The sequence below is a fragment of the Alkalibacter mobilis genome, assembly GCF_015594845.1.
GTDB lineage: Bacteria > Bacillota > Clostridia > Eubacteriales > Alkalibacteraceae > Alkalibacter > Alkalibacter mobilis.
Genome location: NZ_JADNRK010000013.1, coordinates 1 through 55,254, shown reverse-complemented (window position 1 = coordinate 55,254; position 55,254 = coordinate 1). Strand labels below are relative to the sequence as shown.

Sequence of the window (55,254 nt, the reverse complement as noted above, 5' to 3'; positions counted from 1 at the left end):
CTATTTTCTTGCCTTCCAAAGATACTGAGTTGAATAGACCTGGCTTGTTGCAAAACTTCATTGATTCCAGACAAGTCATTTCGTTGGGGCTGTCTACTGCGATAGGTGTGTCTGTAACTTCCTGTACAAGGTCGATCAACCACTTCATTGTTTCAAGTTCGATGTCGTCGTCTACTGATGCACATACGTCAATAAAAGTTGCTCCCGCTTCTGTTTGGATCTTTGCAAGATTTCTGATGAAATCAGCATCCCTTGCTGCAATGGCCTTCGCTACTGAAGGTATGGATCCGTTGATTTTTTCTCCGATAATGATCAAAGTTTTCCCTCCTAAGAATAGATTGTCATCGATTTCATTTGATCGATGAAAGGATAATGATTTTGCGTTAAATTTATGTATGCTTAAATTTTACATGCTCACAATTCATTTGTCAATATTTTATTTAATCTTGTTTGTAAAGCCAGAATGTTATACAATATTAAAAATAGTACAATTTAAGTCATCATAATTTCATGTATGAAGGAGAATATAATATGAAAAAAATGATTAAAGTCGACTTTCCAAATCTAAATAAAAGTATAGAAGTCGAAGAGGGAACCAAGCTTTCTGAGGCCTGCGCAGTAGCAGGGTATCCATTGAATCTTGTGTGCGGAGGAAGAGGTAAGTGTAAAAAATGCGGCGTAGACATAGAAGAAAACGGTGAGATAAAAAGAGTTTTGTCGTGCCAGGTAGAAGCATATGACGGCGTGAGAGTGATGCTTAAAGAAGAAGAGCAAAAAGTTCAAATATTAACCTCGTCTACTTTAGACAATACTGTAAACGATCCCTCCCTGCATGTATTGCATTTTACAAAAGATCAGCTAGCAACTGAACTGGGAGACAACAATTGGGATACTCTAAAGAAGTTGACCGACAATAAAATACAGAAGCCGAGCTTGGAGATATTAAAAAGATTATCTCACAATTACCACCATCCAAAGGGCATTAAACTGGTTATGGATCACTGTGAGATACTGGATGTTCTGCCGGGAGACGATGACAAAAAAATATATGGCATAGCCTTCGATCTTGGAACTACTTCAGCGGTTGGATATCTTTATGAGATGGAAAGTGGAGAGCTAGTAGGTGTAAGCTCAACGATGAACAAGCAGACGGAGCTTGGCGGGGATGTTATAACGCGCATAAATCATGTAATAATGGATAAAAGTTACGGTGAAAGGCTGCAAAAACTCGCAATAGATACGCTCAATGAAATCATTGAAGATATATGTGGAACTCACAAAATTGCCACGGATGATATATATATGGGTGTAATTGTTGGCAACAGTACCATGCAGCATTTGATTCTAGGACTTTATCCGGAATTTTTAGGGATGAAGCCATTTACGAGCACGACGCATCATTTATTTGAAACAGCGGCGAAAGAATTGGGTCTGAAAATTAATCCACTTGGAAGAACTACTACACTTCCTTTACTTGGAGGGTTTGTTGGTGCCGATACAACTGCGGTATTGTTATCGATACCCAATGACAACAAAGTCAGACTGATGCTTGACCTTGGAACCAACGGAGAAATAGCTGTGGGTAAGAATACAACTTATAATGTTTCTTCTACAGCATGCGGTCCTGCTTTGGAAGGCGCGGGCTTGTCCCACGGCATGAGAGGAACTCACGGAGCCATTGAGAGAGTTTTAATCCAAGACGGAAAACTGTCCTACAAGGTAATAGGAAATGTAAAGCCTGAAGGAATCTGTGGTTCAGGCGTAATAGATTTGGTGGCTGAATTATTCAAAAATGAAGTTATAAATGAAATGGGAACATTTAACGCTATTGATGAAATTGACAGCGAGGACCTTAAAAAAAGAGTAAGAAAAGAAGGCGTGGAAAATGTATTTGTCATAGCATTTGCAGACGAAACTGAAAATGGACAGGAGATATATTTTAGTCAGAATGACATACGCCAAGTTCAGATGGCAAAAGGGGCCATATATACAGGGTGTGTAATGGTCGTAGAAGATTATGGTATCCCAGGAGAAGATTTGGAAGAAATCGTAATTGCCGGAGCATTTGGCAACTATATAGACGTGAAACATGCTCAATCAATAGGAATGATTCCTGATTATAATGGAGTGCCGGTTCGATCCCTTGGTAATGCTGCGGGGACGGGATCCCAGATGTATCTAATTTCCAAGGAAAAACAGCAAGAGTGTAGAAAACTTGGATATGAAGCCGTGTTTGTTGAATTAGCCAACAAACCAGGATTTATGGACAGATACATAGGTAACTTGAATTTTGAAAACCTGTTGGAAAAATAATTTTAAAAATACAGCGTGATGCTGTATTTTTTTTTATACATCTAATTTTTAATGAGAAAAATATTTTAAAAACGTATTGACTTATAAAATTTTATGTGCTTAAATTTAAAGTGTAAAGAAAATTTATAACGAATGATCTATAACATATCTCAAAGAATCTTTAGAGCTACCGAAGCCCGGTGGCTCTTTTGTATAAAAAATCAATTTATGAGGTGATTGTATGGTCGAAAATGCACAAGAAAAAAAAGTATATCGCACAAAACTATTCGAAGATCTATATACGGGTATCATTCCGGACAGGATACCTGTGTGGGATGCAATAGGTATTGAAGCATTGATACAGTATTCAGGCAGAGATCTTATGACGACTCAGTACCAATATAATGCGGAAATGCTTATAGATATCTACGAAAAGGGCATGGAAATATGCAGAGGTGATATGCCTTCAGGTGGATTTGCTAGAAATCCAATTGCATATATGTTCCAAAGATCGAACTTGATGGAACTCAGTACAACTGGTTTCATCCAGCATGCCGAAAGATCGGTTATGGAAGCAGATGATTACGATGAATTTATAAAAAATCCACACGATTTTGTACTTGAAAAGCTCGAGCCAAGGATAAATAAAGGTTACAGCGATGAAGTGAATAGAGCAAGAAACTATGCAAAGGCCGTATTGGCGCATATGGATCAAGCAAAAGAATTTGGCATTGCTGAGGCAGTTATGATCGAACGATATGGATTGTTTACAAGACCTTTTGGTTCAGTGGGGATGCAAATAGTACCTTTTGACTATATTACAGACATGTACAGAGGATTTTCTAAAATTCCGTTGGACATGAAAAGACAGCCGGAAAAATTGATGGAGGCACTTGAGGCAGTTATGCCTTATGCAATTTGGATGGGAAAACCTAATTATTCGACTCCGCTAGGTTGCAACATGATAATGACCCACATGGCAGCTTTTTTAAGCGACAAGGATTTTGAAAAATTTTATTGGCCCACTTTCAACAAGGTTTGCCATATTGCGGCTGAGCAAGGACAAGCCATGCAAATATTTTTAGAAGGAGATTGGACTAGGTTTATAGATCATTTGCAGGAATTGCCGCAGGGAACACAATTGTGGATGGAATATGGCGATCCACAATTATTTAAAGATAAATTAGGGAAAAAAATGGTATTAGGCGGATTTTATCCAACTACTTTGTGGGGAAACGGTACAAAGCAGCAGTGCATAGACAAAGCTAAAGAATTGATGGATATTCTAGCACCGGGTGGAAATTATCAATTTATAACCGACAAGCAGGCACTGAGTATAACCGATATAAATACAGAAAACTATGTGGCTACCCTTGAATACATTTTGGAAAACGGTAAGTATGAAAACGCAGGCGAACGGGTCACTACTGAGAAAAAGGAAGACTCCATTCAAAAATACAGCCACTTGTATCCTGAATTCAAATCAAAATATGTTCATACATTCGAAGATTTAAAAGAAGAATATCCTCCGGCACATCCAAGGGTAGAACCATTGATGCGGGAAGCATACGACAGATACTTCAATATCATCGATAAAGGTTTCTTCATATAATTGCATATGCCCCAGCAGGTTTACAAGACACCTGCTGGGGTTTTGAATTCAAAAGGATAATATTTGAAATATCAAAATCCTCTTGAACATGTCTCAGTATCTTTCAGTGTCTGTTCGATCTCAATACATTTTGTTTGTGCCAAATATTCTTCGGAAAATGCATTGTGCTATGGATAGTTTAAAGCATATTAAATTGGATAATAATAACTTGAGAGCCCTGATGCAGATTCGATGTTGGCCAGAAACCATTTTCGTAAACATCGAAGTTAAACCATCCATGCCTGTCATCATGATATCGAGATAATAAATTGGATATAATTGCATACGAGAGCATCCCAGTTGCATTTGATGCCTTAAGGCGTATCCATTTTATATTTTAGGACTGGAGCATCTTTTGTCAACTTAACACAAACTTAATAATTAATTAACTTTCACAAAACATAACTCCTCAATGCCTGTGCTATACTCGTTTTGTACCAAAGGAGAAGGGTACTGAAATTAAAAACGACTAAAGTCTTAGGAGGATTTATTGATGAAAAGAAAATTACTAGCATTATTACTGGCATCGATCTTGTTGGTTTTTGCGGCAGGATGTGGACAGAATGACGACGGCAATGATTCGGCAGATGCGCTTACAGGTGCTGTGATAGTGGATGGATCTGGAACGGTTTATCCGTTGATGGCAAATATTGCCGAGAATTATATGGTAAATGAGCAGCAAGAAGTAAGTGTTCAAGTAGGACGTGCAGGATCCAGCGCCGGATTCAAAAAATTCATACCCGGTGAAACAGATTTATCTGATGCTTCAAGAAAAATCAAAGATACTGAAATAGAGGAATTGGAAGCCAAAGGCTGGATGATGGATGAAAATATCATGGAAATCAAACTTGCATACGACGGTTTGACAATGGTTATCAACAAAGACAATGACTGGGCTACTGAGATGACAGCACAAGAGGTAATTGACATGTATCTTTCAGGAAAATTCAAGGCAGATGACAAAGTTTTGTGGTCAGATATAAGACCTGAATGGCCTGCAGAAGAAATCAAGTTTTACGGACCCAATGAAAATCATGGAACTTACGAGTTCTTTTATGAAACTATCCTGGACGAGCAGGACATGGTCAGCACAGTTAATTTGCAACAAGAATACTCAACCTTGGTGGACCTGGTCTCTCAAGACAAAAATGCAATTGCATTCTTTGGCTTCGGCTACTACGTATCGAATCAAGACAAGCTGACAGCTGTGAGCATTGATTTTGGCAACGGGCCTGTAGAACCAAAGTTGGAGACCATAGGAGAAGATTTGGATTACGCAGGATTTACCAGATTGGTTTACACTTACCTCAATTTGGATTATGCCAAAGAAAAACCTCAGGTGCTTGATTTTGCCAAATACATCGTATCATCTGAAGGAGCACCTAAACTTGCTGGTGAAAATGGATTTGCACCTCTTCCGGATTCAGTATACGAAGAGTATGCTGCCAAATTGGAGAATTTGAAGTAAGTCATTCCATTAGGTGAGGGGACAAGTGTCCTCTCATCTTTGGGATTTTTTGCTGTAATAAGTTCAAGTATTTTTGGAGGTAGCCAAGTGAATGATAAAATCAAAGTAAGAAAAATAATTAATGACAACTTAACAAAAAAGAAAAATACCACGGACAAGGTAATGCCCACTTTTTTTCTGGTCATGGCTTCGTTGTCTGTGGCTACGACTTTCGGCATAGTTTTGACCTTGATTGTGGACGCAGTCAAATTTTTTGCAGAAGTACCTTTAAAAGAAATATTCAGTACTGAACTGGCGCCTTTGAAAGCGGATCCGTCTTTTGGAATTTTGCCATTAATAACGGGAACATTGATGACAACGCTAATTGCAATAGCAGTTGCCGTTCCTGTCGGCCTCTCAGCAGCGATTTATCTGAGCCAATATGCTTCTTCAAGGTCCCGCAAGATTTTGAAACCCATTTTGGAAGTTCTTGCAGGTATTCCAACTATAGTATACGGTTTTTTTGCCTATTCATTTGTAACACCACTGCTGATGCAGATAATACCTTCATTGGAAGCAAAAAATGCCTTGAGTCCCGGAATCGTAATGGGAATAATGATAATACCATTGGTGGCATCCCTTTCTGAAGATGCAATGAATGCGGTTCCTGAAATCATGCGTGAGGGAGCGTTGGGTCTTGGTTCCACAAAACTTGAGGTAGCTCTTAAAGTGGTCATACCCGCTTCCATTTCAGGGATACTGTCGTCTATCGTACTTGCAATATCAAGAGCTATAGGTGAAACCATGATAGTTACTATAGCCAGCGGTAGCTCGAAGAATTTCACCCTGGACATAACCCAGTCCATGCAGACTATGACATCCTATATTGTGGAATTTACAAGTGGAGATGCGGCGAGCGGGACAACGGGTTACTACAGTTTATATGCCGTAGGTTTGATATTATTTATATTCACAATGATCATTAACCTGATCGCTCAACACATATCCCGAAAATACAGGGAGGAGTATTAAGATGTTTAAAGATGGTAATTTAATTGGAAAAGACAGCAGGATGCTTAAAAAAAATGCCGGAGCAAAACTGCCAAAATTTAATATTAATAAAAAAAGAATGAAAAACAGAATATTTTTAAGCCGATTTTCCAGACATTTATTTTCACTATCAGCTGTTTTTGCCCTGGTCGTTTTGGGAATACTGCTTTTTGATATTATAAGCGAAAGTTTAGGCTGGTTAAATGTTAAATTCCTTACAAATAATTTGTCGATTTTTCCGGAGAAGGCTGGAATTAGAGGAGCTTTGATAGGCTCTGTTTATCTTATGCTGATAGTAATCCCGGTTACGTTGGTATTGGGGGTATCAACTGCCATATACCTTGAGGAATACTCCAACAAAGGGAAAATTGCAAACTTTATAAAGGTCAACATAACAAATTTGGCCAGTGTTCCATCAGTAATATTTGGCTTGCTGGGATTAAGCGTATTTGGTCGAATTTTAAATCTGGGTTCGAGTATCTTGGCTGGAGGATTGACAATGTCCTTACTGGTACTACCTATAGTAGTAGTAGCCAGCCAGGAGGCCATAAGAGCCGTGCCAGGATTTTTAAGGGATGCTTCCTATGCATTAGGCGCAAACAAATGGACTACAGTGAGAAAGGTCGTGCTTCCGGTTGCCCTGCCGGGGATATTAACTGGTTCGATTTTGGCAATATCAAGAGCTATAGGAGAAACTGCACCCTTGGTAGTTTTGGGTATACCTACGTTGATCCTAAAAATCCCAACAGGGATCATGGATGACTTTACCGCATTGCCGATACAAATATATTATTGGACACTCGATACTGTGCTTACTCCCGAATACGCCAATCTCGCAGCCGCAACGATCGTAGTTTTACTGGGGGTGCTGTTCATAATGAACTCAGCAGCAATAATAATCAGAAATAAATTTCAGAAAAAATTTTAATGGAGGAAAATCAATTGTCGATTGCAAACGAAAAAAAGAAAGAGGCTGTTTATGACGTCAGGGGATTAAACCTTTGGTATGGTGAAGATCAGGCTCTAAAAGATATAAATATGGAAATTGAAGAAAATAAAGTCACTGCTATCATTGGGCCGTCGGGTTGTGGAAAATCAACTTTTATAAAGACTTTAAACAGGATGGTCGAAAACATACCAATCGTGAGAACTACAGGTGAGATTTTGTATCATGGAGACAATATCTTTGACAAATCTGTAAAAGTGGAAGAGTTGAGAACCAAAGTGGGAATGGTTTTTCAAAAACCGAATCCCTTTCCTAAGTCTATATTTGAAAATGTTGTATACGGCCCCAAAATCCATGGCATAAAAGACAAAGGTCTTTTGATGGAAATCGCTGAAAGTAGTCTCAGGAGTGCAGCGTTGTGGGACGAAGTAAAAGACAGGTTGAATGACAATGCTTATGGATTGTCCGGCGGTCAACAACAAAGGCTCTGCATCGCTAGATGTTTGGCAGTTCAACCAGATGTGATTCTTATGGATGAACCTACTTCCGCATTGGATCCCATAGCGACTTTTAAAATAGAAGAATTGATCGAAAGTCTGAAAAAAGATTACACCATAAGCATCGTAACACACTCTATGCAACAAGCAGCCCGGATTTCTGACAAGACGGCATTCTTTTTAATGGGAGAATTGATAGAATATGATTCGACATCGGTAATTTTTTCTAATCCCAAAGACAAAAAAACCGAAGATTACATAACTGGAAGATTTGGATGATAAAGGAGATAAGCCATGAGAGATAAAATGTTAACCCAGATACAGCAGATCAACGAAAAAATAATAAATATGAGTCACTTGGTCGAAGTCAGTATTGAAAATGCAATAAGTGCTTTTGCTGATCAAAATGTAGACAAGGCAAGAAAAATAATCGAAGAAGACATTAAAATAAATGACCTTGAGCAAGAAATAGAAGACTTGTGTGTCAGCTTTGCAGCCACTCAGAGTCCGGTGGCATCGGATTTAAGAAGATTGCTGGCAATTCTAAAAGTTGTCACCGATTTGGAACGGATCGGTGATTACAGCTGTAATATTGCTGAAGTCGTCATTGAAATCAACAAAAGCAGCTACATGGAAATAATTCCTGGGATCATCCAAATGGAAGAAGAAGTCAAAACCATGCTTAATGACAGTATAAAGGCATATTTTACCCAGGACGTCAAGTTGGCTGCCAAAACCGCTGAAAGAGATGAAACGGTAGACGAATTGTACGAAAAGATTTACAGACAGTTGCTGTTTACCATAAGTCAAAATGAAAAAAATGAAGATCGTGTGATAGGGCATATACTGGTAGGGCGCTATCTGGAAAGAATTGCTGATCATGCTACCAACATATGTGAAAGACTTATATATATGGAAACGGGAGAAAGAGTAAAATTTTAAAATGATTTTTAAAATATACGTTTTGATAGAAGGCGACAAAAAGGTCGTCTTTTATTGTATCTAAAAACGTTGACATCTGTATTGCCGATTTTATAAAATTACATATGAACTTAACTTAAGACAAATCAAAAGGATGATTGGATGAAAAAAATCACAGGGTACTTTTCAATGATTTTTATTTTTACCTTGATTTGGATAATATTAAACGAAAAAGCCGGAGCAACTCAAATCGTCACAGGCCTGATTCTGTCAATTTTTTCAATTTTCTTTGCCAATTATTATCTTCTCGAAGAAGAGTATGTCGATCACTATTCCCTAAATATTAAATCGGTCATCAAATATCTTGTATATTTGATTTTTCAAATTTATAAATCAGGCTTCTCCGCCATTGGTAAAATTATTAAAAAAGAATACGATGTGCGAATTTCTGAATATACTTCATGCCTGAACGATGAATTATCCATATGTTTATTGGCAAACGCCATAACCTTGACTCCGGGAACCGTGACAATAGACAAAAATGGCAGCAAACTCAAAATATTGAGTTTTGAAAAAGACAATATCGGAACTATCGCAATCGATTCTGAAACATGTTCGGAATTTGAGAAAATACTTGGAGGGATAAGAGAATGAATGTTCTGGAAGCTGTTTTGACAGTTATCTCTATTTTGACGGCACTTGTACTTGTCAGGGTGATAATTGGCCCGACGATTTGGGACAGATTGCTGGGTTTGAACATGATATCGGCCAAAATAATAATGTCTATAATTATTCTTGCTGTGTTGACTGAAAGGACTTATTTGATGGATGTTGCCTTGGCATACTCGGTTCTTGGCTTCATAGGGACTATTCTTATAGCCAGGTTCGTTGAAAAAAAAGGGGAGTTTTAATGAACATCATCATATCAAATTTATTGATTTTTGTATCTCTTGGTTTTATGATTTTTGGGATCATCGGTATTTTTAGATTCAAGGATTTCTATGCGCGGATTTTGATATCTTCCAAAGTTGAAACAGTAGGGTTTCTGACGATAATGGTAGGTTTGATGTTTAGGACTGGTATAAGTTACTCTACCATGAAGATAATGCTGATATGTTTGCTGGCAATAATCACCAATCCGCTTTCAACCCATGCCATAGCCAGATCGGCTTATTTAAGTGGCTATAAAACGGGTAAGGAGAATTAGTATGACTGAGAAGATATTTCTGATATTGATGGTGGTTTTGGCATTTATAGCATTGAACACGCAAAAGTTGAGAAGATCTGTCATATATCTTGGCATATTTTCATTGGTGAGTTCTTTTGTTTATCTATTGTACGGAGCCCCTGATGTAGCAATTGCGGAAGCCGTAATAGGAAGTGCGATATCCACGGTATTATACCTGGTGGCTTTAAAAAAATACCGGGTGTTTACCATATATTATACCAATGCGAACTACAATCAAATAAGGGACGGTTACATAATAAGAGGTAGAGCCCAAATACTTAGAGAAGTGGAATCCTTTTTTGTCCGCAAGGAAATGGAACCGCAAATAATTTATACGACCGAAGACTATAAAAAAGTCTTGGCTGAAGAAAACTTCGATTTGTTGATCCATCAGGATTATGACCAAGTAAGACTTTACGGAAATGCGGAAGATTACCAGTTGGATGCCTTGGAAGCGCACATGTGTGAGAATCCCAACGAATTATTGAAAACAGAGTTTATCAAATTCGAGGCAGGTGACAAGAATTGAAAAGAAGAGCAATTGTGTTTACGGTCTGCATGTTGGTGGCTCTAAGTGTTATATTTATTTATAATGACACAAGTCATTTCGCAGATTCGCCTGCGGCAAAATATTACATAGAAAATTTTAAAAAAGATACCTTTGCAGAGAATGCTGTTGCTGCAATTTATCTTAATTACAGAATGTTCGACAGTATCTTTGAAACTCTGATTTTACTTGTAAGTGTTACTGCGGTCATAAATTTTTCATGGAGGCGTGACGATGAACAATAATTCAGAAATTATTGCAAGAATGACCGGTCTTATCTATCCACTGATCATAATGTTTGGCTTCTATGTAATTCTAAACGGACATTCCAGTCCAGGAGGCGGATTTCAAGGAGGGGCCATCCTGGCTTCAGTTTTTATCAGCAGATATTTGGTTTCTCCTGATAAAAATTTAAAAATTAAATCTTTGCGCGTTGCTGAAAAAGTTCTCTTTTTTTGTATTGTAATGGTACCGACATTGTTTTTATTTTCGTCCGAACAATCAAGAATTGAAATTGTACACTTAACATACCTGATTTTAATGAATTTGTTGATAGGTTTAAAAGTTGCCAGCGGTTTGACTATAATATTTTTCAGATTTGTTTTTTATGAAGGTGGTAAATGATGGATTTAATTGAATTTATAAACAGCGAAAATGTGAGTATAATTTTATTCTTTTTAGGTGTTTACGGTTTGATAGCAAGACGAAATATCGTTAAATCTATAATATCCCTGGGAATAATGCAGGTTGCTACAATTTTGTATTTTGTGTCGGCAGGTGTTGACGAGGCCAGCGCCCCACCAATAGGAGATCTAAATGGGATCCTTACAGTGGCCGATCCTTTGCCGCAAGCCTTGATGATCACGGACATAGTCATTGGTATTGGAGTAACGGCCGCCGGTTTGACTATGTTTATACACCTATATCACAGATATGGTTCGACCAATTGGGAAAAAATTAGAAAAAAGAGAAGCAAATAAGAAATGACTTTAGAGCAAGAGGTGGATGATGGATGATTAATTTATTCTGGTTGGTTTTATTCCCTGTAATAGTAGGAAGCCTGGCTACGATTTTATCTGTTAAGATTTCTAAAAAATTGATTCTGTTGTTGCACATTCTGATGCTTGCAGGTGCAACGATGAATTTTTATCATGTGAGAACGGTGGGAGAATTTACTCAGAACGTGGGAGGGTGGGGTGACTATATGGGAATAACCCTGCGTTCTGATTTGCTTGCGGCATCCATGGTGTTTTTAACCACGTTTATTTTTCTAGCGACCTTGCTTTTTAATTATAAGGATTCATATTCAGACGGATTATTCCATTTTTTATTTACGTCCCTGGAAGGACTGATTATTGGTATTTTTCTCTCTAACGATCTTTTTAATATTTTTGTTTTGATTGAAGTCTCCACTGTAATAATAAGCATTTTGATAATGTATAAAAGAGATGGAAGATCGATTTATGACGGTACTATGTACCTATTGATAAATATTGTTGGAATGTCATTTTTTCTGTTTGGATTGGGGATTTTATACAAACGCTTGGGTGTTATCGACTTGCACGCTGTTAAAATCGCAGTAGAGAATCTTGACGATCCCGAGGTGATAATTCTACCATATGCATTTATAATAACTGCAGTAAGTTTGAAAAGTGCACTGATGCCTCTTTTTAGCTGGTTGCCCAAAGCTCATGGCACACCAAGTGCTCCAAGCTCAGTATCTGCGCTTCTTTCGGGTTTGTACGTCAAAATTGGGGTATATTTGTTTATACGGATACAAATTGCCTTTGCACCGACAATCGATACATCTGAACTATTTCTTTTTACAGGATTTATTACGGCTGTCATAGGATTTGTTTTGGCTATAACACAGAAAGATTTGAAACTGATACTCGCATATCACACTGTGTCACAAATTGGATTGATCATGATGGGTCTGAGCGTTGGAAAGATGCAAACCTACTGGGGATCTGTATATCATATATTGAATCACGCCATATTTAAATCAACATTGTTTCTGACCGCAGGAATGATAATTGATGAATACAAGACCAGAAATATATATGAAATAAGAGGTGTGCTTAAGAGAATGCCGGCAGTGGGGTATGCCACTATATTTGCAATATTTGGAATAACAGGTGCACCACTTTTCAATGGAAGCATATCCAAATACTTGATAGCTTATGGAGCAAAAGGCAGTTGGGTCGAGTATGCCTTGGTTTTCATAAACCTTGGGACAATAATTTCATTTGTCAAGTATTCTCAGATTTTTCCGGGGAATTCTCCAAAGTCAATTAAATTCAAGGAAAGTATGTTTAAAAATTCCGTGGTAGTCTTTTTAGGTTTTCTCTGTCTTGCAGGAGGACTTTTTGCAAGAAACGTAATAATGATTGTATTCGATGTGGGAATTGCCGTAGATCCCTTGTCTTATTGGCTGAAAGTTCTGGTGTTTGCGGCATCTCTCATGATTAGTGTGGGCATATACCAGGGTTTATTAAAAAAGAAGAAATACCTTTCATTGATAAATTCCCTGGAGCTGTCCTTTAACGGTGTGTGCCTGTCCATATTACTGTTTTTTTCGACAGTTCTGTTTTATCTGAAATGGACGGTTTGATTTTAACGTAAATTTATGGTATATTTGTATAGATATAAAACTTTATATTACTAGCAATAATGCTGAATTCCTGTTGCGGCAGGATACGGGGGAACCAATTTTTGGGGTGAATTCGATTTTTTCGATAGGGCTATTTCTTCAGTCCGAATCCGACAGCTAACCTCGGAAGCTTGGGAGGATAAGTCAGTTTGCTTTTTTTGCCTTCAAGCAGTCCGGCCAAGCGGTTTGGACTTTTTTTATTGTTGTAATATACATGGTTTGCGTTAAAGAGAAGGAGGATTAGCATGCAAATACAAGATTTGATGAATTACGATGAAGACAGATTTGAGAAATTGGAACACAGCATTGAAGAATACGAGAACGTTAAAAATTCAATAAAAACCGGCATAGAAGATGCTGAAAAAATTCAAAAGCAAAAGGAAAAAATATTAAAGAAGTTCAACGCTACAGAAGAACAGTGGAATGATTATCGTTGGCAACTCAACAACCGATTTGAGACAGTTGATGACATAGGTGATATTTTAGATCTCAGCGATGATGAGAAAAATAAAATAAAAGAGGTTGGAGATAAGTTCAGGTATGCTATTTCGCCCTATTATATGTCGGTGATCGATCCAGATGATCCCAACTGTCCTGTGAGAAAACAGGCTATACCCTGTTACGAGGAAATGGATGAGGCAGGTGATTTGGATCCAATGGACGAGGCAGGATGGTCGCCTGTAGAGTTGATCACTAGAAGATACCCTGACAGGCTGATAATTAAAGTAACAAATATGTGCGGCATGTATTGCAGATTCTGCCAGAGAAGAAGAATGATAGGTGAACATGACGTAAATGAATCCAGAGAAAAGATAGCAAAAGCCATTGAGTATGTTAGAGAACATAAAAAAATACGAGATGTTTTGATCACCGGTGGCGATGCATTTATGTTGTCGGATCAAACCATTGACTGGTTGCTTTCCGAATTGCGAAGTATAGAACATGTGGAAATAATAAGATTTGGGACTAGAACACCCGTTACTTTGCCCCAAAGGATCACTCCCGAATTGGTTTCAATACTAAAGAAGTACCATCCGATATTCGTAAATACTCATTTCAACAGCCAAAGAGAAATTACCAATGAATCAAAAGCGGCCTGCGAGATGTTGGCTAATGCTGGGATTCCATTGGGCAATCAGATGGTGTTGCTGAATGGAGTCAACAATGATCCGTTTGTAGTGAGAAAGCTGAATCAACAACTTCTGAAAATCAGAGTCAAACCGTATTACATCTTCCATCCCAAGACTGTTAAAGGAACTTCGCATTTCTGGGTGAATATGGAAGAGGGAATGGAAATAATGGAGTCACTTAGAGGAAGGACTTCAGGTATGGCCATACCTACTTACATCGTTAATGGAAGCGAAGGTTTGGGAAAAACACCAATAATGCCAAACTACTTGTTGTACATGGGAAAAGACAAGGTAATAATGAGAAATTGGGAAGGCAGACCTTTCCAGGTGGAAAATAAAAAATAAAAAATAATAGAGAATTGACCGTGGGAACAAGACCTTCGGTCAATTTTTCCTTGTAGTCTTGCATTTACTGGATTATAATTTTAATAAGGGATGTTAATTACAATAATGGGGGTTTTAAGATGGAATTAGCTATAAGACCTATTAAGAAAGAAGATGCAGAGCAAGTCAACGAGTTGCGCAGAATGGAAGGGATCATGGAAAATATTCTGGGACTCCCTACGGAAACGATTTTGAAGACAGAGGATTATATTCTAAAACAGGATGACTTGAGACACCAATATGTAGCAGTATTAAAAAAAGATCGGTCTACAGAACTCATTGTAGGAACCGGTGGATTGCATTTGAATCCACTTCCAAGGATGCGACATTCGGGTTCCATTGGATTAATGGTGCACACGGACTATCAGGGTATGGGCATCGGTAGGAAATTGATAGAGGCCATAATCGAGCTTGCTGATGACTGGCTAATGCTGACAAGGCTGGAACTGGAAGTTTTTGCCGATAACGAAAAGGCCATAAATCTTTATCAAAAGGTCGGGTTTGAAGTAGAGGGGATAAAGCGAAAGGCAGCAATACGAAACGGTAGATTTGCTGATGAAATGCTTATGAGCAGGATAAAAAATATCGAATGAGGGATAACATGGAATGTAAGAGTCTGGAAGAAGCATTTGTAAAAATGGGGTATGATGAATTCAAAGAACTGGAACCTTCCGAAATAATCTTTTCGCAAGATGTCTTTGATCAATGTAAAAAAAATACATGTGGAAGTTTTGGGAAAAATCATGCATGTCCACCTAACGCTGGTACAGAGACGGAAAGAAAACAGAGAGTTCTTCAGTATGAGAAAGGATATATGATTTCTAAAATAGTACCTATACGAAATAGAAAAGAAATGATGGAATCCATGGAAATCGTTGAAAATTGCACCAAGGAACTGCGAAAGATTTTAAGAGGCGAAAAAGCATTGGTGATGGGAGCAGGGCCATGCACTGTTTGTAATGAATGTACAGCCCTTATGGGAGATGAATGCAGGTTCCCTGACAGAATTCAATACTCGATGGAAGGCAGCGGAATCGATGTAGTGAGAATGTCAATGAATAAAAAAATGACGTATAATGCAGGTGCCGGGAATGTAGGATATTTTACTCTCGTCATGTATAATGAAAATTGATTTATGTATTTTGTTTATATACTAAGATGTAAAGATAATACTTTGTATACAGGGATTACAACGAATCTGGATAGACGGTTGAAAGAACACAATAGAGGGACAGCCTCCAAGTATACTCGCATTAGAAAACCGGTGAGTCTTGAGTATTGGGAAACCTCACCGAACAGATCTGAAGCCTCTAAAAGAGAGGCGGAGATCAAGAAACTCTGCAAAAATGAAAAAGAATTGTTGATAACTAGAAGAAAAGCTCATGAGAACCTTTAAATATTTTTGGTTCCATGAGCTGTTGTTTATTTATCGAAGAAGTAAAGAGACAAAGATACGCCAGTATCATAAATGATTCCGGACTCTTTTCCGCATTTTTCAGTGAACTTTCTATCAGGATCGAAGGTTTTTTCAGTGCTGTCAAATATTAAATAAGGAACAGGATCGGAAGTGTGGGTCCGGAGTGCAATGGGTGTAGCGTGATCCGGCAGGATCATGATCTTGAAGTCGTCATCTGTTTTCAACAAATAATTGAATATGGGCGATACCACCTTTTGATCGATCAATTCTATTGATTTTATCTTGCCCTCCAAGTCTCCTTGGTGTCCACATTCATCAGGTGCTTCTAGATGCAGGTATATAAAATCATAACCCTCTGAGAGACCTTTGATTGCAGCTGCAGCTTTTCCATCAAAATTTGTGTGGAGAGTGCCTGTAGCTCCTTCCACCTTTATGACGTCCAACCCTGCAAGAACTCCAATTCCTTGTATCAGGTCAACTGCGGAAATGACTGCACCTTTTACACCGAATTTCTCATGAAAGGAATCCAACGTCGGTTTTTTACCTTCCCCCCAAATCCAAATCGAGTTTGCCGGATTCAAGCCATTTTCAACTCTGGCAAGGTTGATGGGGTGGTTTTTAAGTAAATCGAATGACTTTTTCATCATTCCGGAAATATAATCGCCGTAAGGACCCTTGGGCATAAAATCTTTCACTTTTTTACCCAGGATATCGTGGGGTGGCGTCAAATCAAAATCATAAGGTCCGTTTTTCCAAAGGATAAGGTGTCTGTAACTTACTCCCGGGAAATATTTCAAGTCCTCGGATTCAAGGTGGACTTTCAAATATTCGATCAAGGCGGCTGCTTCTTCGGTTGAAATGTCTCCAGCCGAATGGTCTATTATAGTCTTGTCTGTGTATTCATCTTCAGAAGTCAATGTCACAAGATTACAGCGAAAAGATACGTCTGAATCTGTCATGTCTACTCCCATGCTGGCAGCTTCCAAAGGTGATCTGCCCTTGTGATAAATTTTAGGATCGTATCCCATGACGGAAAGGTTTGCTATATCACTGCCAGGTGACATCCCGGTTGGAATAGTATCGACAAGGCCAACTTCGCCTTTACTTGCAAGGTCATGGATGACAGGAATGTCTGCCTTTTCAAGAGGGGTCAATCCGCCCAGTTCTTCTATGGGGTAATCAGCCATGCCATCTACTAAAATTGTTATCCGTTTCATTTTATCAGCTCCATTTTAATATGTTCATATAAGTTATTGTTTTAAATATAACGATTTTAACACAACAACTGTTCTCTATCAAGTTGAAGATAAAATCAATCCAATAAAGCCAAGATATCTTGGGGGTTGTCAATAAAGTGAGTTGGTTCGAAAGGTGCCAGCTCTTCTTTTTTTCTAAAACCCCACGTAACTGTGATGCAATCTATACCCGAATTCTTGGCAGTCTGCAAATCAACTCCCGTATCTCCAACATAGACGGCTTCTGATTTATCAAAACCTGTTTTCTCCAAAATTTTAAATACCCCGGCAGGATCGGGCTTTTTGGGATGGGATGAATTGCTGCCGACTACATGTGCGAAATCCCATTGGCTTAAAAATGCGTGTATTATTTTTTCCGATATTTTCTGATTTTTGTTTGTGTTTATGGCCAAGGTGAATCCTCTCTTCACGAGGACATTCAATGTTTCCTCGATCCCGTCGTATAAACGCATTTCATGATCAAAATGATCGCTATAGAATTCAAGTAATTCCTTGTAATAAACATCTACGGTTTCGTTGTCCAAGGTTTGCGGAAGTGCTTTAATCGCAAGATTTTTCAAACCATTTCCCACAAACAGCCTGTATTCGTCCAACTCATGTGTTGGATAATCATGCTTAGTCAATATACTGTTCATACTGTACATGATCCCCTCCAAAGAAGCAATGAGCGTACCATCCAGATCAAAAATTACAATTTTTTTATTCATTTATAACAGTCCTTTATCGTATGATTTTCTATTGTAACATTTTTTTGATAGATGCATGTGTTTTTTTTAATTATTGAATTAAGTAATGCTTTGTGGGAATATATAAGTTGATACGACAAAATAGAAGGGGTGAGGACATGGATCAAAAGGTCCTGCTTATTTACAATCCGGTATCCGGAACAAAAAGTTTTGCCACACATTTAGACCAGTTCATAAATTTTATGCAGGTAGCCGGATATGAGGTTCATCCTATACGAACTAGAAACAAGGAAGATTTCGAGAGTGTTTTTTGCAGAAAGGATTTTAAAGAGTATTCTGCTGTTTTTGTTGCGGGTGGAGACGGATCTGTAAACATGGCAGTCAATCAAATCCTTAAAAACCATATAGAAATACCTCTTGGTATAATACCGGCCGGTACGGTCAACGATATAAGTTACAACCTGGGAATACCACAGGACATAATGGGAGCAATCAAATCTGTATTGAACATGAGATATGAAACCTTCGATGTAGGTGTGGCAAATGGAGAACATTTCATGAACTCATGCGGAGCAGGTCTGTTTATAGATGTAGCCCACACTACGGAAAGAGATCTGAAAAACATGATGGGTCGAGTTGCCTATTACATCAAGGGGATAAGCGAGCTACCAAACTTTAAGCCCATGAAAACAAGGATCGAAACCAGAGATAGGGTTATCGAAGAAGATTTGGTACTGTTTTTGGTGATAAATGGTAGAAGTGTAGGTGGATTCAGAAACCTGGCGCTTGAAGCATCGATGCAGGATGGAATGTTGGATTTTTTGGGGATCAAGAGTTGTCAACTTAATGAATTGTCTTTGATATTCGCTCAGATCCTGATGGGAAACTATAAAAATAACAAACATATAATCTATTTTAAAAGTGATAACATAAAAATTTCTTGTACTGGAAATTATTGTCGCAACATTACTGATTTGGATGGAGAACAGGGTCCGAGTCTTCCTTTGGAAATTTCCATGATAAAAGGAGGAATAAAGATCATAGTTCCTGATATAAACCAAGAAGATTGAGGGGCTTGATCTGGCTTTTGAACAGATATCTTAAGATTTATTATTTTGTAAAGGATAACAGCTGGCAAAATTATTTGGTTCACTGTACAAATGCAACCATAATTGTTATACTGATAAACATTATCAATTAAAAGGAGGGGCACAAATGCCGTTGCACGTTATAGATGAAGCCAAACGCTGTCTACAATGCAAAAAGCCTCTTTGTGTAGAGGGGTGTCCTGTAAATACGCCAATACCAGAGATGATTTCGCTATTGTTGGACAGAAAGATAAATGAATCAGGTGAGATGCTTTTTAAAAACAATCCCATGTCTCTTGTCTGCTCTCTTATTTGTGATCACGAAAGACAATGCGAAGGTCACTGCATATTAAACAAAAAAGGAACACCGATACATGTTTCTAGTATCGAAAATTTTATCTCTGAAAATTATTTTGACAAAGTCAAACTGAATCCGGGAGAAAGGTTGGGGAAAAAAGTTGCCATAATCGGATCGGGGCCTGCGGGATTGACTATCTCGATAATACTGGCTCAAAAGGGTTATGATGTGACCGTATTTGAAGCCAGAGAAAAAATTGGAGGAGTACTCAGATACGGAATTCCTGAATTCAGATTATCAAAAAAAATACTTGATCAATTATACGAAAAAATGCAGGATATGGGCATAAAAATCAGACCAAATACATCTATTGGAGAAGGAATGAGCGTGGACAACCTCTTCAGAGACGGTTACAGTTCGGTTTTTATAGGGACGGGAGTCTGGAAACCCAACACACTGAACATCAAGGGTGAGACCCTTGGCCATGTTCATTATGCCATAGATTATTTGACCAATCCCGACGTTTACAATCTGGGTGACAAGGTTCTGGTCATTGGTGCCGGCAATGCGGCCATGGATGTAGCAAGGACAGCACTCAGAAAAGGTGCGAGAGAAGTTACTGTTTTTGCACGGCGAGACGTGGCTTCTGCAAGCAAGAAAGAAATGGACTATGCATCCATTGAAGGTGTTGAATTTATCTACAACAGAACACCCCGGGAAATAACGGATGAAGGGGTTTGGTTTATGGATACAAATACGGAAGAAAAAATATTCCATCCGTGTGATTCAATAATTATTGCAGTTAGTCAGGGACCTAGAAGCAGGATAGTTTCTTCCACCAGTGGTCTTGACGTAGACAAGAAAGGTCTGGTAGTGGTAAATGAGAACGGAGAAACCACTAGAAAAGGGGTGTATGCATCCGGAGACGTGGTTTTAGGTGCCAAGACAGTTGTGGAAGCCGTTTATTATTCAAAAAAGGTTGCGACTGCCATGGATCAATATATGAAGGGAATCTGATTTCTAAAAAAAGGTATCCATTAATTAATAGAGGATGCCTTTTTTATTATTGACAATAATTCCTATTTGGAATATTATTTGATTATCAAAATATTTGAAAATCAAAACATTAATGGAGTTGATAAAATGAAATTACCCGAGTTGGTCATAGGTGACTTAGTAGCAAAAATTCCAATAATCCAAGGTGGGATGGGAATAGGTGTATCTCTATCAAATTTAGCGGGAGCAGTTGCGGCTCAAGGAGGTATAGGTATAATATCAGGTGTGCAGACAGGTTTTAGGGAAGAAGATTTCAAGTCCAATAATTTGGCTGCAAATATAAGAGCGATAAAAAATGAAATCAGAAAAGCCAGAGAAATCGCTCCAAAAGGAATAATCGGCATCAATATTTTAACTGTTGCAACTCAATACAAAGAACTCATCGAGGCTGCGGTAAAAGAAAAAATTGATATCATTATTTCAGGAGCAGGATTGGCCAAGGACTTGCCTAAATACGTGGAAGGGACCAAGACAAAAATCATTCCGATAGTATCTTCGGGGCGAGCAGCAGGTTTAATGGCGAAGTTATGGATAAGAAATTACAATTATGTTCCCGATGCGATTATAGTGGAAGGACCGGAAGCAGGAGGACATTTAGGATTTACAGCTGAAGAAATGGAAAAGGGACCTGCAGATCTTTCGACTATCCTGAAGGATGTGATTACTAGCCTTAAACCCATAGAAGAGAAGTATGACAAGAAAATACCGGTAATTGCTGCAGGTGGAATTTTCGATGGGAAAGACGTGGCAAAGTATATAAGTGAAGGAGCAGCGGGAGTTCAGATATCAACACCATTAGTGGCCACTGAGGAATGCGATGCTCATGAGAACTTCAAGTTGGCATACGTGGATGCAAAAGAAAAGGATGTTGTGATCGTGCAAAGCCCGGTTGGATTGCCGGGAAGGGCAATTAGGAATGAACTGATAGAAAAGCTGGAATCCCAACGAATTCCTGTAGATAAATGCTATAGATGCATAGGACACTGCAATCCCGCAACAACCCAGTATTGCATATCAGATGCTTTGATAGCTGCGGTACAGGGAGATGTAAAGAACGGATTGATATTTTGTGGCAGCAACGTCACGAAGATAGACAAAATTTCTACAGTTAAAGAAGTTTTGGATAAAATAATAATCGAAGCGGAAAATTCATTCTGATTTTAGACGGGTGTTTAAAAGATGAAAACGGATTTTCCGTTTTTCTTTTGGCTGTTATTTTTTATACATAGTTTAATGTATAAAAAAAGCTTGAATTTTCAGAAAATTTATATTAAGATAATATCTAAATTACATGAGAATGTACAAGGGGGAAAAGGAATGAAAAAGAAATTTTTGAAAATTGCTGTCGCTTTGATGTTGGTAGCGTCGGTATTTGCTTTCGCAGCTTGTGGCGGAGGGGATGAAGCCGAGACTATAAAAATCGGTGTTTTCGGACCGCTTTCAGGCGAAGTGGCATCTTACGGGACTGCCGTGGTTGACAGTGTAAAGCTTGCTGTTGAAGAAATCAACGCAGCAGGCGGTGTAGATGGGAAAATGATCGAGATTTTCGATTATGACACAAAAGCTGACAAGGCTGAGGCGGTAAATATCTACAACAGATTGAAAGACCAAGATGAAGTAGTGGCGATCATAGGTGGAACTATAAGCGGTGAAACACTGGCAGTTAAAGAGTTGGCAATTGCCGATAACATGCCTATGCTTACTCCTACAGCTACAAGTGCAGATGTAACAATAGGGGCACCTTCAATATTCAGAGCGTGCTTCCTTGATCCATATCAAGGCTCAGCTGCAGCAGCTTTCAGCATCGAATCTTTGGAAGCTAAATCAGTGGCCGTATTGTACAATAGTGACGACGCTTACTCTGAAGGTATAGCGGAAGCTTACAAAGCAGCAGTCGAAGAAGCAGGTCTTGAGGTAGTATACTACGATGCTTATACAAGCGACGTTAAAGACTTTAACACTTACCTGACTCAAATCAAAAGTGCAAATCCAGATGTGATTTTTCTTCCGGATTACTACAACAGGGTAGGTTTGATAGCAACTCAGATGAGAGATTTGGGAATCGAACAGACAGCTGTAGGAGTTGACGGTTGGGATAGCGTTGAGATCGACTATGCAGAGCAAGTAGAAGGTTACTATTTTGTGAACCACTTTGCAAAAGATGACCCGGATGCGATCGTTCAAAACTTTATCGCGACTTTCAAGGAAAATTATGATAAAGATCCTAATGCGCTGGGTGCGCTAGGTTATGACGCAACCTATATCATGGTTGAAGCAATCAAGAATGCAGGTTCAACAGATGCTCAAGCAATTATCGATGCTTTGGCTGAAGTTGAATACACTGGTGTTACAGGCCCGATCAGCTTTAATGATGAGGGTGATGCCGACAACAAGAATATTGCAATAATCAAAATAGTTGACGGAAAGCATGTCTTGGAAGAAAAAATATCAGCTAAATAATAAATAATGAAATAAAAAAAGAATAATGGATAATATAGGAGAGATTATCTCTCCTATATTAATTTAAGGAGAGAGGAGGACATCCTGTGATTTTTATACAGCAGATGATTAACGGACTTCAGATAGGCAGCATTTATGCCGTGATTGCACTTGGATACACGATGGTTTACGGAATTATCAAACTTATAAATTTCGCCCATGGGGAAGTTATGATGATGGGGGCTTATTTTGCTTTTTTGGCAGCCTCTGCGGGCATGCCTGTTTGGGCTGTATTTTTGATCTCCATGGTTGGATCTGCCTTGTTGGGGATGGCTATAGAGAGAGTGGCATACAAACCTTTGAGAGAGGCTCCAAGGATTTCCGCACTGATAACAGCAATAGGCATGAGCTTGTTTTTGCAAAATCTCGCTTTGGTGATATTCAAAGCGGATCCGAAAGTAATGCCCAGAATAATTCCTACAACCCCTATTAATATTGGAAGCATACAAATCAGCAACATAACCATAATAACCTTTACTGTGTCTGTAGTATTTATGATCCTGCTAACTTTTTTTATCAGTAAAACCAAACCTGGAAAGGCAATGAGAGCAGTCTCCGAAGACAAGGAAGCGGCTACATTGATGGGTATAAATGCAAACAGTACAATAACTCTTACATTTGCCATAGGATCGGCTTTGGCCGCCTTGGGAGGTATCCTTTACGCATTGGCATATACGCAGGTAGCACCGACTTTGGGTGTTTTGCCGGGTCTTAAGGCTTTCGTCGCAGCCGTACTTGGCGGGATAGGCATAATTCCGGGTGCAATGATCGGAGGATTTATATTGGGCTTTGTTGAAACTTTTGCGAAAGCCTACATTTCGGGTCGTTGGGCAGATGCCATTGTATTTGGGATATTGATCTTGGTTTTATCTGTGAAACCCACAGGGATTTTGGGTAAAAACGTCAGGGAGAAGGTGTGACGTATGGATTTTAACAACAAGAAAAATTATTTATTCAATCTCGGTGCAGTCATTATATTTTTTGTCATCTTGAAGCTTTTGATGAACGGGAATGTGATAAACCGATATTATCAGGGAATAATCGTATTCATATGCATCAACATCATCGTTGCAGGAAGTCTGAATTTGACACTTGGATTTTTAGGCCAGCTGGCTTTGGGACACGCCGGGTTCATGGCTGTAGGTGCTTACTCATCGGCACTGCTTTCTATTTATTTAAGGAGTCTCGAATTACCGGTGATCATGCATTTGGGAACAGCCTTGTTGTTTGGAGGGTTGATTTCAGGTATTATAGGTTATTTGATTGGTTTGCCGGCCTTGAGATTGAGAGGAGACTACCTTGCCATAATAACTCTGGGTTTTGGAGAGATTATTCGGGTCGTCATAAACAATCTAAAATTCACGGGAGGAGCCCAAGGACTTTCAGGAATACCGAAAATTGCAAATTTCACTAATGCTTATTGGATAGCAGTTGTTGTCTTGGCTTTTTTATATGCTTTGATCAGGTCGAGACATGGAAGAGCTATCATATCTATAAGGGAGGATGAGATAGCTGCTGAAGCTGTTGGTATCGATACAGTTAAATACAAGGCTTTGGGCTTTACCATCTCGGCTTTTTTTGCCGGTATAGGAGGCGGACTATTCGCCCATTATATGGCTTACCTTGATCCGTCGATTTTTAACTTTATGAAATCCGTTGAGATAGTAGTCATAGTTGTTCTGGGTGGAATGGGAAGTCTCACGGGAACCATTCTTGCATCCGCAGTCTTGACATCTTTGCCTGAACTGTTGAGAAATTTTTCTGAGTACAGACTTTTGATCTATTCGTTTGTATTGGTTGTAATGATGATTTTCAGGCCACAGGGCATATTTGGAACGGCTGAATTTTCATTGAAGAATTTAATGTCATCACCTAAAGGATTTATGAAAAAAATGAAGAGAGACGCTTCAGGGGACGATTTGAATGGAGGTGGCAAATAGATGGCGCTATTGGAAGTTAATGGCTTGACGATTAAATTTGGAGGTTTGACAGCAGTTGACGGGTTTAACATTAATATCGAACAAAATGAGCTGGTAGGCTTGATCGGACCAAATGGTGCAGGCAAAACCACCGTCTTCAACATGCTCACTGGGGTATATCTGCCGACTGAAGGTACTATAAATCTCGATGGGAAAAGTGTGGTAGGCAAAAAACCCTACGACATCGTCGAAATGGGCGCTGCGAGAACTTTCCAGAATATAAGACTTTTCAAAGAATTGACAGTTGAGGATAATGTAAAGATTGCATATCATAATCAAATGAACTACAATTTGATGCAGGGTTTGTTCAGGCTTCCGGCATTTTGGAAAGAAGAAAGCGTGGCCAAGGAAAATGCAATGGATCTACTGGACATATTCGATATGAAAATGTATGCTAATACTTTGGCAAAAAATCTGCCCTATGGAAAACAAAGAAAGCTTGAAATTGCCAGAGCATTGGCAACAAAACCAAAAATCCTCATGTTGGATGAACCTGCGGCAGGTATGAATCCGTATGAGACCAAGGAATTGATGGAAACTATACACTTCATAAGGGATAAGTTCGGCATCGCAATATTACTTATTGAACACGATATGAGCCTTGTTATGGGCATATGTGAAAAAATTACGGTTATAGACTATGGCAAAATCATAGCGAGAGGCGTTCCGGAAGAAATTAAATCCGACCCTAATGTCATAAAGGCGTACCTGGGAGAATAGGAGGAAAAGATGCTTCAAGTACAGAATATCGATGTGTATTACGGAAAAATCCATGCTATCAAGAATATAAGCTTCGAAGTTAAAAAAGGAGAAATCGTTACTTTGATAGGAGCTAACGGAGCAGGAAAAACAACCATACTTAAGACTTTGTCAAAAGTTTTAAAGCCGGCAAACGGATCTATAATTCTTAAGGGCAATGATATAAAAGGCATTCAACCGCATGATATGATAAAAATGGGCATGGCTCATGCACCTGAAGGCAGAAGGATATTCTCTCAAATGACGGTTTTGGAAAACCTTGAAATGGGAGCTTTCATAAGAAAAGACTCCAAAGATGAACAGCAAAAAGACATGGAAACGGTATTTCGCCGATTTCCACGACTTAAAGAGAGAAAAAACCAGATAGCAGGTACCCTTAGTGGCGGAGAACAGCAGATGCTGGCGATAGGTCGCGCATTGATGTCCAAACCGGAAATATTGCTTATGGATGAACCCTCAATGGGCTTGGCACCTATTTTGGTTGATGAGATCTTCAACATTATCGAAGATATCAACAAAGCTGGAACTACTATACTTCTGGTAGAGCAGAACGCTAATAGAGCACTTCAAATAGCGAATAGGGCATATGTTCTGGAAACGGGCAAAATAGTTACTTCGGGAGATGCCAAGGAACTGATGAACAAGGAAGAAATAAGAAAAGCTTATCTGGGTGGATAGGGTCGTCATTTGACGACCCTAATTTTATGGGAGAAAAATGTAACTGATTTCAAGCAAAAAATATTTGTAATAATCCGTCAATAGCAGTATAATATCATGAAAATGAAATATTCTGAAAATTCAAAATAAGGTGAGGTGTGCTATGAATTACAATAATTTGCCAAAGAAGCAGGGTCTCTACGACCCTTTATTTGAGCATGATGCGTGTGGGATGGGATTTGTAGTCAACATCAAGGGAGAAAGATCCCACGATATAATTGACGATGCCATGACTGTATTGGAAAACCTGAATCACAGAGGAGCCAGTGGGGCAGATGAAAACACCGGTGATGGTGCAGGAATTATGGTGCAAATACCTCACGACTTTTTTAAGAGAGAGTGTGAAGTTTTGGGTTTCGACCTTCCTAAAGAAGGTGATTATGGCGTGGGTATGATATTTGCCCACCGTTATGATGATTTCAGGAAGACTCAAATCGAAATTTTTGAAAAAATCGTCAAAGAAGAAGGACAGGAAATCCTGGGTTGGAGAGAAGTTCCCATAGACAAGACTAGAGTCGGGGATGGAGCCAGAGCAGTCATGCCCAGATTCATTCAAGTTTTTATCAAGAAAGATGAAAGCATTGATGATTCATTGGAATTTGAAAGAAAGCTTTATGTGATTAGGAAAAGGGCCGAGAAAACCATCGTCCCAATGTGTGATGAAATGGGTGGAACTTTTTATGTTGCCAGCTTGTCGTCAAAAACCATAGTTTACAAGGGTATGTTGACTGCTTCACAACTTCGAAGATTTTACCTGGATTTGTCTGATTTAGATTTTGTTTCAGCACTTGCCATGGTTCATTCAAGATTCAGTACCAATACATTTCCAAGCTGGGAGAGGGCTCATCCAAACCGATACATCGTTCATAATGGAGAGATAAATACCATCAGAGGTAATGTGAACTGGATGAAAGCCAGACAAAAATGTATAGATTCATCCCATTTTGAAGAAATTGACAAGGTCTTTCCAATAGTCGATGAAACGGGCAGTGACTCTTCTATGTTCGACAACAGCCTTGAATTCATGTATTTGACTGGTAGATCTCTACCCCATGCGGTTATGATGATGATTCCCGAACCCTGGGAGAAGAACAACATGATGACCAAGGAGAAAAGAGACTTTTACGAATTCAATAATTTTTTAATGGAACCCTGGGACGGTCCTGCGGCCATGGGATTCAGCGATGGTACGGTAATAGGTGGTGTCTTGGATAGAAACGGGTTAAGACCTTCAAGATATTACGTGACCAAAGATGACAAGGTGATACTGGCATCAGAAGTCGGGGTCCTTGAAATCAAACCCGAAAATGTTAAATATAAAGGAAGGCTGGAACCGGGTAAGATGCTTTTGATCGACACCCAGGCGAAAAGAATAATTTCAGATGAAGAAATAAAGAAAAACGTGGCTTTATTGCATCCATACGAACAATTGATAAAAGAACACATAAGCGACCTGAAGGATTTGCCGGTTGAAGTTGAAAAGGAAACATCGATCAGAGAAGATCTCATTCAGCAACAAAAGGCATTTGGATATACATTTGAAGATATTTTAAAAAATATTCTACCCATGGCCACAGAAGGTACAGATCCGATTGGATCCATGGGAATGGATTCGCCCTTGGCAGTGTTGTCCGAAAAACCACAAATGTTGTATCTCTACTTCAAACAGTTGTTTGCTCAGGTTACAAATCCACCCATCGACGGAATTAGAGAAGAAATAGTCACATCAAGCAGCATCCTTCTGGGAGCTACAGGGAATCTGCTAAATCCTAAAGACGAGACAACCAACTGTATTTTTCTTGAGCACCCAATACTAACCAATGAACAATTAAACACCATCAAGAAGCTGAACACCAATAGAATGAAGTCAGTTACCATATCCATGCTCTATAATCCTTATGGTGGGGAGAAAGCCTTGGAGAGAGCTTTGGATAGAATTTTTAAGCAGGCGGACAAGGCTATTGAGGATGGAGCAAATATCCTTATACTATCAGATAGAGGTGTGAATGAAAAACTGGCGGGTATACCTGCTTTGCTGGCATCTTCTGGACTTCATCATCACCTTATAAGGCGTGAGATCAGAACCAGAGTAGGTATCGTTCTAGAATCAGGAGAACCGCGGGAAGTACATCATTTCTGTACTTTGCTGGGCTACGGCGTAACTGCCATTAATCCTTACATGGCTTACGAAACTATTGCAGATTTATGGAAAAAAGATCTTTTGGAAGGTAAAACTTTGCAGGAAGGCAAGGACAATTTTATTAAAGCCTCAGTTAAAGGAATTCTTAAAGTGCTTACCAAAATGGGAATTTCAACCGTCAGAAGTTATCACGGTGCACAAATTTTCGAAGCGATAGGCTTAAAGCGGGATTTGGTGGATAGATACTTTACAATGACACCTTCCAGATTAGAGGGAATCGGACTGAAGGAAATAGCTGTGGAAAATCAGATGCGACACGAGAGTGCGTATTCAGATAACTACATGTACAAGGATACTTTAGAGGTAGGCGGATATTTCCAATGCAAGGACGATGGCGAGATACATCTTTATAATCCTGAAACTGTTTATATGCTTCAGAAGGCATGTAGAGAAGGAGATTATGATTTATATAAGGCATATTCTCAGAAAATCAACAATGAAGAGATCTATACTCTCCGACATTTACTTGACTTTAATTTCAGACAGGGAGATGCCATACCCATCGAGGAAGTGGAATCAGTAGACTCAATAGTCAAAAGGTTCAAAACCGGCGCCATGTCTTACGGTTCAATAAGCAAAGAGGCTCACGAGTGTCTGGCCATAGCCATGAACAGGCTTGGGGGGAAAAGCAACACCGGTGAAGGTGGTGAGGATCCTGAAAGATTCAAAATCATGGAAAATGGAGACACCAAATGCAGTGCCATAAAACAGGTTGCTTCAGGAAGATTTGGTGTTACAAGCAGTTACCTTGTTAATGCACAGGAAATTCAGATAAAGATGGCTCAGGGAGCTAAACCTGGCGAGGGTGGACAATTGCCGGGGAGAAAGGTTTATCCTTCAATAGCCAAAACCAGGCATTCCACTCCAGGGGTGGGATTGATTTCTCCGCCGCCTCATCACGATATTTATTCAATCGAGGATTTGGCGGAATTGATACACGATTTAAAGAATGCAAACAGAAATGCTCGAATCAATGTCAAACTGGTTTCGGAAGTAGGAGTTGGTACGATTGCAGCCGGAGTTGCGAAAGGAAAGGCGGATGTCATTCTTATAAGCGGTTACGACGGTGGAACAGGGGCATCACCAAGAACGAGTATAAGAAATACAGGACTGCCTTGGGAACTTGGTTTGGCGGAAACCCACCAAACACTTCTATTAAACAGGTTGAGAGATAGAGTGGTTCTTGAAACGGACGGAAAGCTCTTGTCAGGAAGAGATGTTATCGTAGCAGCAATGCTTGGTGCCGAAGAATTCGGTTTTGCGACGACCCCGCTAATTGTTTTAGGTTGTATAATGATGAGAGTTTGCAACCTGAACACTTGTCCAGTGGGGGTGGCAACACAAGATGAAAATCTGAGAAAAAACTTTACCGGGAAACCGGAATATGTTGAAAATTTCATGAGATTCATAGCCCAGGAAATGCGCGAGATTATGGCAAAGTTAGGGTTTAGAAGAATAATAGACGTAGTTGGACGATCGGACAGATTGCGACCTAAGGACAATGTGGATCACTGGAAAGCGGGCAGGCTCGACTTGTCTTCACTGTTATATCAACCTTTTGTAGAAAGTGATACCGGCAGATTCAATCTTCAGGAACAAAATCATAATCTGGAAGAATCCATGGATATGCAGAAATTGCTCAGAATGTGTAAACCAGCTCTGGAAAATCGAAAATCCATCAGGGCGAAATTAAAGATCAATAATACAAATAGGGTGGTAGGTACAGTCATCGGTAGCGAAATCACCAAAAGATTCGGTGAGGCAGGCTTGCCCGAAGATACAATAAAAGTAGGATTTGTAGGTTCTGCAGGACAGAGTTTTGGAGCATTTATACCAAAAGGAATGACTTTGGAACTGGAGGGAGACGCAAATGACTATATAGGAAAGGGATTGTCAGGTGGAAAGATAATAGTCTATCCCCACAAAAATTCCGATTTTGCTCCCGAGGACAACATATTGATAGGAAACGTAGCTTTCTATGGTGCAACTGAAGGATCTGCTTATATCAACGGAATAGCCGGTGAAAGATTTTGTGTCAGAAATAGTGGTATGAACGCTGTTGTTGAAGGCGTGGGAGATCATGGATGCGAATATATGACCGGTGGAAAAGTTGTGATCCTAGGTAAAACCGGAAGAAACTTTGGAGCAGGAATGTCTGGTGGAATAGCCTACGTAATGGATCTGGATGAAACTTATTGCAACAAGGCCATGATCAATCTTGAAAAAATCGACTCTTCGGAGGAACTCGAAGACTTAAAATCCATGATAGAAAAGCATGTGGAATGTACGGACAGTCCGCTGGGAGAAAAGGTTTTAAAAGATTGGGGAAGTTACAGCGCCAGATTCACCAAAGTCATTCCCGTAGATTACAAGCGAATGCTTGTAAATATCGAAAAAGCTCACAATGCTGGTATGACAGGTGATGAAGCTGTAATGGTCGCTTTTGAAGAAATTTACAAGAATGTTTCCAATACAAGCGGAAAATAGGAGGGTGAATGATGGGAAAAGCAACAGGATTTTTAGAATATCAAAGAAGTGAATCCAAAAAAAGACCTCCTGAGGAACGAATAAAGGATTGGAATGAATACAAAGTGTCATTGTCCAAGGATGAAATGAGAATCCAGGGAGCCAGATGCATGGACTGTGGAATACCGTTTTGTCATGGAGGAGTTCTATTGGCAGGAATGGCCTCTGGTTGCCCGGTCAGAAATCTGATTCCTGAATGGAACGATTTAGTATATAGAGGTCAATGGTCTGAAGCATATAAAAGATTAGTTAGAACAAATCCATTTCCTGAATTTACTTCCCGGGTATGTCCAGCTCCATGTGAAGGTTCGTGCACAGAGGGATATCAGATGGAGTCTGTGACTATTAGCAATATTGAATATGAGATAATTGAGACTGCATTTGCCGAGGGTTGGGTAAAACCGATAAAACCCAAACGTTCTGGCAAGAAGGTTGCAGTAGTAGGCTCAGGACCTTCCGGATTATCTACTGCTTATTATTTGAATGCTGCGGGGCACAATGTAACTGTCTTTGAACGAAGTGACAGGCCTGGAGGACTTCTCATGTATGGGATACCGAACATGAAACTCGAAAAGCGTTTTGTGGACAGGAGAATCGCTGTCTTAAGGGACTCGGGAATTGAATTTGTATTGAATACAGAAATAGGAGTGGATATTTCTGCCGAAAAAATTCTAAATGACTTTGATGCTGTAGTATTGTGCATTGGAGCTACCAAACCAAGGGGTCTAAACGTACCGGGAAAAGATTTGAAAGGTGTTCACTTTGCAGTAGACTTTTTAAGCAGAAATACAAAGAGTCTTTTGGATTCAGATCTTGGCGACGGAAAGTACGTTAGTGCGAAAGGCAAAGATGTGATAATTATCGGTGGCGGAGATACGGGTACGGATTGTGTAGGAACGTCTATTAGACATGGTTGCAAGAGCGTAGTGCAGTTTGAAATCATGCCTGAGCCCCCTGAATCAAGGCAGGAAGAATCTAATCCATGGCCTGAGTGGCCTAAGAAGCTTAAAGTCGATTATGGCCAGGAAGAGGCGATAAGCCTTTATGGAGGGGACCCAAGGAAATATCTGATAAATACCAAAAAACTCATAGGAAATGAAAAAAACGAAATAAAAGAATTACACACTGTACAGGTTGAATGGATCAAAGATGAAAGCGGGCGAATGATTCCCAGAGAAGTTCCCGGATCAGAAAAGGTCTGGAAAGCAGACTTGGTCTTGCTGGCAATGGGATTTTTAGGCCCGGAGGATACTATTATGGATCAATTGAACATAGAAAGAGACCAAAGAACCAACATTGCCGCAGAGTATGAAATTTTTGAAACGAATGAAGAAAAAGTTTTTGCTGCAGGAGATGCTAGAAGAGGCCAGAGTTTAATAGTCTGGGCGATTCAGGAGGGTAAGCTGGCAGCAAGAGAAGTAGACATATTCCTCAGCGGAAAAAGCAATATAAAATAATAGAAGAACCGTGGCTGACAATTGTCAGCCACGGTTCTTTTTATTAAGTTCTGTAAAGTCTAAAATTTTCCTTTAGAGCTATGTTGATATCTTCCTTGAATATTTTATAAGATTTTTCGATTATATCGTCCACCACGTCTTTTGTCATATCCATTTCCTTGTACATGACCCTGATCTTATAAGCGATCAAATCATCAAGTTCCATATCGAAGTAACCTTGCACGTACTTCTCTACTAGACCCATGGAGGCTGCAGAAGAAACTACACGGATAAGTTTGATTTCATTGGCGGTAAAACCCAGACGGTATTTGTTGTTATGCAACTTGTAGAAGAATTCAACTACTCTGGTATTTTCGTCGATCAGTACGTTGGCTCGGCATATTTCGTAATAAAATCTTTTATAGTTATCATCGCTTAAAAGAAGGGACATGTATACCCAGTTTTCTACTGCTGTTGCATATTTAAGTTCGTAAGGAATATTTTTCTCTACAAGAATTTTTTGAACCATATCTTTAACATCGATCAAAAAATACGTATAAATGATGGACGCTATTCTATTCTTGTTTTTAAAGTAATATGGAATCAAGCCTACATTGACTCCTGCATCATCGCATATTGCCTTGCATGACGTTTTTTCGTAACCGTTTTGATAAAATAGTTTTTTGCTTGAGTTGATGATCTTTTGTTTTGTTTCCATCCCTTTTTTGTATTGAGCCATCGTATTTCCCCCGTATTTTAATTAGTGCACTAATCGAATATAAGATTATTTGATTTTAGAACATTGACATGCTTTACAATTTGTAATAAAATTTAGACGTCGCAATATTATATACATATAACAAAATAGAAAATTATATAAACAATTATATATGAAATATTTATATATGTAAAGAAAGGTGAAAAATTAAACAAGGAGGATCACATGAAAAAATCTAAGTTAGTCGGTTTAATTTTAGCAGCAATGATTTTAGTGGGTATGAATTTAATGCCTGCTACGGAGGGACTTTCGATAGCAGGTCGAAACACACTGGGGATTTTGCTTACAGTAATAATACTTTTGATAACCGAACCGATACCCATTGGTGTGACTTGCTTACTCAGCATACCATTATTGGTTATTTTCAAATCGGTTGAATCGGTACCTGCTGCTTTGTCGGGGTTCACCAATCCCATAGTATTTTTTGTATTGGCGTCATTTGGAATTTCGAGGGCCCTGACTAAAGTACCGTTGTCAAACAGATTGTTAAAAACTCTGATAAAGGCTTTTGGAAAAAATGTAAAAAGGGTACTGTTAGCTTTGATGATAACTACTGCAGTGGTATCATCGGTAATTTCCAACGTTGCAGCTACAGCAGTATTTATCAGCATAGTACTGGGCTTCCTGCAAATTTATCAGAAGGAAGAAGATAGAAGAAAGACTGGGAAGACATTTATGATTGCTCTTCCGGTAGCTGGAATGATCGGTGGGATGATGACACCTGCGGGATCTTCCCTAAATCTTATGACTCTCAGTTTTCTGGAAGATTTGACTGGAACAACAGTAACTTTTCTTCAGTGGATGATCATAGGGATCCCCATAGTTGCTGTGGTGTTGCCATTTGCATGGAAACTTATGTTGAAGATATATCCAGTGGTGGAAATACCCAGAGAAGACATCTTAGATTACATCAATTCACTTGATGTGCCTGAAAAAATGGATTCAAAAGAAAAATACGTTTTATTTCTTATGACAGTCATGTTTATATTTTGGGTTATGGGTTCATGGTTCCCGGTTTTCAATATAACGGTGGTATCGCTTGTAGGATTTGCACTATTATTTATACCCGGCTTTGAAATACTGTCCTGGGATGAATTTATTGCAAGTGTAAGTTGGCCTGCTTTTTTCCTTGTAGGCAGCGTTATCACAATTGGTTCCGGTTTAATATCAAATGGGGTAAGTCAGTGGCTTGTAGCTAATTTCTTTCCACAGACACTGGATCTGCCTGTAGTGGGAATAGGGATTGTAGTGGGTTTAATAGTTTTTGTCATGCTGATAATCGTGCCAGTAGCACCAGCATTGATACCGTTATTGTCAGCACCTTTGGTAGGTTTGGCTATAAACATAGGAATCTCACCTGTATTTCCAATGATGGTTTTGGGCCTTACGGTTGCGAATTGTTACCTGCTTCCTCTGGATACCGTTCCGCTGCTCACCTACATGACCGGCTATTATAAAATGCAGGATATGCCAAAAGTGACTGCAATCATTCAAGTTTTTGTTGCCATTATAGTAGCAGCTTGGGTACCGGTGGCCTTGAGTTTACTGGGAATTGGCTAATTAAGTTGAAAATACGTAATTATTTTCAATAAAATCTTGACAAAACTGACTTCCAGTAATATTATAGATATATAATATTCAGAAGAAAATTCTTTGCAGAATGGTTACGATTTCATGTGTGTTTACCACGATTATGAAGGGGTATAAAAATCCCGTCATATAAATTTAATTTAGAGAAGGAGAGAAAAAGATGAATCAAGAAAAAGCTTTAAGCAAATCGGTCATTAATCTCTACGGATTGCCATCATTCGGTTTCCAAGTTATGGTTAACATGGAAGTATTTTTCTTCGCAGCGTTTTTGACTGACTTTGCATTGATTCCAGCAGCCTTGGCAGGAACGGTTTTGATGATCACCAGTATATTTGATATTATTTGGGTTCCTACTGCCGGAGCAATTTTGGAAAAGAGCAACATGAGATGGGGAAGATACAGATCATGGTTGCTGGTTGGACCACCTTTTGCAGGTCTATTCTTCATTTTGCAGTTTACAAAGAGCAGCAGCAATGCTACTATGACAGCACTGTTGATTTCAATTGGATTCATAGTAAGTCACTTGGTATGGAATATTTTCTATGCAGCCCATATAGCGATGAACAACTCTATGACTACTGTTCGTGAAGAAAGAATTTCCATGTCTTCCAACAGAGGAATGTTCAATGCTTTGGGAGCTATATCGTTTTCATATTTTGGAACAAAGTTGATAAATGCATTGGGAGCGTCAACAACTCCAGCCATGGGATATACTTTGACTACTGTTATTGGTGTATCATTCATGATCGTTACATATTACGCGCTGTTCTTCCTCACTAAAGATTACGGATTCCACGGTTTGGCTAAGCCAGGCGGAAAAGCAGCTGAGAAAATGACTGTTGGTGAAATGTTCAAGAACATTGTAATAAATCCTCCATTGATCGGCTTGATGCTTGCTGAATTGGGAAGATACCTGGGTAGATTCATCATCTTTGGTTTGGCTTTCTACTACTTTAAATATGTTATAGAAAACCTTGCAGGATTGGCGATTTTCTTTACGGGACTTAATGTAGTAACATTTGTTGGAGCTCTTTTGGCGAATCCTTTGGCTAAAAAGTTCGGAGAAAAAGCTACTTACATGATTTCTCTTTCATTGTTCATTGCGGCATTATTAATGGTTTGGGCTCTTCCAATGAGCTACAATACATTCCTTGTTGTAATGTTCGTTGGTTATCTTGGATACGGAATGCCTGATGCTTTAGGCCCTGCGATGTACGGTTTGACTGCTGACTACGGCGAGTGGAAAACAGGCAAAAATGCCAGAGGTTTCATAATGTCATTGATCAGTATGCCTATCAAAACTGCAATTTTCGTAAGAAGCGTAATCATCACAGTTATTCTTACTTCTGCCGGATACGTAGCAGATATGGCACCAACAGAGCAACTGATAAACGGAATCAAAAACGGTATCGCTTTGTATCCATCAATATTTATAGGATTTGGCTTGATTGTAATCTTCTTCTTATATAAGATTACTCCTGAGAGACATGCTGAAATGCAGGCTGAGATAGCTGCCAGAAAGAAATCTTAATAAGTAACATATTTTTAGTTGACAATTTTTCGTATAAGAGTTATGATTGTTAACAATAAAAGTAAATAAAGACAAAGAGGTCTGTAAGTTGATTGCAGACCTCTTTTTGTTTTTAAGACGATGGAGTCTTGTATGCGATGCATATAAGACTCCATTTAATTTTAAGGAGGGAAGAAAATGTCTGATATGTTGACCAAGATTGAAATCATCACAAAAAACAGCAAGTTGGAGGATCTAAAAGAAGCGTTGAACTCCATAGGAATAACGGGAATGACCGTAACGCAGGTTCTGGGATGTGGCATGCAAAAGGGAAAAACCGAATTCTACAGGGGCAATGAGTACAAAATCGATTTACTACCAAAAGTTAAAGTCGAAGTTGTAGTATCGGTAGTGCCGGTTTCCGAAGTAGTTAGAGTAACTAAAGAAGCTTTGGGATCTACAGAAATAGGTTCCGGCAAGATATTCATTTACGAAATTCAAAATGCAATCAGAATTCGAACAGGGGAAGAAGGTGTAGCTGCGTTAAATTAAAAAAGCATCCCCTAGCCTTGAAAAGAGGAATGCTTTAACCATCTTGCAGGATGGTTTGTCAAACAAAGAAATTATATCATAAGATCTAATAAAAATAAACTTGGGTAAAATGGAGGGATAATAATGGAATTAGCATATTCTTTAGATACAGTATGGGTTTTATTGGGTGCAGTCCTGGTGTTCTTTATGCAGGCAGGATTTGCAATGGTTGAGACTGGGTTTACAAGAGCAAAGAATGCGGGAAATATTATTATGAAAAACATAATGGACTTTGCGGTCGGGTCTGTTGTGTATTGGGTTTTTGGATTTGGCATTATGTTTGGAGATTCTCTGATGGGGATAATAGGGAAACCTGATTTTTTCGTGGGAGGCAGTTATGATTTCGGAGTACCAACATTTGCGTTTTTAATATTTCAAACTGTATTTTGTGCGACAGCAGCAACGATAGTATCAGGAGCTATGGCAGAGAGAACAAAATTCATTTCTTACCTGTCTTACAGTTTTTTTATATCTTTAGTGATCTACCCTGTTGTAGGGCATTGGATTTGGGGGGGCGGATTTTTATCCAAACTTGGATTTATAGATTTTGCCGGATCAACAGTCGTTCATTCAGTAGGAGGTTGGGCAGCTTTGGTCGGAGCCAAGATTATTGGACCGAGAATTGGTAAATATACAAAAGAAGGTAAAGCCAAAGTGATTCCTGGTCATAGCATAACTCTTGGAGCATTGGGAGTATTCATTTTGTGGTTTGGTTGGTTTGGATTTAATCCGGGTTCACAATTGGCAGCTTCAGGAATTGAAAACGCAGAGGCCATTTCATCTATATTTATAACTACAAACCTGGCAGCGGCAATGGGTGCAATAATGGCGATGGCGGTAACATGGATCAAATATGGAAAACCTGACGTCAGCATGACATTGAACGGAGCATTGGCAGGACTGGTGGCAATAACAGCTGGAACTGCGGCAGTATCACCATTTGGAGCAGCGATAATAGGCACGATTGCAGGTATTGTAATAGTTTTGGCTGTTGAGTTTGTTGACCACGTATTAAAAATAGACGATCCCGTAGGTGCAATAAGTGTTCATGGTGTATGTGGAGCCATGGGAACCATCTTGGTTGGATTATTTGCCACAGAAGGTGGGTTGTTGTACGGAGGAGGCTTCAAACTACTTGGAATTCAAGCAATAGGTGTTGTTTCCGTTGCCGTTTGGACCATGGTAACAGCCTTTATATTGTTTAAAACGATCGATAAAATAGTTGGATTGAGAGTAACTCCGGAAGAAGAACTCGAAGGACTAGATTTTACTGAACACGGTATGGAAAGTTATGCGGATTTTCAACTTAAGACTATAGTAAGCGAATAAAAAAAAGACCTTGAGGTCTTTTTTTTTATTCAATAGTTAAAAGTTTTATTTTTGTAATTCCTTCTGTTTTTTTAAGGGAATCTATAAGCTGGTCCATGGAAATATTCATTTCAAGTATGTCCAAAGTTATGTTTACGATGGCATGATTGTTGATGGGTATATCCTGGTTGATCGTAAGTATGTTTGCTTCAACATCCGCAAGAGTATTCAAAAGGTGTGATAGAACACCCTTCTTGTGCTCAAGTACAAAACTTAAAGTAGCTTTTCTTCCGAAATGAGTTGATGGTGAAAAAATATAGTCTTTGTACTTATAATATGTACTTCTGCTGATTCCAACAGCTTTTACAGCTTCACTTATATTCTCTTTTTTACCCGTTTCAACCAAATTTCTTGCCTCTATGACTTTATCGAAATATTCAGGTAAAATTTCTTTGCTTACAATTAGATATTTAGTTAGCATTTTCCACATCCTCACTCAAGATAATATTGAAATCCAGCATTGTCAACTGTCAGTTTCAACAGAGTCCATGAAATGTCCATGGATTTTAAGAAGTCCGTATATTCATTTGATTGAAAGCTGCCTCTATCACATATCATAAGTATGGTTGGTCCGGATCCGCTGATATTAAAGCTTAGGGCTCCGCTTTTTAACGCCTGGTTTCTTAAAATTTCGTAATTTTTGATAAAAGACTTGCGCCTAGGTTCATGTATAAAATCCAAAGATCCTAATTTGACTCCATCGGAATCTCCATTCATTAAAGATAACAGAAGAATATTTGAATTTGCGATGTTTAAGGATACTTTTTCCAGTGGTATGTTTTTCGGTATTTTACTTCTGGATGCCTCTGTAGACACCTCGTAATCAGGTATTAAGGCATAAAAATCAAATTTTCTGGAAACGTCTATTTTTCTATAGTGGTACAGGTCATTGTTCTTGGTATTGATTGTAAGCCCGCCAAATAAGGCTGGGGATATATTGTCCGGATGCCCCTCAACTTCACAGGCCAATTGAAATATTTCATTCAAGTCAAAGGGAGAACCCAATAAAAGATTTGCTCCTGTCAGACCTGCTACGATGCATGATGCACTACTTCCCAGACCTCTTCCTGATGGGATTTCGGTTTTAAAAACAATTGATAGATCCTGGTTGTAATGTGGATCTGCATGATATTTTTGAAAAAGTAATTGAGCTGATCTGTATACAAGATTGCTGCTATTTTGGAATCTTTTTTCACAACCTTTAAAACTTGATTTTTGCGTCAGAGTTATAGTAAATTCATTATACAAACTTAATGCTATTCCAAAGACATCAAAACCAGGTCCCAGATTTGCCGAGGTCGCGGGGACTTTGATTCGGCATGTCAACGGATTTGTCATTTTAAAAGACCGCGGAGAAGATCCTTCATGTCTTCTTTTTCGCAAAAAGTGTCGTGAACATCTTTGGATTTGCACATTTCTATAAGATCATTCGGCAAGGGTATTCCAGCTTTTTTTGATAATTCAGCAATTAATTCATAGTCATCCAAATCACTTTCCCCAAAAATTGACTCATATACCGATTTGGTGAATTTATACGGACTTGCAGTAGAAAGTATTATATTTGGGGTATTGTCTTTTGCGTTTTCAACATAATCCTTGTAAACTTTATAACCTACTGCAGTATGAGTGTCCATAACATAACCAAATTTTTCGTATATTTCCTTGATGGAGTTTTCGGTTTCAGTTTCTGAGCAAAAGCCCCCATAAAATTCCTTGTCTATGTTTTCTTTCATTTTGGAGGGAACAGAATATTTTCCATCTGAAATCAAGCTTTCCATCGAATTTTTGACAAAATCATTATCAGATCCTGAAACGTGATAAAGCAATCTTTCAAAATTACTGGAAATCAGAATATCCATGGAAGGAGATGTAGTTTTGATGAAAGGCCTGTTTTTGTCGTATACTCCCGTCGAAAAGAAGTCGTATAGAACATTGTTCTCGTTGGAAGCACAAATCAATTTATTAACAGGCAAGCCCATTTGTTTGGCATAATAACCTGCAAGGATATTTCCAAAATTGCCTGTAGGTACCGTATAATTCATGGGGTCACCCATTTTAATGATTCCGTTTTTTACAGAATTTATATAAGAAACAAAATAATAGACGATTTGAGGCACCAATCTTCCAACATTTATTGAATTTGCAGATGATAGTACATAACCCATAGTTTCCAGTTCAGAGTTAAAGTTTTTATCATTGAAAATATTTTTAACTCCATTTTGAGCGTCATCAAAGTTTCCTTCTATTGCCACAACATGAACATTATCTCCCTTTTGAGTGGTCATCTGTTTTCTTTGTATTTGACTCACTCCGTTGTTTGGAAAGAAAACCACGATCCTGGTGCCTTTAACATCTGAAAACCCTTCCAGAGCCGCTTTTCCGGTATCGCCTGAAGTGGCGGTGAGTATCACGATCTCGTCTGTTATCTTCTGAATTTTTGCAGCCCCTGTTAATAAATATGGTAGTATGCTAAGAGCTACATCCTTGAATGCCAATGTAGGGCCGTGATATAATTCAAGAAAATTTAAATTCTCGAAAGATTTGACTGGGGTCACTTCCGGCGTATTGAATTTGCTGTAAGCTGACTCGATATAATTTTTTAAATCATTCTCATCAAAATCATAAAAGTATGAAGTTAAAACCTTAAGACAAATTTCATTATAAGTGCTGTTTTCCAAAGAACGAATATCTATCTTGGGAAACTCGGACGGCACGAAAAGCCCTCCATCTGAAGCAATGCCTTTTAGTATTGCTTCAGATGGTGAGACCTGTAAACCTGATCTGGTGCTAACATATTTGAACATTAAAAAACCTCCAATTTGATAATTCTTATTATTGTATTTGTATAATTTATATGATAGAATGTTTTCGTGTAAAAAACAAGTGTTTTTATTATAAACACAGAAATAATTGGGGTGATGACATGAAAGTAGCGCTTCTTGGTATGGGAACAGTCGGAACAGGCGTTTATGAAATAATAAATGAAGAAAAGGGCAATTATTTTGCCAATGCTCAAGATAAAGTAAGCATAAAGAAAATCCTTGTAAGAGATATTAATAAAAAGAGAAATCCAAAATTTGATAAAAATCTTATGACTGATTCCTTTGAAGACATAATTAATGACGATGAAATAGAAACGCTTATATTTGCCATGGGTGGCATGGAGCCTGAATTTACATTTATGAAAAAAGCCATGGAAAAAAAGAAACACGTTATTACTGCAAACAAGGCGGTAGTTTCAGAACATTTTGACACACTTTTGGATCTGGCCAATAAAAATAACATAATGTTTTTATTCGAAGCAAGTGTAGGTGGCGGAATTCCTATTATCACTTCACTAAAGGAAACTTTAAAAATCAATAGGATCGATGAAATTAAAGGCATTTTGAATGGCACATCAAATTATATCCTCAGCAAAATGGCTTCTGAAGGTAAAAACTTTGACGATGTGTTAAAACAAGCTCAAGATTTAGGGTTCGCTGAAGCAGACCCCAGTGCCGACGTAGATGGTTACGACGTTTCTCGAAAATTGGCAATATTGTCCTCAATTGCTTTTGGAAGTCATATCAAGGATGAGGATATTTACAAGCGTGGGATAAGAAACGTGTCAAAAGCTGATATGGAAATGTTTGAAAATCTGGGGTTTGTGCTTAAATATCTAGCTCATTCAAAATTGGTTGATGATTACTACTGTGCTTCAGTTGAACCAGTCCTTTTATCTTCAAAAGACATCATGAGCAACGTAAATGAAGAATTCAATATAGTCTCCATAAAAGGGAATATTATCGGAGAATTGCAGTTTTATGGAAAAGGTGCTGGGAAAAATGCTACTGCCAATGCTGTAGTTGGAGACTTGCTTTATATAATTAATAATGGGGATAAAAAAGATGAATTGGACATATCGCGAAAATTATCAAATCGCGGTCTTGAAGAGTTTGAAGGGAAGTATTACATCAGAGTCGATGTGGGAAATCACGATGATTTCAAATCAATTATAGATATGATAGATGAAGTCTCAAAAATAAAGAAAATGATGGTGGAAAAGGACAAGCTTTTTGTCATAACTGAAGAGCTGAGTGCATCAACTGTGAATTTACTGGCAGAGAAACTCGAAAAATACGGCAACTCGATTTTTTACGCTAGGATAGTAGGAAAGTAAAATAGAATGACCCCGAAAGGACAGAATACATGAAAAATTTGATAGTACAGAAATATGGTGGTACAAGTGTCGGAGACATTGACAGGATAAAGAACGTGGCAAGACGTGTCATAGAGACCAAAAAATCTGGGAAGAAAGTAGTTGTGGTAGTTTCTGCAATGGGAGACACTACTGATGATCTTGTTGAAATGGCGTATGCAATAAGCGAAAATCCTCATAAAAGAGAAATGGATATGCTTCTTTCAACAGGCGAGCAGGTTTCAATTGCCTTACTTGCTATGGCGATACAGAGTATGGACGAGGAAGTAATTTCACTCACAGGGGCACAATGTGGAATTATTACATCATCCAGGCACAGTAAAGCAAAAATTGATGAAATCAATACAGAACGTTTGGAAAAAGAACTGAATTCCGGAAAGATAGTTATAGTTGCCGGATTTCAGGGAGTCAATAAAGACATGGATATCACCACACTTGGAAGAGGAGGTTCGGACACTACTGCAGTGGCCTTGGCAGCAGCTCTACATGCTGAAAGATGCCAAATTTTTACTGATGTGGACGGTGTTTACACGGCTGATCCGAGAATAGTACCTACAGCAAAAAAAATCCATGCCATATCGTATGATGAGGTTCTGGAATTGGCAAGCTTGGGAGCCAAAGTTCTTCATCCGCGGTCGGTGGAGATGGCAGGTAAATACAATGTGCCATTGGAGGTTAAATCAAGTTTTAACAATAATGAAGGAACAATTATAGGGGAGGTAGATCTAATGGAAAAAGTACTGATAAGGGGAATATCCCTTGATGAAAATATTGCGAAAATATCTGTTATGGAGGTGCCTGACAAACCTGGAATAGCATTTAATTTATTTTCATTGCTGGCGGGAGCGGACATTCATGTGGACATGATAGTTCAGAATGTAAACAGGAATAACGTTAACGATATAACTTTTACGGTTGCCTTGGATGAATTGCAAAATGCCGTGGAAATAGCACAGAAATTCGCATTTGAAGTTGGGGCTGAAAAGGTGGAGTACGACAAAGGAGTTGCAAAATTGTCTGTAGTTGGAACTGGCGTTGTAGCAAATGCTGAAGTTGCTTCAAAATTCTTTGAAGCCTTATATGAAATCGGAGTAAATATTCAGATGATTTCCACTTCAGAAATAAAGATATCATGTATAATCGATAAAGCCTTGGGAAAAGAAGCAATGAAACATATTCATGATAAGTTCAATATGTAATTGAAGCAGCATAAAAAAACAACTTCACTCAAATGTCCTTGCCGGATTTGAGTGAAGTTGTTTTTTTAAAAAAGCTAATTTTCTGGATATATTAAATTGGAATCAGTTATGTTTGCTAGGATTTGATTGTATAAATTTGATTCTAATTTGGCAGATTCCAAGTCCATGTCTTTAAAGTTTCCACATTCAACAGGACTTGCTCCGGGTATATCTCCTTCGTATGATTCAGTGAAGGAGAAGAGTTCTTTAAGAAGTGGAACGATATTTCTCGATTCATAATCTCCTTCTAAAATCAGATAAAAACCAGTTCTGCATCCCATCGGTCCGAAATAAACTACCTTATCCTTATAATTTGCATGATTTCTGAGGAAAGTTGCTCCTAAATGTTCAAGAGCATGAATACTGCCCGTGCTCATCACACGATCCACATTGGGTTTTTTCATCCTTATATCAAATGTTGTAATTGTGACACCAGAGAAATTATCTCTCCTGGAAACGTACACTCCGGGATCAAGTTTTTCATGATCTACTGTAAAACTTTCAATTTTATTCACTATACTGGCCACCCTTCTAATAATCAATATTTTCTGTTTAGCATCCGCTTAATGACTTCCTCCAATATTCTGCTGTTTTCGTTTGATGGCAATTTTTCAATTCGCGAGAAAGCCTTGGCGGTATATTTTTTTGCAAGTAACCTGGCATCTTCAAGTCCGTGGTTTTCCATTACCATTGTGTGAATTATTTTTGTATCATCGCTGTTAAAATCTGTTGTCTCCAAGAATGATCTCAGTTTGTTCGTTTTATCATTTCTTAGTGCGTATATAACGGGCAAAGTAAGGTATCCCTGTTTCAAATCGTTCATTGTACTTTTTTTAATTGTTTTGTGGTCTGAGTAATCCAAACAATCGTCAATTATCTGGAACGCCATGCCGCATAGGTAGCCGATCTTAGTCAAATTTTTTATGTTGCCAGGATCAAGATTAGCTTGTGATGCACCAATATTGAAGCTCATTGCAAACAATGCAGCTGTTTTACCGGTTATTATTTTCAGATAATTGAAAATGTGAGTATCGTACATATATCTTAGGCTGTACTGTTTAAGTTCGCCTCTACATATCTTCAAGATTGCATTTGATAGTTTTTCCATTTCTGAACTTTTAAAATTTGAAGAAATCAATGTAAAACATTTGGCAAAAAGATAGTCTCCAATGAAGACAGCGCTGTCTTTTCCGTATTTACTCTGTACACTTTCGACACCCCTGCGAAGTTTCGCTTCATCGATTATGTCATCGTGTACCAGGGTTGCGATATGCAGCATCTCTACAACAGCTGCCAATTTAACAATATTTTCTTTATCGTAGTCTCCGAATTTGGCCGACATTATTACAAAAGCAGGTCTCAACATTTTGCCGCCCGAAGACACAGCGCTGGAAACGGCATCCGATATGAAATTATCAGCATCCTTTGTTGAATCTATGATCAACTGGTTCACTTCTTCCAGAGATGTTCCTATTTCGGGATATTCCATCCAATATTCATTCATTATTATCACCCATTAATTTTTGTAGTTAAAATGATTTTTTGACAAGTAACTAAGCAGATATTTTGACACTATACCTACAAACAGACCAGTGGGTATTGCTATTAAGAAAAGGTAAGGGAGTAAAATCAACAATCTTGTGTTTTCCAATATCAACACAGCTATTCCCAGTTGGCCCAGATTATGAAAAATTGAGCCTACAATGCTTACACTAACAAGACTCAAAGTATTTCCAAACAATTTCATAATTATATACATGGCTAATAAACTTAGTAATCCGCCAGTAATAGAATATATTATCGATGCCATGTTTCCAAATAAAAGTCCAGTCAGCAAAGTTCTTGCTACTACGATAAACAAACAACTTCTGAAATTTAATGTAGACAGGGCAAGGACAGTTGCAATATTTGCCAGACCCAGTTTAGCTCCCTGTATCGGTATGGCAGGTAGCATGGTTTCAATGTAACTTAAGATCATTGCTTGCGTTACAAGCATGGATATGTAGACAAGTTTTTTTGTTTCAATCTTCATTATATACTCCGCATTTATTCATTTGATGTGACTTCTACTATTACTTTATTGGGCAGGCATACGATCATTTCGCCCTTTTCATCGGCAGGGGAAGTATGCACACAGATTTGATCAGGACAATTTGCTTCACTTATGACAACGTGTCCCTCTTTGATTTCTACTATATTTAAGTTACCCTCATATTCAACAGTAATTTTTTCATTTGTGGTTTCATCAAAAGGGATTTCCCGATAAATTTCTCCGTTTACAGTTATTACTACCTTAAGTTCCTTGTCGGTTTGTCCGTATATATAAGATATCAGCAATCCAACCATGGCAATAATCAATATGGATCCAATAAGGATCAGATCTTTCTTTTTCATTTTTCACCTCAACATTAAGCGCCATATTTACATTTTATTAAAAATATCCTTCCCCGTAAAGAAGAAGGATATTTTTTTGGTTTTTATTCTGAATAATCGAAATACAGATAGGATTTTTTGACGATCCTGATCTTTGACCAGAGACTTTTTAGCAACGGCATCACGTAATAATCGAGACCAAAAGCGCTGCCTGAGCCTTGGAGCAAAGCAAAAGCTGCTGTAATGTACCAAATCATAGTGGAGTCTGCCATACCGGTAAAGATTATACCAATACCTATTGCAATACTTGCAGCAGAAGATATAAACGTGAATAGTCCGGCAATCAGGCAAAGTCCAATCAAAATTTCGGCAAAGACCATAATAATCTGCACAGGAACTTCGACAGGAGTCATCCAGTTGTTCATGATGTCCAACATGAATTGAGGTGCATCCATTAACGAAGCGCCGTAACCTGAAGGTTTGTGATCAACTGCCCATTGGATAATGCCCGGTATGTCGAATGCATCTGCGACAGCTTCACCACCGCCACCACCTGCACCGGAAGCAGCTGTTGTTGCTTCTGCAGCAGCACCGGAAGCAGCCGTGGTAGTTTCTGCAGCTGCGCCGGAAGCAGCTGATCCGCCGTCTCCGCCTGTGCTATAACCTGCAATAGCGTTCATAGTCGCAATAACTTTTGGTGAAGTTAGCCAACCTTCAGAAATTTTGACTACGCCTTCAACCAACCACATGTAGCCCAACCATAACCTGAGTGGCAATTTCCAAAAATTCTTGGAGGATTTGGAGAAATGACCTCCAACGAAAGAACGTTTATTCTTGATGTGAAAAAATTCATGACCCGCATAATTCCAAACTTGTCTCAACCCACCGACCATAAACTGGTAGTAGATATTTACCATGTGTTTGATAAACATGGCTATCCATCCTGAAGATTTGAAACCAACATCGGCTACGGCATATCTGGAACCAACAGAAACCATGAAACCGTGGTAGTTTTGCTTGTGAGGATGCAAATCCTTGCCCTTGAGTTGTGCTATTACATTTTCAGCTGCAGTGTGCGCCGATTGTTCGGCTGCTTCAACTATTTGTGGCATTGGCTGCTCATCTTCGGGGATGTAGCATGCGCTGTCTCCAACGATGAATACATTTCCGAGAGTTTTGCCGTCCATTGAAGGCTGCATGAATTCATTGACGCTAACTCTATCGCATCTTCCAATATCAAGACCTATGCTTGATACCAAACCAGTATTTTTTATACCGGCAGTCCAAATCAATGTATAAGTCGGTATCTTGGTTCCGTCTTTAACCGTAAAGGAATCTTCATCGATCTTGATGATGGGTGTGTTCTTTAATAATTTGATACCAAGTTTTTTATAACGCTTTTCTACCTTTTGAACTTGTGAATCACTTTCCAGCATATTTAGGATCCTGTCCATGGCTTCAATGTTCAAAATAGTGACTTCTTTTACATCAACACCATATTTCTTGGCCAGGTGGTACTTGGCTTCGCCCAATTCTCCAACCATTTCAACGCCGGTGAATCCACCGCCACAAACAGCGAAAGTGAGAAGTTTCTTTCTTTCAGCGGGATCGGTTTCGCATGAAGCTTTGGCAAACATGTTTTCAATGTGTTCACGCAGTTTTATAGCGTCCTCGTATGACCACAGGGTATGAGAATTTTCTTCGGCACCTTCGATTCCGAAGAAATTAGGCTCGTTACCGGTTCCCATAATAAGGTAATCATAATGATATACCTTCTTTGCGGATTTAAGGTTTTGATTTTTTAAATCAAATTCTTTTATGTCGTCAACTACCACGTTGACTTTTCGACCTGCAAATATTTTTTTGAGATCGATCTTTATAGAATCAGGCTCGGTCCTGTGACCTGCAACCTCATGCAACTCAGTCATGAGAGTATGAAAGTTGTGCCTGTCTATAACCGTAATTTCTACGTTTTCATCATTCTTGAAAGCCTTGTGCAGAGTTTTTGCTGCTTTTACACCAGCATAGCTTCCACCAAGAATAAGAACTTGTTTCTTAGACATGGGTTTCCTCCTTGAAATATATTATAATATGAAACAAAACACAGAAAAACTTTAGTACACGAACCAAACAGGCATTTGCACGACTATTTTCTGTACACAACTATAATATAGTATTGTTAAATAAATTTCAATATGGACGTTAAAAAAATATTGTTTTATTTTGAGAAATATTCGTATATAATTTTAACATATGAGATAAAGACGTTCTTAAAAACGTGTGGTTTATGACTAAACCCTCATATTTTAAAGAGAATTCCCTTATAATGGATATGTTAGTGCAGATTTCACCAGTCAACATAATAATTATATTATTATCAAACATCGAAAACTGTTGACGATGTCTGGCCGGGGTGTTAAAATAAAAACGAACCAGGAAATAAATTTTTTTTAAGGGGGAAAAACATGAAAAAATTATTATCAATCCTTTTGGTAGTTTTCCTAGTTGCTGCTTTTGCAGTTGGCTGTGGTGGAACTGACAATGGAGACAATGGTGACAACGGAGATAACGGCGACAACGGAAACGGTGATGCTGTAACTTACGATGATGGCGTTTACTTTGCTCAAGATGAAAAAGCAGGTGGATGGACTTACTTCGTAGTAGTTGATGTTGAAGGTGGAAAAATCACTGATGCTCATTGGGGTGGAACAAATGTAGTACCTCAAGGCAACAAGTATACTGCTTCAGTTGAAGGAAACTACAACATGGGCGGATCAGCAGAATGGTACGAGCAAGCAGATGCTGCTATTGCTTGGCTGGTTGAAAACCAAGATCCTGCTTTGTTTGATGACAAGTACACAGATGATGAAGGTCACACGGAAGCTCTCGCTACCGACGACGGAACAACTGTTTCAGTACACGTAATTGAGTTCTTTGAATTGGCAAAGAAAGCATTGGCGAGTGATCCTGTAGCTGAAGGTCCTCACGCAACTCCTGATGACCACGTTGCAACAGCAACATTGCCTGCAGAAGCTGACGGTGTTTGGGAATACAGATTGGATCTGATCGTTGTTAACGGCACTATCGTTGACTCAAGCTACAATTCATTATTTGTTGGTGAGTTTAATGAAGAAAATGCTAAATACTTTGTTGATGGCGACGAGACAAAACCTTCAAACAAAGTTGAGTTGGGCATGGACTACGGAATGGATTGGAAAGGCAACGCTGCCAACATCGATGCATTTGTAGAAGCTAACAATGGATTTGAAGTTGAGTATACTGATGACGAAGGTCACACAGATACAATAACTGGAGTATCTATACACGTTAACGAGTACGAAACGTTATATAAGGATGCTTTAGGTCTATAATTATAATCGATTAAAAGCTTCAGGTTATCCTGAAGCTTTTTTTTATGAATTTTGAGTTGATAAAATATGGGTGATGAGATATCATGTTTATCAATGTAAATATAGAGGGGTAACGAATGAAAAAAAGAATTTCAATAGTATTAATGATTTTTTTGCTCGCAGTATTCTTCATTTCCTGTTCCAATACAACGAAGAATGAAGAGCAAATCAGCAAAAACGATTTTTTGCTGGATACTGTGGTGAGCATCAAATTGTATGATGTTCCCCAAGAGGACGAAATTTTGATAGACCAGTCATTTAAATTGATAAGTGATCTTGAAAGCATACTGAGCGTCCATAAAGAAGGCAGTGATCTTTACAAATTAAAGATGAATGCAGGCAAGGCTCCGGTTGAAGTTTCTCACTATACTATGGAAGTAATCAAGAAAAGCTTGGAATATTCCATCAAGACGGACGGAAAATTTGATATAACAGCTGGTCCGCTTATAGATTTGTGGGCAATAGATCCACCCAATGGATACCTTCCAACAAATGAGGAAATAATAACAGCCGTTAGCAATATTGATTTTCGAAATTTGATAGTCGATGAAATCAACAGCACTGTATATTTGGCTGAAGAAGGCATGATAGCAAACCTTGGTGCAATAGCTAAAGGATATATTGCAGATCAGGTGAAAAGTTTCTTGATCGAAAATGATGTGGAGCATGCCATAATAAATTTGGGTGGAAATGTACTTTTGGTTGGGGACAAGCCAGATGGATCTCAGTTTAGAATTGGCGTGCAAGATCCTGATGCTGCTAGAAATACCTATATCGGCGTTTTGGTGACAAGTGACACATCAGTTGTTTCTTCAGGAGATTATGAAAGATATTTTGAAAAGGACGGGGTCAAGTATCACCATATATTAGATCCTGAAACTGGATATCCGGCAAATAATCATATTAGACAAGTCAGTATAGTTTCCGAAACTTCAGTAGATGGGGATGCTTTGTCAACAACATTGTTTTTGCTTGGATTGGATAAGGGCATAGAACTTATTAATAGCATGAATGGAGTAGAAGCCATATTTGTAACAGACGACAACAAAATTGTTGTAACGGAAGGATTACATGATAGTTTTGAATTTGACGAAACGACATATAGTGATACTTACGAAATTTTTTACCGTTAAATATACACAGTACAAAAGAATTAAAATGCAACTGGAAATTACTTTTCGGGTTGCTTTTTTAATAGGTCAGCAGATAGATGAAACTTGTAAAGATTTTTCAAAATGTAGCAAAATAAGGTGCAAACAAGTATAATGGGTTAAAACATAATTTTTTTCTATTACAAAATGGAGGCGAGTGCTCATGAAGGAGAAAATTGGATTCATCGGTTGTGGCAACATGGCTCAGGCCATGATAGGCGGACTGGTTGAATCAAATCTGATCAGCAATGAAATGATAATAGTTTCAAATCCTTTAGACGATCAATTGGATATGGTAAAGAAAAAATACAACGTAAAAACACTAAAAGACAATAACAAGCTAGTTATGGATTCTGATGTGGTGATCATTGCAGTTAAACCAAATGTGATCAACGAAGTTTTGACGCAAATCAAGGACGGACTTGATGAAAGCAAAATCTTAATCAGTATTGCAGCCGGAGTGTCGATAAAGGAAATAGAAGAAATTGTCGGATTTGATCGAAAAATAATAAGAATCATGCCAAATACACCTGTTCTAGTTGGTGAGGGCATGAGTGCGATTTGTGGTAATGCATTTTCGAATGATAAGGACTTGGCCATTGCTGAAGAAATATTCAGCAGTTTCGGAAAAATCCAGTTCATTGAAGAAAAACTTTTTGACGGGGTCACTGCTGTCAGTGGTTCATCCCCGGCTTTAATCTATATTCTTATAGAAGCTATGGCTGATGCAGCTGTCATGTCGGGATTGCATAGGGATAAAGCTTATATTTTAGCCTCTCAAGCAGTGCTGGGAAGTGCAAAGATGGTTTTGGAAACGGAGTGTCATCCAGGCAAATTGAAAGACAATGTATGTTCACCTGCTGGAACAACGATAGAGATGGTGGCTAAATTGGAAGAAAAAGGTTTTAGAAATTCTGTGATATCAGCTTTGAATGCAGCCGCTGAAAAGTCGTGTTTAATGACAAAAAAATAAATTGTTGCAGATGTAGGATGTGTCAAATAGTTACATTCATATTTTCATAAAAATTTATAATTGAAACCCATATAAATAAAAGGTTTGAACGATTTATATGATATAATGAAATCGAGGAATTGGTGTTTTGATGAAAAAAATTGCAGTTATATTCATGTTTTTGATTTGCGCCATGTCCAGTGTTTATGCAAATGAAGTTGTCGTCGACACTTATGAATCCCAAGATGGGATAGAAATCATAAGTTATGTGGAAAATTGGAAAGGCGACAAGTTGATAGAAGTTTACGAAGAGCTTCTTAAAAACAAGCACGGCGATGAAATCGAATATTTAGATAGAGTCAACCTTTATCCAGGGGAGAGTCCCAACGGCAACGAAGAAGGCATTTACTTTTATACTCTAAAAAAGTTGAAACTACTGGGAAGTACGTCCATTGAAATGGAAAAAGGAAGCCACATAGATATTTACAATATGAACGAAAAAAATAAAGTTGAAGACTTTGCGCGAGTTCTTTCCCATGAGTATGGTCATCATTTTACCATTTATTATCTGGCTAAAAACGACAAAAATTTCTTTATTGACTGGACTAAGAGTGACTTTTACAAAGTTAGACAGGGTGGAGTTTACGAACAAATGGAATCTGGAAGCGGAGTAGACCATAAATGGCTTATCGAAGAAATTTGTGCTGAGGATTACGTACAAATTTACGGATCCTTAACGGGGAAAATCCCTGTTGACGTTTTCGATATCGAGGATAAACGAAATATGAATGTTCTTGAAGAAGATCAATCCTATACGTCAAGTGCTTATAACATTATTCCTCAGGAGAATATGGAAATAGGATTGGCTGCCGAAAATCCTAATGTTTTAAATTACTGGAGCGATCTTTCGGGTATAGCACCTGATGTCGAAATCTATTCTATTCCTGAAATTACCTTGGGGTCACGCAATGAATATGAAAGAGGCTACTACAGTCAAATCATAAGTTGGACTGGCAGTTATACCGAATATGGAGATGAAGCTAAAGCATACACCTTGGTGGCATTTGATAAATCCGGCAAATGGTTTTTGCCTATTAAGACAGTATACAAGGGTGAAGCAAAAGAAGCGGTTGTTGGAACCGTAATGGTTCAAGACAACGGAAGAAAAAAGTATTATACCGATACATTTTTAGGTGAAGATCTTAAATTGGCCGTGGTTGCTGTCGGCAATCGCGGAGAGGCTGTTTCTTCAGGTGATTATGTGTTCAACGCTGAAGACGGGGTTCTTTCATTTGAGGGGCAGGAAGATCTGGAGATTGTATATTCTGAAATGGAAATCAAAACTGAAAAAGGGATACAAGAATGGATTATTGAGTTTTTGGACGGCATCATGTACAGGTTTTTCAATTTGTTGGAAAAAATCAAGTAAGTATGAGCAATTATAAATTAGGGGGATTATTATGAGTGTAAAAATCAAAGATGTGGCAAGAGAGGCAAATGTATCAGTAGCAACTGTATCAAGAGTGTTAAACAACATACCTTTAGTAAACGATGAAACTAAAAAACGAGTTCTTGATGCCATAGAAAAAACTGGGTATAAGCCGAATGCCATAGCCAGAAGTTTGAAAATGCGAAAAACCAATACTTTTGGGATTATGATACCAGATATTTCCAGGCCTTATTACACACAAGTCGTAAGAGGCGTAGAGGATGTTTGCAATATATACGATTACAATATAATTTTGTGCAATACAGACTCGGATCCTGGCAAAGAAGAGAAGTATTTTGACGTATTTATTGAAAAACAATGTGACGGAATATTATATATAGGAAAAGGTTTGAATCAGGCACTAGTCAATAAGATACAGTCCACTAGAGTTCCTGTAGTTTTAGGGGCGGTAAACGATATAATGGGGCGATATTACAGTGTGGCAATAAATAATGAGCAGGCATCTTACGATATTACTAGGCATTTGATCGAAAATGGACACAAGAGCATAGCTTTTTTCACAGATGATGACGAAACTTCTTTTGTTGCACAGGAGAGGAAAAAAGGTTTCTTAAAGGCATTGAAAAAGTTTGGTCTTAAAGAGAATCCTATCTATGAACTCAAAGGCAAGTACAGCATTAAAGGTGGTTACGATCTTATGGAAGAGTTGCTCACAAATACTGAATTGCCAACCGCTGTGGTAGCATTAAATGATGAGATGGCATTAGGAGCCATCAGAAAACTTGAAGATGTGGGGATGAATGTGCCTGAAGACATGAGTGTTGTCGGATTCAACAATTTCCAGCTTTCCGAATGGTTGAAACCAGGCATAACTACCGTAGCTCAACCGATGTATGACATTGGAGCAATTTGCGCGAGAATTTTGATCAAGATAATCAATAATTCTAAAATTGATGAAAAGAATGTAATTGTTCCTCATGAACTTATTATTAGAGAGTCTGTGAAAGATATTAGGTAATGATTCCAAAAGAATTATCCGACACCTGTTCAATTTTAAGAAAATTATAGAAAAGAGGCGTTGACATGCAAGTGGTGGAAAAAATATCTGAGATACTGCAATTGATGGTGGCAAATCCAAACAAAAAATTATGGAGAGCAACAGAAATCAGCAATGAACTCAATATGAATATTTCAACTATACATAGATTGTTGCAGGCTTTAAGGAAAACGGGTTTTGTAAATCAAGACTCAACCAGCAAATTATACTCACTTGGTATCAATCTTATTTATTATGCTGAAATCGTACGCGAGATGAATCTTCCAGGAATGATCGTTTACCCTGCCGTTCAGCAACTGTTCGACTATACAGGCGAGACCACATTTCTTACTATTAAAGAAGGTGATACCTGTGTAGTGATTGAAAGGATAAACAGCCATCACGATTTGAGAATTGTCAAACAAATTGGAGATACGAAGGTGCTGGGGGCGGGAGCCTGCGGGAAAATCATACTTGCAAACCTGCCGGAAGAGATCAAAAGAAGAATAATCTGTTATTGTGAAGACCAAGAAGCATGCAATATTGCATTGGATAAGGCAAAAATCGATGGTTATATGGTCGAGTATGTAAAAGACATTGATAGTACCATCATATCTGCTCCCATTTTTTCCGAACAGAGAAATGTAATTGCCAGCCTCTCCGTAGCTATTCCACAGAGTAGAGTTGATGAGGGAAAAATAAACGATATAATTCTAAAAATAAAAGAAATAAGTAGTGATTTTAGCGGCAAAAGATGATAAAATATCTCTACACCTCTCTCAAGAGGCAGGTTTTTCAACGAATTCTTTAGGTTCGTAAAAAAGATTAAAAAAGTTGATAAAACCTGTTGACAGGGTGGGTGGTGATGCGTATAATAGTAAGAGTCGCCAAGAGAGACAGCGAGAAACACTCGGCAGCGACAGAGCAAGAAAAGAGATCTTTGAAA

The 55,254-nt window shown here is 38.5% G+C and carries 52 protein-coding genes, 1 pseudogene and 1 riboswitch; of the genes and pseudogenes, 41 read left to right on the top strand and 12 right to left on the bottom strand.

Going from position 1 to position 55,254, the window contains the following annotated elements; genetic code table 11:
- A pseudogene (locus tag IWB18_RS08045) lies at positions 1 to 316 on the bottom strand (methyltetrahydrofolate cobalamin methyltransferase); the annotation flags it as partial.
- 215 nt (positions 317 to 531) lie between these two features.
- Between IWB18_RS08045 and IWB18_RS08040 the strand changes: the two are divergent.
- The 19 genes from IWB18_RS08040 (at position 532) to IWB18_RS07950 (ending at position 16,142) form a co-directional block, all read left to right on the top strand.
- Complete coding sequence (locus tag IWB18_RS08040) at positions 532 to 2,313, top strand: ASKHA domain-containing protein (protein ID WP_195683106.1); 1,782 nt, start codon at positions 532 to 534, stop codon at positions 2,311 to 2,313.
- A 220-nt stretch (positions 2,314 to 2,533) separates the two neighbouring features.
- Entirely contained in the window at positions 2,534 to 3,904 is a 1,371-nt protein-coding gene (locus tag IWB18_RS08035; RefSeq protein WP_195683105.1) for a uroporphyrinogen decarboxylase family protein, read from the top strand.
- Between the two features lie 532 nt (positions 3,905 to 4,436).
- Positions 4,437 to 5,411, top strand: a complete 975-nt coding sequence (locus IWB18_RS08030) for a PstS family phosphate ABC transporter substrate-binding protein (protein WP_195683104.1) — start codon at positions 4,437 to 4,439, stop codon at positions 5,409 to 5,411.
- A gap of 162 nt (positions 5,412 to 5,573) precedes the next feature.
- Complete coding sequence (gene pstC, locus IWB18_RS08025; RefSeq protein ID WP_195683111.1) at positions 5,574 to 6,422, top strand: phosphate ABC transporter permease subunit PstC; 849 nt, start codon at positions 5,574 to 5,576, stop codon at positions 6,420 to 6,422.
- Between the two features lie 40 nt (positions 6,423 to 6,462).
- Entirely contained in the window at positions 6,463 to 7,368 is a 906-nt protein-coding gene (gene pstA, locus IWB18_RS08020) for a phosphate ABC transporter permease PstA (RefSeq protein ID WP_225877808.1), read from the top strand.
- Positions 7,369 to 7,388: 20 nt separating this feature from the next.
- Positions 7,389 to 8,162 (top strand): phosphate ABC transporter ATP-binding protein PstB, encoded by a 774-nt coding sequence (pstB, locus tag IWB18_RS08015; RefSeq protein WP_408626610.1) that lies wholly within the window; start codon positions 7,389 to 7,391, stop codon positions 8,160 to 8,162.
- 15 nt (positions 8,163 to 8,177) lie between these two features.
- Entirely contained in the window at positions 8,178 to 8,825 is a 648-nt protein-coding gene (gene phoU / locus IWB18_RS08010) for a phosphate signaling complex protein PhoU (RefSeq protein WP_195683102.1), read from the top strand.
- Positions 8,826 to 8,966: 141 nt separating this feature from the next.
- Complete coding sequence (locus IWB18_RS08005; RefSeq protein WP_195683101.1) at positions 8,967 to 9,458, top strand: Na+/H+ antiporter subunit E; 492 nt, start codon at positions 8,967 to 8,969, stop codon at positions 9,456 to 9,458.
- A complete protein-coding gene (locus tag IWB18_RS08000; protein ID WP_195683100.1) occupies positions 9,455 to 9,715 on the top strand; it encodes a monovalent cation/H+ antiporter complex subunit F in 261 nt (86 codons plus the stop codon). Before IWB18_RS08005 ends, IWB18_RS08000 begins: the two co-directional genes overlap by 4 nt.
- Positions 9,715 to 10,011 carry a monovalent cation/H(+) antiporter subunit G gene (mnhG, locus tag IWB18_RS07995; RefSeq protein ID WP_195683099.1) on the top strand — a complete coding sequence of 99 codons (297 nt, stop codon included), beginning with the start codon at positions 9,715 to 9,717 and terminating at the stop codon, positions 10,009 to 10,011. The genes IWB18_RS08000 and mnhG overlap by 1 nt, the downstream gene beginning before the upstream one ends.
- Before the next feature lies 1 nt (position 10,012).
- On the top strand, positions 10,013 to 10,561 hold the full coding sequence (locus IWB18_RS07990) for a Na(+)/H(+) antiporter subunit B (protein WP_195683098.1): 549 nt from the start codon (positions 10,013 to 10,015) through the stop codon (positions 10,559 to 10,561).
- A complete protein-coding gene (locus IWB18_RS07985) occupies positions 10,558 to 10,824 on the top strand; it encodes a hypothetical protein (protein WP_195683097.1) in 267 nt (88 codons plus the stop codon). Before IWB18_RS07990 ends, IWB18_RS07985 begins: the two co-directional genes overlap by 4 nt.
- Positions 10,814 to 11,203: an MnhB domain-containing protein gene (locus IWB18_RS07980; RefSeq protein ID WP_195683096.1), complete on the top strand. Its 390-nt coding sequence runs from the start codon at positions 10,814 to 10,816 to the stop codon at positions 11,201 to 11,203. Before IWB18_RS07985 ends, IWB18_RS07980 begins: the two co-directional genes overlap by 11 nt.
- Positions 11,203 to 11,559 (top strand): sodium:proton antiporter, encoded by a 357-nt coding sequence (locus tag IWB18_RS07975; RefSeq protein ID WP_207740780.1) that lies wholly within the window; start codon positions 11,203 to 11,205, stop codon positions 11,557 to 11,559. The genes IWB18_RS07980 and IWB18_RS07975 overlap by 1 nt, the downstream gene beginning before the upstream one ends.
- A gap of 32 nt (positions 11,560 to 11,591) precedes the next feature.
- Positions 11,592 to 13,193 carry a complex I subunit 5 family protein gene (locus IWB18_RS07970; protein WP_195683095.1) on the top strand — a complete coding sequence of 534 codons (1,602 nt, stop codon included), beginning with the start codon at positions 11,592 to 11,594 and terminating at the stop codon, positions 13,191 to 13,193.
- A gap of 50 nt (positions 13,194 to 13,243) precedes the next feature.
- Positions 13,244 to 13,375: riboswitch (cyclic di-AMP (ydaO/yuaA leader) on the top strand.
- Positions 13,376 to 13,477: 102 nt separating this feature from the next.
- A complete protein-coding gene (locus IWB18_RS07965; protein WP_195683094.1) occupies positions 13,478 to 14,707 on the top strand; it encodes a KamA family radical SAM protein in 1,230 nt (409 codons plus the stop codon).
- A gap of 119 nt (positions 14,708 to 14,826) precedes the next feature.
- Complete coding sequence (locus IWB18_RS07960) at positions 14,827 to 15,339, top strand: GNAT family N-acetyltransferase (protein WP_195683093.1); 513 nt, start codon at positions 14,827 to 14,829, stop codon at positions 15,337 to 15,339.
- A gap of 8 nt (positions 15,340 to 15,347) precedes the next feature.
- Positions 15,348 to 15,878: a DUF2284 domain-containing protein gene (locus tag IWB18_RS07955; RefSeq protein WP_195683092.1), complete on the top strand. Its 531-nt coding sequence runs from the start codon at positions 15,348 to 15,350 to the stop codon at positions 15,876 to 15,878.
- Between the two features lie 3 nt (positions 15,879 to 15,881).
- Positions 15,882 to 16,142: a GIY-YIG nuclease family protein gene (locus tag IWB18_RS07950; protein WP_195683091.1), complete on the top strand. Its 261-nt coding sequence runs from the start codon at positions 15,882 to 15,884 to the stop codon at positions 16,140 to 16,142.
- A 26-nt stretch (positions 16,143 to 16,168) separates the two neighbouring features.
- Here the strand turns inward: IWB18_RS07950 and IWB18_RS07945 are convergent, their stop codons facing one another.
- Positions 16,169 to 17,380, bottom strand: a complete 1,212-nt coding sequence (locus tag IWB18_RS07945; RefSeq protein ID WP_195683090.1) for a cofactor-independent phosphoglycerate mutase — start codon at positions 17,378 to 17,380, stop codon at positions 16,169 to 16,171.
- Between the two features lie 95 nt (positions 17,381 to 17,475).
- Positions 17,476 to 18,126: an HAD family hydrolase gene (locus IWB18_RS07940; protein WP_195683089.1), complete on the bottom strand. Its 651-nt coding sequence runs from the start codon at positions 18,124 to 18,126 to the stop codon at positions 17,476 to 17,478.
- 137 nt (positions 18,127 to 18,263) lie between these two features.
- Between IWB18_RS07940 and IWB18_RS07935 the strand changes: the two genes are divergently transcribed.
- The 10 genes from IWB18_RS07935 to IWB18_RS07890 all read left to right on the top strand — a co-directional run bounded on the left by IWB18_RS07935 (position 18,264) and on the right by IWB18_RS07890 (position 32,684).
- Complete coding sequence (locus IWB18_RS07935) at positions 18,264 to 19,175, top strand: YegS/Rv2252/BmrU family lipid kinase (RefSeq protein WP_195683088.1); 912 nt, start codon at positions 18,264 to 18,266, stop codon at positions 19,173 to 19,175.
- A gap of 145 nt (positions 19,176 to 19,320) precedes the next feature.
- Positions 19,321 to 20,508: an NAD(P)-dependent oxidoreductase gene (locus IWB18_RS07930; RefSeq protein ID WP_195683087.1), complete on the top strand. Its 1,188-nt coding sequence runs from the start codon at positions 19,321 to 19,323 to the stop codon at positions 20,506 to 20,508.
- Between the two features lie 126 nt (positions 20,509 to 20,634).
- Entirely contained in the window at positions 20,635 to 21,705 is a 1,071-nt protein-coding gene (locus IWB18_RS07925) for an NAD(P)H-dependent flavin oxidoreductase (protein WP_195683086.1), read from the top strand.
- Positions 21,706 to 21,864: 159 nt separating this feature from the next.
- Complete coding sequence (locus tag IWB18_RS07920; RefSeq protein ID WP_225877806.1) at positions 21,865 to 23,007, top strand: ABC transporter substrate-binding protein; 1,143 nt, start codon at positions 21,865 to 21,867, stop codon at positions 23,005 to 23,007.
- A gap of 86 nt (positions 23,008 to 23,093) precedes the next feature.
- Positions 23,094 to 23,966, top strand: a complete 873-nt coding sequence (locus IWB18_RS07915) for a branched-chain amino acid ABC transporter permease (protein ID WP_332310677.1) — start codon at positions 23,094 to 23,096, stop codon at positions 23,964 to 23,966.
- Positions 23,967 to 23,969: 3 nt separating this feature from the next.
- Positions 23,970 to 24,986, top strand: a complete 1,017-nt coding sequence (locus tag IWB18_RS07910; RefSeq protein WP_195683085.1) for a branched-chain amino acid ABC transporter permease — start codon at positions 23,970 to 23,972, stop codon at positions 24,984 to 24,986.
- Positions 24,987 to 25,745, top strand: a complete 759-nt coding sequence (locus IWB18_RS07905) for an ABC transporter ATP-binding protein (RefSeq protein ID WP_195683084.1) — start codon at positions 24,987 to 24,989, stop codon at positions 25,743 to 25,745.
- 9 nt (positions 25,746 to 25,754) lie between these two features.
- Positions 25,755 to 26,462, top strand: coding sequence for an ABC transporter ATP-binding protein (locus IWB18_RS07900; protein ID WP_195683083.1), 708 nt, complete (start codon positions 25,755 to 25,757; stop codon positions 26,460 to 26,462).
- Positions 26,463 to 26,604: 142 nt separating this feature from the next.
- On the top strand, positions 26,605 to 31,188 hold the full coding sequence (gltB, locus tag IWB18_RS07895; protein ID WP_195683082.1) for a glutamate synthase large subunit: 4,584 nt from the start codon (positions 26,605 to 26,607) through the stop codon (positions 31,186 to 31,188).
- A gap of 11 nt (positions 31,189 to 31,199) precedes the next feature.
- Positions 31,200 to 32,684: a glutamate synthase subunit beta gene (locus tag IWB18_RS07890; RefSeq protein ID WP_195683081.1), complete on the top strand. Its 1,485-nt coding sequence runs from the start codon at positions 31,200 to 31,202 to the stop codon at positions 32,682 to 32,684.
- Between the two features lie 43 nt (positions 32,685 to 32,727).
- On the opposite strand, the gene IWB18_RS07885 is transcribed toward IWB18_RS07890, so the two are convergent.
- Complete coding sequence (locus IWB18_RS07885) at positions 32,728 to 33,402, bottom strand: TetR/AcrR family transcriptional regulator (protein WP_195683080.1); 675 nt, start codon at positions 33,400 to 33,402, stop codon at positions 32,728 to 32,730.
- Between the two features lie 204 nt (positions 33,403 to 33,606).
- On the opposite strand from IWB18_RS07885, the gene IWB18_RS07880 reads away from it, so the two are divergent.
- The 4 genes from IWB18_RS07880 to IWB18_RS07865 all read left to right on the top strand — a co-directional run bounded on the left by IWB18_RS07880 (position 33,607) and on the right by IWB18_RS07865 (position 38,461).
- Positions 33,607 to 35,001, top strand: coding sequence for an SLC13 family permease (locus tag IWB18_RS07880; RefSeq protein WP_195683079.1), 1,395 nt, complete (start codon positions 33,607 to 33,609; stop codon positions 34,999 to 35,001).
- Between the two features lie 190 nt (positions 35,002 to 35,191).
- Positions 35,192 to 36,562, top strand: coding sequence for an MFS transporter (locus IWB18_RS07875; protein WP_195683078.1), 1,371 nt, complete (start codon positions 35,192 to 35,194; stop codon positions 36,560 to 36,562).
- A gap of 177 nt (positions 36,563 to 36,739) precedes the next feature.
- Positions 36,740 to 37,093 carry a P-II family nitrogen regulator gene (locus IWB18_RS07870; RefSeq protein WP_195683077.1) on the top strand — a complete coding sequence of 118 codons (354 nt, stop codon included), beginning with the start codon at positions 36,740 to 36,742 and terminating at the stop codon, positions 37,091 to 37,093.
- Between the two features lie 123 nt (positions 37,094 to 37,216).
- Complete coding sequence (locus IWB18_RS07865) at positions 37,217 to 38,461, top strand: ammonium transporter (RefSeq protein WP_195683076.1); 1,245 nt, start codon at positions 37,217 to 37,219, stop codon at positions 38,459 to 38,461.
- Between the two features lie 25 nt (positions 38,462 to 38,486).
- Here IWB18_RS07865 and IWB18_RS07860 read toward each other — a convergent pair whose 3' ends face one another.
- Genes IWB18_RS07860 through thrC form a run of 3 tightly spaced genes read right to left on the bottom strand, consistent with a single transcriptional unit; the run spans position 38,487 to position 41,304 of the window.
- Complete coding sequence (locus tag IWB18_RS07860) at positions 38,487 to 38,921, bottom strand: ACT domain-containing protein (RefSeq protein ID WP_195683075.1); 435 nt, start codon at positions 38,919 to 38,921, stop codon at positions 38,487 to 38,489.
- A gap of 11 nt (positions 38,922 to 38,932) precedes the next feature.
- Entirely contained in the window at positions 38,933 to 39,838 is a 906-nt protein-coding gene (thrB, locus tag IWB18_RS07855; protein WP_195683074.1) for a homoserine kinase, read from the bottom strand.
- Positions 39,835 to 41,304, bottom strand: a complete 1,470-nt coding sequence (gene thrC, locus IWB18_RS07850; RefSeq protein ID WP_195683073.1) for a threonine synthase — start codon at positions 41,302 to 41,304, stop codon at positions 39,835 to 39,837. The genes thrB and thrC overlap by 4 nt, the downstream gene beginning before the upstream one ends.
- A 119-nt stretch (positions 41,305 to 41,423) precedes the next feature.
- Here thrC and IWB18_RS07845 point away from each other — a divergent pair, with 119 nt between their 5' ends.
- Positions 41,424 to 42,659: a homoserine dehydrogenase gene (locus IWB18_RS07845; RefSeq protein WP_195683072.1), complete on the top strand. Its 1,236-nt coding sequence runs from the start codon at positions 41,424 to 41,426 to the stop codon at positions 42,657 to 42,659.
- A gap of 29 nt (positions 42,660 to 42,688) precedes the next feature.
- Complete coding sequence (locus IWB18_RS07840) at positions 42,689 to 43,897, top strand: aspartate kinase (protein WP_195683071.1); 1,209 nt, start codon at positions 42,689 to 42,691, stop codon at positions 43,895 to 43,897.
- Between the two features lie 74 nt (positions 43,898 to 43,971).
- Here the strand turns inward: IWB18_RS07840 and IWB18_RS07835 are convergent, their stop codons facing one another.
- The 5 genes from IWB18_RS07835 to IWB18_RS07815 all read right to left on the bottom strand — a co-directional run bounded on the left by IWB18_RS07835 (position 43,972) and on the right by IWB18_RS07815 (position 48,372).
- On the bottom strand, positions 43,972 to 44,451 hold the full coding sequence (locus IWB18_RS07835; RefSeq protein ID WP_195683070.1) for an S-ribosylhomocysteine lyase: 480 nt from the start codon (positions 44,449 to 44,451) through the stop codon (positions 43,972 to 43,974).
- A gap of 23 nt (positions 44,452 to 44,474) precedes the next feature.
- Positions 44,475 to 45,440, bottom strand: coding sequence for a polyprenyl synthetase family protein (locus IWB18_RS07830; RefSeq protein ID WP_195683069.1), 966 nt, complete (start codon positions 45,438 to 45,440; stop codon positions 44,475 to 44,477).
- A gap of 12 nt (positions 45,441 to 45,452) precedes the next feature.
- Positions 45,453 to 45,968, bottom strand: coding sequence for a Gx transporter family protein (locus IWB18_RS07825; RefSeq protein ID WP_195683068.1), 516 nt, complete (start codon positions 45,966 to 45,968; stop codon positions 45,453 to 45,455).
- Between the two features lie 14 nt (positions 45,969 to 45,982).
- The gene (locus tag IWB18_RS07820) at positions 45,983 to 46,330 is read right to left on the bottom strand and encodes a NusG domain II-containing protein (protein ID WP_195683067.1); all 348 of its coding nucleotides are present in this window, start codon (positions 46,328 to 46,330) and stop codon (positions 45,983 to 45,985) included.
- 83 nt (positions 46,331 to 46,413) lie between these two features.
- Positions 46,414 to 48,372: an NAD(P)/FAD-dependent oxidoreductase gene (locus IWB18_RS07815; protein ID WP_195683066.1), complete on the bottom strand. Its 1,959-nt coding sequence runs from the start codon at positions 48,370 to 48,372 to the stop codon at positions 46,414 to 46,416.
- Between the two features lie 402 nt (positions 48,373 to 48,774).
- Between IWB18_RS07815 and IWB18_RS07810 the strand changes: the two genes are divergently transcribed.
- The 6 genes from IWB18_RS07810 to IWB18_RS07785 all read left to right on the top strand — a co-directional run bounded on the left by IWB18_RS07810 (position 48,775) and on the right by IWB18_RS07785 (position 55,066).
- Positions 48,775 to 49,680 carry a hypothetical protein gene (locus IWB18_RS07810; RefSeq protein ID WP_195683065.1) on the top strand — a complete coding sequence of 302 codons (906 nt, stop codon included), beginning with the start codon at positions 48,775 to 48,777 and terminating at the stop codon, positions 49,678 to 49,680.
- A 116-nt stretch (positions 49,681 to 49,796) separates the two neighbouring features.
- Entirely contained in the window at positions 49,797 to 50,852 is a 1,056-nt protein-coding gene (locus IWB18_RS07805) for an FAD:protein FMN transferase (RefSeq protein WP_195683064.1), read from the top strand.
- 181 nt (positions 50,853 to 51,033) lie between these two features.
- Positions 51,034 to 51,843: a pyrroline-5-carboxylate reductase gene (gene proC, locus IWB18_RS07800; protein WP_195683063.1), complete on the top strand. Its 810-nt coding sequence runs from the start codon at positions 51,034 to 51,036 to the stop codon at positions 51,841 to 51,843.
- A 130-nt stretch (positions 51,844 to 51,973) separates the two neighbouring features.
- Positions 51,974 to 53,251 carry a hypothetical protein gene (locus tag IWB18_RS07795; protein ID WP_195683062.1) on the top strand — a complete coding sequence of 426 codons (1,278 nt, stop codon included), beginning with the start codon at positions 51,974 to 51,976 and terminating at the stop codon, positions 53,249 to 53,251.
- A 31-nt stretch (positions 53,252 to 53,282) separates the two neighbouring features.
- Entirely contained in the window at positions 53,283 to 54,290 is a 1,008-nt protein-coding gene (locus IWB18_RS07790; RefSeq protein WP_195683061.1) for a LacI family DNA-binding transcriptional regulator, read from the top strand.
- A 65-nt stretch (positions 54,291 to 54,355) separates the two neighbouring features.
- Positions 54,356 to 55,066 (top strand): IclR family transcriptional regulator, encoded by a 711-nt coding sequence (locus IWB18_RS07785; protein ID WP_195683060.1) that lies wholly within the window; start codon positions 54,356 to 54,358, stop codon positions 55,064 to 55,066.
- Positions 55,067 to 55,254 lie beyond the last annotated feature (188 nt).

What these genes read in the sequence shown, in the direction of transcription:
- IWB18_RS08040 (WP_195683106.1), top strand. Translation starts at nt 532, where the DNA reads ATGAAAAAAATGATTAAAGTCGACTTTCCAAATCTAAATAAAAGTATA.
- IWB18_RS08035 (WP_195683105.1), top strand. Translation starts at nt 2,534, where the DNA reads ATGGTCGAAAATGCACAAGAAAAAAAAGTATATCGCACAAAACTATTC.
- IWB18_RS08030 (WP_195683104.1), top strand. Translation starts at nt 4,437, where the DNA reads ATGAAAAGAAAATTACTAGCATTATTACTGGCATCGATCTTGTTGGTT.
- pstC (WP_195683111.1), top strand. Translation starts at nt 5,574, where the DNA reads ATGCCCACTTTTTTTCTGGTCATGGCTTCGTTGTCTGTGGCTACGACT.
- pstA (WP_225877808.1), top strand. Translation starts at nt 6,463, where the DNA reads ATGCTTAAAAAAAATGCCGGAGCAAAACTGCCAAAATTTAATATTAAT.
- phoU (WP_195683102.1), top strand. Translation starts at nt 8,178, where the DNA reads ATGAGAGATAAAATGTTAACCCAGATACAGCAGATCAACGAAAAAATA.
- IWB18_RS08005 (WP_195683101.1), top strand. Translation starts at nt 8,967, where the DNA reads ATGAAAAAAATCACAGGGTACTTTTCAATGATTTTTATTTTTACCTTG.
- IWB18_RS08000 (WP_195683100.1), top strand. Translation starts at nt 9,455, where the DNA reads ATGAATGTTCTGGAAGCTGTTTTGACAGTTATCTCTATTTTGACGGCA.
- mnhG (WP_195683099.1), top strand. Translation starts at nt 9,715, where the DNA reads ATGAACATCATCATATCAAATTTATTGATTTTTGTATCTCTTGGTTTT.
- IWB18_RS07990 (WP_195683098.1), top strand. Translation starts at nt 10,013, where the DNA reads ATGACTGAGAAGATATTTCTGATATTGATGGTGGTTTTGGCATTTATA.
- IWB18_RS07980 (WP_195683096.1), top strand. Translation starts at nt 10,814, where the DNA reads ATGAACAATAATTCAGAAATTATTGCAAGAATGACCGGTCTTATCTAT.
- IWB18_RS07975 (WP_207740780.1), top strand. Translation starts at nt 11,203, where the DNA reads ATGGATTTAATTGAATTTATAAACAGCGAAAATGTGAGTATAATTTTA.
- IWB18_RS07970 (WP_195683095.1), top strand. Translation starts at nt 11,592, where the DNA reads ATGATTAATTTATTCTGGTTGGTTTTATTCCCTGTAATAGTAGGAAGC.
- IWB18_RS07965 (WP_195683094.1), top strand. Translation starts at nt 13,478, where the DNA reads ATGCAAATACAAGATTTGATGAATTACGATGAAGACAGATTTGAGAAA.
- IWB18_RS07960 (WP_195683093.1), top strand. Translation starts at nt 14,827, where the DNA reads ATGGAATTAGCTATAAGACCTATTAAGAAAGAAGATGCAGAGCAAGTC.
- IWB18_RS07955 (WP_195683092.1), top strand. Translation starts at nt 15,348, where the DNA reads ATGGAATGTAAGAGTCTGGAAGAAGCATTTGTAAAAATGGGGTATGAT.
- IWB18_RS07950 (WP_195683091.1), top strand. Translation starts at nt 15,882, where the DNA reads ATGTATTTTGTTTATATACTAAGATGTAAAGATAATACTTTGTATACA.
- IWB18_RS07945 (WP_195683090.1), bottom strand. Translation starts at nt 17,380, where the DNA reads ATGAAACGGATAACAATTTTAGTAGATGGCATGGCTGATTACCCCATA.
- IWB18_RS07940 (WP_195683089.1), bottom strand. Translation starts at nt 18,126, where the DNA reads ATGAATAAAAAAATTGTAATTTTTGATCTGGATGGTACGCTCATTGCT.
- IWB18_RS07935 (WP_195683088.1), top strand. Translation starts at nt 18,264, where the DNA reads ATGGATCAAAAGGTCCTGCTTATTTACAATCCGGTATCCGGAACAAAA.
- IWB18_RS07930 (WP_195683087.1), top strand. Translation starts at nt 19,321, where the DNA reads ATGCCGTTGCACGTTATAGATGAAGCCAAACGCTGTCTACAATGCAAA.
- IWB18_RS07925 (WP_195683086.1), top strand. Translation starts at nt 20,635, where the DNA reads ATGAAATTACCCGAGTTGGTCATAGGTGACTTAGTAGCAAAAATTCCA.
- IWB18_RS07920 (WP_225877806.1), top strand. Translation starts at nt 21,865, where the DNA reads ATGAAAAAGAAATTTTTGAAAATTGCTGTCGCTTTGATGTTGGTAGCG.
- IWB18_RS07910 (WP_195683085.1), top strand. Translation starts at nt 23,970, where the DNA reads ATGGATTTTAACAACAAGAAAAATTATTTATTCAATCTCGGTGCAGTC.
- IWB18_RS07905 (WP_195683084.1), top strand. Translation starts at nt 24,987, where the DNA reads ATGGCGCTATTGGAAGTTAATGGCTTGACGATTAAATTTGGAGGTTTG.
- IWB18_RS07900 (WP_195683083.1), top strand. Translation starts at nt 25,755, where the DNA reads ATGCTTCAAGTACAGAATATCGATGTGTATTACGGAAAAATCCATGCT.
- gltB (WP_195683082.1), top strand. Translation starts at nt 26,605, where the DNA reads ATGAATTACAATAATTTGCCAAAGAAGCAGGGTCTCTACGACCCTTTA.
- IWB18_RS07890 (WP_195683081.1), top strand. Translation starts at nt 31,200, where the DNA reads ATGGGAAAAGCAACAGGATTTTTAGAATATCAAAGAAGTGAATCCAAA.
- IWB18_RS07885 (WP_195683080.1), bottom strand. Translation starts at nt 33,402, where the DNA reads ATGGCTCAATACAAAAAAGGGATGGAAACAAAACAAAAGATCATCAAC.
- IWB18_RS07880 (WP_195683079.1), top strand. Translation starts at nt 33,607, where the DNA reads ATGAAAAAATCTAAGTTAGTCGGTTTAATTTTAGCAGCAATGATTTTA.
- IWB18_RS07875 (WP_195683078.1), top strand. Translation starts at nt 35,192, where the DNA reads ATGAATCAAGAAAAAGCTTTAAGCAAATCGGTCATTAATCTCTACGGA.
- IWB18_RS07870 (WP_195683077.1), top strand. Translation starts at nt 36,740, where the DNA reads ATGTCTGATATGTTGACCAAGATTGAAATCATCACAAAAAACAGCAAG.
- IWB18_RS07865 (WP_195683076.1), top strand. Translation starts at nt 37,217, where the DNA reads ATGGAATTAGCATATTCTTTAGATACAGTATGGGTTTTATTGGGTGCA.
- IWB18_RS07860 (WP_195683075.1), bottom strand. Translation starts at nt 38,921, where the DNA reads ATGCTAACTAAATATCTAATTGTAAGCAAAGAAATTTTACCTGAATAT.
- thrB (WP_195683074.1), bottom strand. Translation starts at nt 39,838, where the DNA reads ATGACAAATCCGTTGACATGCCGAATCAAAGTCCCCGCGACCTCGGCA.
- thrC (WP_195683073.1), bottom strand. Translation starts at nt 41,304, where the DNA reads ATGTTCAAATATGTTAGCACCAGATCAGGTTTACAGGTCTCACCATCT.
- IWB18_RS07845 (WP_195683072.1), top strand. Translation starts at nt 41,424, where the DNA reads ATGAAAGTAGCGCTTCTTGGTATGGGAACAGTCGGAACAGGCGTTTAT.
- IWB18_RS07840 (WP_195683071.1), top strand. Translation starts at nt 42,689, where the DNA reads ATGAAAAATTTGATAGTACAGAAATATGGTGGTACAAGTGTCGGAGAC.
- IWB18_RS07830 (WP_195683069.1), bottom strand. Translation starts at nt 45,440, where the DNA reads ATGAATGAATATTGGATGGAATATCCCGAAATAGGAACATCTCTGGAA.
- IWB18_RS07825 (WP_195683068.1), bottom strand. Translation starts at nt 45,968, where the DNA reads ATGAAGATTGAAACAAAAAAACTTGTCTACATATCCATGCTTGTAACG.
- IWB18_RS07820 (WP_195683067.1), bottom strand. Translation starts at nt 46,330, where the DNA reads ATGAAAAAGAAAGATCTGATCCTTATTGGATCCATATTGATTATTGCC.
- IWB18_RS07815 (WP_195683066.1), bottom strand. Translation starts at nt 48,372, where the DNA reads ATGTCTAAGAAACAAGTTCTTATTCTTGGTGGAAGCTATGCTGGTGTA.
- IWB18_RS07810 (WP_195683065.1), top strand. Translation starts at nt 48,775, where the DNA reads ATGAAAAAATTATTATCAATCCTTTTGGTAGTTTTCCTAGTTGCTGCT.
- IWB18_RS07805 (WP_195683064.1), top strand. Translation starts at nt 49,797, where the DNA reads ATGAAAAAAAGAATTTCAATAGTATTAATGATTTTTTTGCTCGCAGTA.
- proC (WP_195683063.1), top strand. Translation starts at nt 51,034, where the DNA reads ATGAAGGAGAAAATTGGATTCATCGGTTGTGGCAACATGGCTCAGGCC.
- IWB18_RS07795 (WP_195683062.1), top strand. Translation starts at nt 51,974, where the DNA reads ATGAAAAAAATTGCAGTTATATTCATGTTTTTGATTTGCGCCATGTCC.
- IWB18_RS07790 (WP_195683061.1), top strand. Translation starts at nt 53,283, where the DNA reads ATGAGTGTAAAAATCAAAGATGTGGCAAGAGAGGCAAATGTATCAGTA.
- IWB18_RS07785 (WP_195683060.1), top strand. Translation starts at nt 54,356, where the DNA reads ATGCAAGTGGTGGAAAAAATATCTGAGATACTGCAATTGATGGTGGCA.